A 53529-nucleotide genomic window follows, 5' to 3' on the forward strand; every position below is an offset into this window, starting at 1 on the left:
AACCGATTCAATGATTTCCCGGATATCATTCACGCCGGTTCTAGATGCGGCGTCCATCTCCATCACGTCGACATGCCGGCCTTCGGAGATCGCCACGCAATGCTCGCAGACCCCGCAGGGTTCGGTCGTCGGGCCGCCCTGGCCGTCGGGGCCGGTGCAGTTCAGCCCCTTGGCGATGATGCGCGCCGTGGTGGTCTTGCCGGTGCCGCGGATGCCGGTCATCACGAAGGCCTGGGCGATGCGGTCCGCCGCGAAGGCGTTCTTCAGCGTGCGCACCATCGCGTCCTGGCCGACCAGATCGGCAAAGGTCTCGGGGCGGTATTTCCGCGCCAGCACTTGATAGGTCTGTTCTTCGCTCATGCACCGGCCTTTCGTGACCGGCGCAGATTAGCGGCCCGGCTCCGGGGCGGCAACCGCTCTCAGGCCGGTTGCCAGTCGAAGGCCAACTCCTCGCGGAAGGCGAAGCGGGCGATGTGGCTGTCGACGATGTGGCGCATATGCGCGGTGGTCTCCTCGGGCGCCTCCAGCCGGATCTCCAGCGCCCCGGGCGTGGCCGCCAGCGTCACCGTGCGGTTCTCGGGCATGGCGATGCGGCCGCGGCTCGGGTCGAACTCGACCTCGAACTTGTGCGCCCAGTGCTTGCAGAGCTGTTGCAGGTAGCGGCTGGCATGCGCGGTCGCCACGCGGCAGGTCGAAAGGATGACGGTCTGGGACATGGGCTTTCCTGTCTTGCGGGTCCGGCTGGCGGCGGCTGGCGGACATGAAAGGGTCACGAATGGGTGAGCCTGCTCGGCCCGGACCCGGTGTCCCCCATATAACCCGGATGAGGCGACGTTCAATCCTGCTGGCCCTGCCGCTGCTGGCGATGCCGTGCCTGGCGCGGGGCGCGCTGCGCGAGATGCTCGAGGTGGTGGACCTGCCGCAGCTGCGCGCCATCGCCATCTGGCGCGACGGCGAGGAGGTGGCGGCGCGCGGCTTCGGCGGCTTCACCCCGGACCGGCCGACCAACATCAAGTCGGCCTCGAAATCCATCGTCTCGGCGCTGGCCGGCATCGCCATCGCGCGCGGGCTGTTTTCCGGCACCGACCAGAGGGTGGCCGAATTGCTGCGCGCCGACCTGCCCGCCGATCCCGACCCGCGCCTCGCCCGGCTGACGCTGGGTCATCTGCTGTCGATGCAGGCGGGGCTGGAACGGCAGTCGGGGCCGAATTACGGGGCCTGGGTCAGCAGCCGCAACTGGGTGCGCGCCGCGCTGGCCGCGCCCTTCGTCGCCGATCCCGGGCAGGGGATGCTCTACTCCACCGCCTCGACGCATCTGGTCTCGGCCATGCTGGCGCGGGCTTCCGGGCGCTCGACCCTGGCGCTGGCGCGCGACTGGCTCGACATTCCCGGCTTTTCCATTGCCGCCTGGGACCGCGACCCGCAGGGCATCCATCTGGGCGGCAACCAGATGGCGATGAGCACCCGCAGCCTGCTCTGCTTCGGCGCCGCCTATGCCGCGGGCGGGCAGGGGGTGATCCCGCCGGGCTGGATCGCGGAAAGCTGGCAGCCGCGCACCCGCTCGATCTTCAACGGCGAGGCCTATGGCTATGGCTGGTTCATCAGCCGTATCGCCGGCCGGCCGGTGCGCTACGGCTGGGGCTATGGCGGGCAGATGATCTATGTGTTTCCTGCCGGCTCCATGGGCCGGTCGCCGGTTGCCATCGCCATGACCTCGGACCCCGACCGGCCCTCGGCGCGCTCGGGCTATCGCCGCGACCTGCATGCGCTGGCCGGCCGGCTGGTCCAGGCGCTGTAACCCCCCGCCATTTTTCCGTTGCGAAAATACCCCGGAGGAGGCCCGCGGGGACCGGTGGTGACGGCTGACAAGGGGCTTGATACCAGGGCATTTCCTGGCCAAATAAAATCAATGCCTTGCATGGGAAAGTGTCAGAGGTTCGACACCATGGGGCCGAAATCTGGCCGGTTCGCGAAGATGGCGAAAGTCCGTTGACGTAAAATCAATATGTTATAGCTAAAGTTGTAGGCTGTTTTTGCCCACAACCCACGACCTATTCCGATGTTAGATGCTCCTTCATGGACGTGAAGCGCCGCACCAGCTCGCGGGCTTCCTCGGCGGCGTATTCGTCGGAGGTTTGCGAGAAGCCTGAGCCATCCGCCGAGAATCGGCCAGTGAGGCAAGCTGCGATCCGCCGTCTTCTGGTCTCCAGGGACGAGGGGATCGGACGATGCCGAAAGGCAGGAACCATGACGCGGGCTTCAAGGCTCGGGTGGCGCCGGAAGCCGTGAAGGGCGGGCGCATCGTGCCGGAGCTGGCCGCGGAATACCGCGTGCGCCCGACGATGATCCATCAATGGAAGAAGGCGCTGCTCGAAGGGGCATCGGACATCTTCGAACGCGGCGGGAAGAAGGCCGAGATCGATGAGGCCACGATGCGGTCGCTGCACGCCCGGATCGGGGAGCCGGCCGGCGCCAACGCTTCCTGTCCGGAAAGCCCAGGCCCTGGACCGGCCAGTGACGAGGGATCGAAGCCGCCACCGGTTCAAGGCCGATCCCGAACGCGATGATTGAACGCTCCCGTCCCGCGCTGTCGCTCGGGGCGCCATGCCGCCTGCTGTCGATCCCGCGGTCCTCGATCCCGCGGTCCGCGTCCTGTTGCGCAGCAAGGGACGAGACCGGGATGAACCTCGCCCCTATGCGGCTGATCGACCGGCAGTTTCCGGAAACGCCCTGCTACGGCGTGCAGCAGATGACGGCGTGCAGCAGATGACCCGGCCCCTGCACAACGAAGGCCATGCCGTGAACGTCACGCGCAGCCGGCGGCTGATGCGGCTCATGCGCTTGATGCCGATCCGCCGGAAACCCGCTGCCAGCAGGCCCGCGCCCGGGCGCAAGACCTATCCCTATCCGCTGGGGGGGCGGGTCGAGCAACCCGACCAGGTCGGGTGCGCCGGCATCGCCGACCTGCCGATGCGGCGGGGCTGCCTCTGCCCGGTCGCCGTCATGGACCGGTTCCCCCGCAAGCTGCTGGCCTGGCGCATCTCGAACACGCCGGCGGCGGATTTCTGCGTTGCGGCCCGAAACGAGGCGGTCCACCACTGTGGCCCACCCGAGATCATGAACGCCGATCGAGCTTCGCAGTTCACGTCCTGCGCTTGGGTTGATCGGCTGAAACGGGCCGGCACCCGCATCTCGATGGATGGCAGGGGCGCTGTCTCGACACCGTCTTCATCGAGCGCCTCCGGCGATCCCTGATGCATGAATGCGCCTACCCGCACGCCTGGGAGACCGGCGCGCAGGCCAGGGCCGGCGCCGGCAGATGGATCGCCTTCTGCAGCCACCAGAGCGGCCTCGCGCCGCCCATGGCGGACAGCCGCCCGCCGCGGTCTGCGTCAACCAGAGCGAAACCGACCGGCAGAGCCAGAGAGCAGCTTCAATCACCCCAGAGCCCGTCCAATGATCGCGGAGTGGCTCGGCTGTGCCTCGCGCTACGGTCCAGCCCGGTTTCAGGCTCGTCCGCCACAAAGACGCCATTGCGCCACGTCAGGGCGATTTCCGCACCCGTGGGGCCATAGTTCGCCTTCATGGTGCGCAGCACCCGGGCATCGGGGTTCGGTTCGTCGTCGCCCTGGATCACCCGTTCCAGATAGAGCCGCGACCGCACCGAATTGTGCCAGCCGGTGCTGCCCGACATGCCGGTGCCGTTCTGGATGCCCGACAGGGACGGATGCGCCAGCAGCACCACGGCGCAATCGTGCCGGATCGCCAGCCCGTGCAGCATGCCGATGAACTGCCGCGCCTGCGCCCGGTCGTTCTCGTTGCCGGGGAACAGGTCCGCCAGCGTGTCCAGCACCACCAGCGCGGGCGCCAGATCGGTCAGGAAGGCGTCGAGCTCGCCGAACAGGTCGGTGGCCTTCTGTTTCCCGGTGCGGGTGTCCAGTTCCGTCAGCAGCGCGTCTTCGCCCGCCAGGCTGCGCAGGGCAAGCTGGTCGAGGTCGGCGAAGCTCGCCTCCTCGGCATCCAGCACATCGGCCAGGCGGCGGTGCAGCTCGTCCTCATCGTCCTCGGCCGAGACGAATAGGGCACGGCCCCCGGCCACGGTCTTGCCGAGCCAGGGCTTGCCGAGGGCGCAGGCGGTGGCGAGTTGCAGGGCCAGCAGCGATTTGCCCGTGCCGCCATCGCCGGTCAGCAGCGTGACCGTGCCCGAGGGGATCAGGCTAGGCACCAGCCAGTTGCGCGCCGGCACCTCCTTGCCGTCCAGCATGGTCGCGGTGAAGAATTGGCTCTTGCGGGCTTTCGGATCGGCGCGCTTGGCCTTCTCGGCCGCGAAGTTCACCACGGTCGGCCCTTCCTTCGGCGGGCCGCCCGGTGCATTCGCCATTTCGTCGCAGGGGGGCGTCAGCCATGACGCGCCCCTGTGATGTAAGCCACGAAGGACCGCTGGTCGTCCTCGGGCATGCCCTCATGGCAGGCGAGGCAATATGCCTTGCGCTCGGCCCGGCTGGCATTCGTCACCCACCAGCGCGCCTCCCGCATGAGGTCGATCAACAAGGACTGCGGCCAGCCGGGGCGCAGCTGGTCCAGCAGGATTTCGAGGAAGGGAACGCGATCCTCCGGCGCGCAATTCAGCAGCGCCGACACAAGTTCGCTTGCCGCGATCTGCCGTTTCAGGTTATGGTCAAACCAGCTCCAAAAGCTTTTCAGATCGGTCCCGGTTGCGCCCGCCAGCGCGCCGGGATTTTCTTTTGCAGCACCGGAAATGCTATTGGAGCCCGCGCCTGTAAGCTCTTGATCTTCAATAGCGGGGCGGTTTGGATCATTCTGGCTTAGTGGATTGATATTAATGGCTTCCCGGCGTCCTGGCGGGGTCGTCATTCTTCCGAAGAGCATTTAATATCAATGGATAGCCAAGAATGTCTCGCCCACATTCGAGGTGCAGACCTGCAGTCCGTTGGCGATCGCCCGCCATGGGTGCAGGGCGGCTGGCCGATATCCGCCGCTCCGCCGGAGCCGAGGTTCTGCTTTCGTCCCCGCTTTGATATGCTCCCGAAAGCTGCATTTTATGAGATGAGTTCTCGCGAGGCGGATACCGACCATGTCCTTTGCATCTGCAAACGAACGCTACTTCGTCAGCCTGGTCAACCAGGCCCGTCAGGCCCAGGGGCTTCCTGCCTTGTCCATCGAAAAACGGCTCAACGATTCCTCGGAAGGCCATAGCCGCTGGATGCTTGAGGCGGATGTCTTCTCGCATACCGGCCGGGGCGGCTCGTCCTCGCGCGAGCGGATGGAGGCGGCGGGCTTCGATCTGGCGGGCAACTGGATGACGGCCGAAAACATCGCCTATGTCACCATCCAGGGCGAGGCCGACCTGCGCGACGAGATCCGCCAACTGCACCAGAACCTGATGAACAGCCCGGGCCATTACCAGAACATCATGAGCGATGCCGCCTTCATCGGCATCGGGCTGGAGGTCGGCTATCTCACCGTGAACGGCCGCGACTACAAGGTGCTGATGGCGACGCAGAACTTTGCCGATACCGACGGACAGGTGCGCGTCGATACCGGCAGCTTCACCCGCGTTGCCAATCCCGGTGCGGATCTGTCGATGCAGTCGCGCGCCGATTGGCTCTCGACCTTCAACGGCGAGGTTTTCGTCACCCCTGGCCCGGCGCAAAGCACGCCGCGCAACGACGATTATCGCCTGACGGCGCGCAACGATGTCGCCTCGGCCGGGAATGGCAACGACTGGATGGATGGCAAGGGCGGCAACGACACGCTGAACGGCGGTCCCGGCAATGACCGGATCATCGGCGGCGAAGGTTTCGATTCCCTGCATGGCGGCCTGGGCAACGACGTGCTGCAAGGCGGCCCCGGCAACGATACCCTGGCCGGCGCCGAGGGGAACGACCAGCTGCGCGGCGAGACCGGCAACGACCTGATCTGGGGCGGCATGGGGCAGGATCTCATCTTGGGCGGGGTCGGCCAGGACACGCTGGACGGCGGTGCAGGCAATGACCGGCTTTGGGGTGAGCCGGGCAACGATCGCCTGGTCGGTGGCGACGGGAATGACACGTTGATCGGGGGCGCGGGCAACGACGTGCTGATCGGCGGGGCAGGGGCCGATGCCTTCATCTTCCACGACGGCCATGGCGCCGACACGATCAACGGATACCAGCGCGGCATCGATCGGCTGCTGATCGACGATGCCAGGCTGGACGCGAACCCGGCTGCCTTCATTCGCGACCACATGCAAAAGACCGCGAATGGCGTGGTCATCGATTTCGGCGACGGCGACCGGATCGTCATCAACGGCCAGAACCTGACGGTGGCGGGGGTGGCGGACGACATATTCGCGATCTGACCGCCTTCCTTGGCGGGACCGGCCGAGGTTCGGGCCGGTCCGGAAAACCGGGGGTCAGGCGGCGACCGGCAGCCTGACGGAATCGGCCGCGCTACGCGCGCGCGTGCCGCAAGCCGCCAGCAGATAATGCTGCAAATAGCTGCCGGCATCGCCGGTCAGGGATCCGCCCAGCCTGGGATTGATCTCGAATATCTTCGGCTTGCCGTCCACTTCGCGAAAGTCGATGCAGCAGGCACCGTTCGCGAACCCCACGGTATCCAGGATTTCCGTGAACAGATCCCCGTGGCGCGTTCCGTCCCGCCATGCCAGATTCTGGTGGCCGGTATTGATGCCTTTCACATGCGGCATGTCCGGCATATCGAATATCGCCGTGCGGGAAAAAACGATCCTGCCATCGCGCATCAAAAGATAAGCGGATAGTTCGACGGTTCCCGGAACATATTCTTGCAGGAATTCCTGGTCCGGATCGTAAACCAATGGTGCATCCTGGCCGATGCAGCAAATACGCGACAGCTTGCCCCATTCGTCCTTTCGCCGCTTGACGATGATGGGCTTGCCAAGCGGAAGAGCGGCGGGATCGCCAAACATCGCCGGGATATAATCGCCCAGGCCGGCAGCGGCCATGAGCCGGTTGAACGCAAGCTTGTCATGGCAGTTTTCCTGCGCAGCGGAACTGGGGAACAGGGCGTTGAACATGTCGCCCCGGATCCGCCGTTCATCCAGGAAATCCCGATCCCACAGGGTCAAGGGAACGACGGCGTCATAGCCGGACAGATCGGCATGCCGAAGATCCGCCATCTGGCTTTGGATACCGACGGATTGCGCGCTGCGCTCCAAAGCGGCCGACCAATCGGCCTTCATTCCAAACAGAACACTCTTCACAACAAACCTCCCAGACAATCGATAACGGATTGCAATCCGTCAAAGGGACAATCGGAAAACGAACAGACCCAGTGTTGCCCGACAGCTTTCCGCATGAGAAGCTGCCTTTTTGGGCAGCTGTTCCACCGGGCAAGCTTCCAATTCGCGCACCGTGCCGGTTATTCTTGCCGGGAATGCGCTGCGCGGCATGGCATTCCAGATCGGGGCGATGACGGGTGACGGCGCTGCCAACCGCGCGGGCGCCGCGCCGTCCCCTGCATTGTCGCACCATCCGCCCGATTCCCGAAAAGGGTTAGCCGGGGTGCGACAACGATACGCAGGCAGGATATGCCGCGGCTCCCGGCTCCCGGCTGCCGAAATTCCGTGCCAGATGACGCCGATGCGATCCGGCGTGACGAAACCCTTGCCCCCCGGCCGGGTTGAGACCCGATGAGCATGAAGGAGGAAAGAGCCATGCTGAAACGCAGTTTGACGACCGCCCTGGTCGGCGGCAAGGCCCTGGCGCTTGGCGCCATCATGGGCTCCACGGCGCTTGCGCAAAGCGGCGAAGTGATCGAAGGCGACACGACCGTGATCGAGACGCCCTCGGGCAATACCGCCATCGTGCCGGGTGCAGCGACCGAGCCAAGCACCCCCCTGGGCGCGGTACTCGAGCCGGGCTACCCGTTGCTGGAACAGCTCGACAATGACGAGGAAATCGCGCGAACGCTGGTCTCGCAGGGGTTCACCGACGTGCATATCCTGCGCGAAGGCCCGATCCTGACGATCAATGCGCAGCGCGATGGCCGGCCGACGGAGCTGGTTTACAGCATTGCCAATGGCAGCCTGATCTCGGTGGACGGCGTCGAGCTCCGCCCGGCACCGGATGAATCGGGCAAAGGCGGCCCGGCTGCCTCTGAAACGGAAGCTGGCCCCGGCGCCGGTGACGAAACCGGTGCGGACGGGGATGGCACGGATGACGGGGCCGAAGGGGATGCGGAGGGCGAAACTCCGGGTTCGGACGGGGCCGACAGCGGCACAGACGGGTCGGGCGAAGGCTCGGACAGCTCTGATGGCGGGTCCGATGCGGGCTCGGACGGCGGTGAAGGCGACGGCGATGGCGAAGGCGGTGGCGAAGGCGGCGAGGGCAACGGCTGATCCTGCGCATGGGCAAGCCAAGCCCCACCCTGCGGGGCCGAGCCTGGGCCCGGCCCTTGGAACCACCCGCGGGGCTGCCCCCTGATCGCACGCTGCGGCGTGCAGGCTGCCCCGGGGCTCTGCGAAAAAAAAAAGCCCCGCCGAGGCGGGGCTTTTCGATGCGGGCGCGCTCAGTTGCGCTCCTTGTCCACCATCTTGCCTTTCGAGATCCAAGGCATCATGCCGCGCAGCCTTTCGCCGACCTTCTCGATCTGATGCTCGTCGTTGATGCGGCGGGTCGCCTTGAAGAAGGGCTGGCCCACGGCGTTCTCCTGCATGAAGTCGCGCACGAACTTGCCGGTCTGGATGTCGGTCAGCACCGCCTTCATCCGCGCCTTGGTCTCTTCATAGGGCAGCACGCGCGGGCCCGAGACGTATTCGCCATATTCGGCGGTGTTCGAGATCGAATAGTTCATGTTGGCGATGCCGCCCTCGTAGATCAGGTCCACGATCAGCTTCACCTCGTGCAGGCATTCGAAATAGGCCATTTCCGGCTCGTAGCCGGCCTCGACCAGGGTCTCGAAGCCCATGCGGATCAGCTCGACCAGGCCGCCGCACAGCACCGCCTGCTCGCCGAACAGGTCGGTTTCGCATTCCTGGCGGAAATTGGTCTCGATGATGCCCGAGCGGCCGCCGCCGATGGCCGAGCAATAGGACAGCGCCAGGTCCATGGCCTTGCCGGTGGCATCCTGGTGCACCGCGACCAGGCAGGGCACGCCGCCGCCCTTGGTGTATTCGCCGCGCACGGTGTGGCCCGGCCCCTTGGGCGCCATCATGATCACGTCCACGCCGGGCTTCGGCTCGATCAGGCCGAAATGCACGTTCAGCCCGTGGGCGAAGGCGATGGCGGCGCCTTCGCGCAGGTTGTCATGCACGTATTTGCGATAGGTCTCGGCCTGCAATTCGTCGGGCATGGTGAACATGATCAGGTCGGCCCAGGCGGCGGCCTCGGCGATGCCCATGACCTTCAGCCCCTCGGCTTCCGCCTTCTTGGCCGAGGCCGAGCCCTCGCGCAGCGCCACCACGACGTTCTTGGCGCCGGAATCGCGCAGGTTCAGCGCATGGGCATGGCCCTGGCTGCCATAACCCAGCATGGCGATCTTCTTGTCCTTGATCAGGTTCACATCGCAGTCGCGATCATAGTAAACGCGCATCGGAAACTCCCTCCATTTCGCTGAGGGGTTTGTAACAGGCGATTTCCCGGAGATGTGTGCATTTTTCACGTTCAATGCGACTATATCGTTATGATAATGTGCAGTTCACGATAAAAGTGAAAAAATCATGCTCGACGCCACCGATCGCCGCATCCTGCGCCAGCTTCTGGCCGATCCCGAGATCCCGAACGCCCAGCTGGCCGAGCGGGCAGGGGTCACGCCCGCAAGCCTCTGGCGCCGGCTGGAACGCATGCGCCAGGCCGGGGTGATCCGCGCCACCCTGACCCGCATCGACTGGCGCAGGCTCGGCTACGAGGTGCAGGTCAGCCTGCGCTTTACCCTCGACAAGACCCATCCCCGCGCCTTCGACGAATTCATCGCCGCAGCCCGACGCGTGCCCGAAGTGACCGAGATCCAGACCTTCCTGGGCTCGGTGGACCTGCGGCTGTCGGTGATCGCCCGCGACATGGCGCATTGGCAGCAGCTTTACCGGGAAAGCATCCTGACCCTGCCGCATGTGGCCGACAGCGATGCGCTGATGCTGGTCTCGACCATCAAGGATGTGCAGGAGCTGCCGCTGTGAGCTTTCAGCCAGACGCCACCGACCTTGCGATCCTGCGGTTGCTGGCCGAGGATGCGACGCGCGGCGCGGCCGAGATCGGCCGGGCCCTTGGCCTGACCCAGCCCGCGGCCTGGCGGCGTATCCGGCGGCTGACCGAGGCCGGGGTGATCGCCGGGCGCCGGGTGGTGGTGGACGAGGCCGCTCTGGGCTTCGGCGTCACCGTGTTCCTGGGCATTCGCCTGGCGGTCAAGGGCCGGGTCAGCCTGGAGGATTTCGAACGTGCGGTGACGGCGATCCCCGAGGTGCAGGTGGTGCAGCATGTGCTGGGCCAGTTCGACTACCGGCTGCGCATCCATGCCCGCGACATCGCCGATTTTGAGCGCATCCTGCGCCGCCGCATCATGACCCTGCCCGGCGTGGGCCAGGTCGAGGCCAATGTCATGCTTTCCGAAGAGCGCCGGCCGGGGCCGCTTTAGCCCGGCGGCCCCGGCCGGCGCATCCGGAAAGGCCGGCTGTGCCACAGCAATGCGTCCGGGGGGCTCGTGCCGCATTCGCTGGTGCGGGCCGCGCAATTGGCCCAGTTCGCCGGGCCGGGTCCGAAAGCCAAGGGCGCCTGGTCCTGCTGGACTAGAGCGCCCTTGTCAGCTTGACGGCCCCTCCCGGCCGGCAGGCCGGTGCCGGCGCCGCCGTCAGGGGCCGATGACCCGGCAGCTTTGCTGCCGCGCGGCGATCCGGCCGCAGGCGAGTTCGGCGGTTTCCCGGTTCATCCCGACGAAATTCGCCTCAAAGCCCCGCTTGGTCGTGGCCACGCGGCTCAGCGCGCTGCCCAGGGCGCCGCTTTCCTGAAGCGCGGTTTTCAGCAGCATTTGTTCGGCCTCGTATTGCGACCGGAACAGTCCCAGCGAGACGCCCCATCCCTTGCCGCCCGCATCCGATCCGCGGGCCACGATCTCGGTCGGCTCCGGCGCGGCATCCTCCTGAGGCTCAAGCGAGGCGAGGATGATCGTCTCGGACCGCTGGGTCGGCGCGGGCGAGGCCAGCAGCGCCATGCTTTCCGGCTGCGGTTGGGTCGCCTGCACGAACAGCGAGGGCGAGCCCGCCGCCGGCGCGGAAAGCCCGGCCGAACGGTCGTCGCGCGGCGCCGGGGCAGGGCGGACGGCATTCACCGGCACGGCCGCGGGTTCCGAGGCATCGCCTTCTTCCGGCCGGGCCTCGGGCCGGGCGGCGCGGGCCAGCAGTTCGGGATCGGCCGCGACATTGGCGAACTGGCCGGTGCCGGGCTTGCGCGCCGGCCGGGCGCTGGCGGCCAGGGTGCTGCCGCTGCGGGCGGGGGCTGGCGCAGCCGCCTGGGCGCGCGAGACCGCGGCCGAGATCGCCGCCGGCGTCACCACCGCCACGGTCGAGGCGCGGGCCACCGGGCGGTCCGAGCTGGACAGCCGCACGTTCGCCGCCTGTTGCGGCTCGGTGCGCGCGACCTGCACGGTGCGGCGCACCTTCTTCTCGGCCACCAGCTGCGGCGGGGCGGGCTTCACCTCTCGCACACGGGTGGGGGCCTTTCCGAAGCCGGCATCGAGCAGTTGGGCCATGACCTGGTTGCGATGCGCGGTCGAGGTGCCGCCCAGCACGGTTGCGACGATCCGCTTGGAGCCCCGCTTGGCCGAGGCGGTCAGGTTGAACCCCGCCGCCCGCGTATAGCCGGTCTTGATGCCGTCCGCGCCCTCGTAGCTGTCGAGGAAACGCTTGTTGGTGCTGGCGACGGTGGCGATCCCCGCATCGGCCGAGCGGCGCGAGAAGATCGAGTAATATTGCGGGAAATCGTAGAACAGCCGGCGCCCGAGGACCGTCATGTCGCGCGCCGTGGAATAATGCCCCTCGGCCGTTAGGCCGTTGGCGTTGCGGAAATGCGTGTTGCGCATGCCCAGGGCGCGCGCCATCTGGGTCATCTGCGCGGCGAATTTCGCCTCGGACCCCGCCAGCCCCTCGCCGATCACCGTGGCCGCGTCATTGGCGGATTTCACCGCCGCCGCGCGGATCAGGTAGCGCAGCTCGATCCGCTGGCCCGGCTTCAGCCCCAGCCGCGAGGGCGGCTGCGCGGCCGCATGGCTGGACACCAGGAACTTGCTGTCCAGCCGGACCTGTCCGCGCTCGACGGCGCTGAAGGCCATGTAAAGCGTCATCATCTTGGTCAGCGAGGCCGGATGAAGCCGCGTATCCGCGTTCTGCGCATAGATTTCCTGCCCGGTGCGCGCATCCATGACGAAGGCCGCGAAGGGGGCGGCGGCCACCGCCATGGGCAATGCCCAGGCGAATAGGATCATCAGTCCCAAACGGACTTTTCTGGTGATTCTGCTCACTGTCCCGGTCTCTTCTGCCTCTGAGGGTCCGTTCATTATGCGGGCCCTTCATTAATGAAATGACAATAACACGCATTCCCGTGTTCGGAAACCGCAAGTTTGTGCCCTTGCCGCGCAATCTGCCGCAGGTTGCCGGCGCTTTCGCCTCTGCCGCGGGGGCGGGGCTTATCAAGCGCGGGGAAAGGCTCTATATTCGGTCCCAGAACCGTCCATATCCTGATACGAGCGTCGTGACCAAACCGCAGATGACCAACCGACCTGGGGACCGCGAAGAGGTCGAACTGGGGGTCAAGACCAGGCCCCGCACGCAGCGGCCTCCGATGTACAAGGTATTGCTGCTGAACGACGATTTCACGCCGATGGAATTCGTCGTGCATGTGCTTGAGCGGCTGTTCAACATGAACCACGCCCAGGCGATCGAGATCATGCTGACGGTTCATCGCAAGGGGGTGGCCGTCGTCGGCGTCTTCTCGCACGAGATCGCCGAAACCAAGGTGGCGCAGGTCATGGAACTGGCCCGCCGCCAGCAGCATCCGCTGCAATGCACCATGGAAAAAGAGTAGAAATTGGCTGGATCACGGCTGGAACTTGTCTTTGGCGGCACGCCGCCCGAAGGGCGCATGCTGCTGATCGGCGCGGGCGCCGCGACCGATCTTGACCCCTTCGACCCCGCCCGCGTGCAGATCGTGCAGGGCTTTTACCCCGATCACCGGGCGCTGAAGGCGCGCGGCTACGACATGGCGACCGAGGCCTCGGGCGATTTCGACGGCGCCGTGGTCTTCCTGCCGCGGGCGCGGGCCGAGGCGCGGGCGCGCATCGCCGAGGCCGCGGCGCGGCTGGCGCCGGGCGCCTCGCTGTGGATCGACGGGCAAAAGACCGACGGCATCGACGCGGTGATGAAGGAGATGCGCGCCCTGGCCCCGGTGGACGAGGTCCAGTCGCGTGCCCATGGCAAGATCTTCCGCGTCACGCTGCCCCAGCCGGGCTGGCTGCCCGAGGGCTGGGCGGCGCAGGATCACCTGGCCGCGCCCGGCATGGTGACGCGGCCGGGCGTGTTCTCGGCCGACGGGCCGGACCCGGCGTCGCAGGCGCTGGCGGCGGCGCTGCCCGAAAAGCTGCCGACCCGCATCGTCGATCTGGGCGCGGGCTGGGGCTGGCTTTCGGCACAGATCCTGGCCCATCCCGGCGTCGAGCTGCTGCACCTGGTCGAGGCCGATGCCGCGGCGCTGGATTGCGCGCGGCGCAATGTCACCGATCCGCGGGCGCGGTTCCATTGGGCGGATGCGCTGGATTTCCGCCTGCCCGAGCCGGTGAACGGCGTGATCATGAACCCGCCCTTCCACGAGGGGCGTGCGGCCGACCCGAGGCTGGGCGCCGGCTTCATCCGCGCGGCGGCGGGGCTGCTGACCGGGGCGGGGCGGCTGTGGATGGTGGCCAACCGCCACCTGCCCTATGAGCAGGCGCTGCGGGAATGCTTTGCCGAAGTCGCCGAGCTGGGCGGCGATGCGCGCTTCAAGATCCTGACCGCCTCGGGAGCGCGGCGCGGCACTGCCGGGCGCCTTCAACCAAAAGGCCCGCAACCGAAAGGCCGGAAAAGATGAGCCTCTCCATCCAGGGCAAGACCGCCATCGTGACCGGCGCCGCCCGCGGCATCGGCCTGGCCATCGCCCGGCATTTCGAGGAGGCAGGCGCCAATGTCATGTTCGCCGACAGCGACGAGGCGGCGCTGATGACCGAACTGGGCGAACAGGCGGCAAGCGAAGGGCCGGTGCGCGCCTTTGCCGGCGACTTGGGGCAGAAGCTGACGCTCGCGAACCTGATCTCGGCCACCATCGACGCCTTCGAGCGGGTGGATATCCTGGTCAATGCGCATCGCATGGTGCAGGGCTGCGACCCGCTGACGGTGAACGACGAGCTGCTGGGCGACATGCTGCGCCAGAACATGAGTTCCGGCCTGCGCCTGTCGCAGATGGTCGCCAGGCGCATGATGGCCCAGGCCGATGAGGCGGGCGAGGCGAGCGAGAACGCCTTGCAGCACGGCGCCATCGTCAATGTCACCTCGCTGGCCGCCGATTGGCCGCAGCCGCAGATGCTGGCCTATTCCATCGCCAGCGCGGCGCAGGCGCAGGCCACGCGCTCATTGGCCTCGGCTCTGGCGCCCAGGCGGATTCGCGTGAACGGCGTGGCCTTTGCCAGCATCATGTCCAACAACCTGCAACTGAAGCTGCGCGAGGATCCGGGCCTGCGCGAGCGCATGGTCGCCGCCACGCCGCTGGGCCGGATTGCCGGCGCGGACGAATTGGCGGCGACGGTGCAGTTCCTGGCCAGCGAGGCCTCGAGCTTCGTGACCGGCCAGATCCTGCGCGTCGACGGCGGCCGCAGCCTGGGCGACCCGCTGGCGCCAGGGGTCTACTGAGCCCTATTTGCCCTCTTCGGGGTAGGCGGCCTTGCAGGCATCGACGGCCGCGCGGGCGGCGGGGGCCAAAGCCTGCTTGCGCGCCAGCAGGTTGTCGCGCTTGCGTGCCTCGGCCGCCGGGTCGATCGGCACCCGGTAACGCTCGGTATCGGCAACGTCGCGCAAGCAGGGACGATAGCCCAGCCGGCGGTTGCCGTCCTTGTCCAGCCAGACATAGCGGCAGTCGTCCCATTGGGTGCGCATCACCGTGCGCTCCTCCCAGGCATAGCCGCGCGCCAGGTTGGCCTCGACCTCGGCCAGAAGGTTCGAGACGGTGCGATATTCGCGGGTGTTGCGACTGATGCATTGCTCTTGCGGGGTTCCGCAGGATGCGACAACCAGAACAGGCATCAGGGCAAGCAGGATGTTGCGGGTCATGGCCGGGATCTCTAGTTGTTTCGCCCGAAGCATAAGCCCGCCCCGCAGGCGGGGCAATTCACGAATGCGGAGGCAAGCCCATGGAAATGCACGATGAGCGACAGAAGGCCGCGGCCTGGTTCCGCGAGCTGCGCGACCGCATCGTCTCTGCCTTCGAGGCGCTGGAGGATCGCGGCCCCGCCAATGCGCCGGCCGGCCGTTTCGAGATCCGCGAGACCAAGCGCGGTGAGGATGGCGGCGGTGGGTTGATGTCGGTGATGCGCGGCGGCCGGGTCTTCGAGAAGGTCGGCGTGAACTGGTCGGCGGTGCATGGCGAGCTGTCGGCCGCAGCCCGGCAGGCCATGGCGGCCCGCGGCGTGCCGGGGGTCGAGGGGGATCCGCGCTTCTGGGCTTCGGGGATCAGTCTGGTCGCGCATATGCAGAACCCGCATGCGCCGGCGGTGCACATGAACACGCGCATGTTCTGGACGCCCGGCGCCTGGTGGTTCGGCGGCGGCGCCGACCTGAACCCCTGCCTGGAATATGCCGAGGATACGGCGCATTTCCACGCCACGCTGAGCGCGGCCTGCGCCCCGCATGGCGCCGATTACTATGACCGCTTCAAGGCCTGGGCGGACGAGTATTTCTTTGTCCCGCATCGCGGCCGGGCACGGGGCGTCGGCGGCATCTTCTATGACGACCTGAACACGGGCGACTGGCATGCCGATTTCGCCTTTACCAGGGCGGTGGGCGAGGCTTTCCTGCCCGCCTTCCTGCCGCTCGCGGAAAAGCGCATGGCCCAGCCCTGGGGCGAGGCGGAAAAGGACGCGCAGCTGATCCATCGCGGACTTTATGCAGAATACAACCTGGTCTATGACCGCGGCACCAAATTCGGCCTGGCGACCGGCCACGACCCCGAGGCGGTGCTGATGAGCCTGCCGCCCATGGCGAAATGGGCCTGATGCCGGACTGGCCGGATCTCTACCTCATGCGGCACGGCCAGACAGTCTGGAACGCCGAGGGGCGGTTGCAGGGCCGGCTGGATTCGCCGCTGACGCCCCTGGGCGAGGCGCAGGCGCGGCGGCTGGCCTGGCTGGTGCGCGACCTGCGCGGCATGGCGCGGCTGGTCAGCACCGCGGGGCGGGCGCAGCAGACGGCGCGTATCGCCTTTGGCGGGCAGGGCTTTGACCTGGACGAACGCCTGCACGAAATCGACATCGGCGATTTCAGCGGCCGGCTTGCGTCGGAACTGCAGGCCGCGCATCCCGAAGCCTTCGCCCGCGGTCCGCTGGACTGGTATGACCTGGCACCGGGCGGCGAGCATTTCGCCGGGCTCGAAGCGCGGGTGCGCGCGTTCCTGGACGATCTGGACGGCCCGGCGCTGATCGTGACGCATGGCATCACCCTGCGCATGCTGCGGCTGGTGGCCATGGACTTGCCGCTGGAGCGGCTGGCCCAGATGCCGGTCAGCCAGGGCGGGCTGCACCTGGTCAGCCGCGGCCGGCACCGGATGTTTCTTTGACGCCTGTCAGGATTTCGGCGGCAAGGGGCGGGCAGGGTTGCCGACGACGGTCGCGCCGGGCGCCACGTCGCGGGTCACGACCGCGCCGGCGCCGACGATGGCGCCGTCGCCGATGCTGACGCCAGGCAGGACGATGGCGCCGCCGCCGACCCAGACGTCATCGCCGATGGTGATGGGCTTGCCCCATTCGACGCCCTTGGCGCGGCTGTCGCGCTCGCGCGGGCGATCCTCGGTCAGCAATTGCACGGCGGTACCGAACTGGCAGCGCGCGCCGATGCGAATCTCGCAGATGTCCATGAAGAAGCAGCCGTAATTCACGAAGCAATCCGGCCCGAAATGGATATGCTTGCCGTAATCGACGTGAAAGGGCGTGCGGATCACCGCACCGTTCCAGGTGCCCAGCAATTGCGTCAGGGTGCGGGCGCGGGTCTTGTCGCCGATGATGGTGGCATTGTAGTCGCGCATCAATCCCTGCGCGGCCTTGCGCATCGCCACCAACTCGCCATCGCCGGGCTTGTAGGGCCGGCCGGCCAGCATGTCCTCGCGCGCGGTCAAATGAAGCCAAGCTCCAGGCGGGCTTCCTCGGACATCATGTCCATGCCCCATTGCGGCTGGAAGGTCATCTCGACATCGACCTGCTTGACGCCGGGCAGCGGCTCGACGGCATCGGCGACCCAGCCGGGCATCTCGCCCGCGACCGGGCAGCCGGGCGCGGTGAGGGTCATGACGATGCGCACGGCATTCTCGTCATTGATGTCGATGGTGTAGATCAGCCCCAGGTCGAAGATATTGACCGGGATTTCCGGGTCGTAGACCGTCTTGCAGGCCTCGACCACGCTGTCGTAAAGGGGATGGTCCGTCGTCGAAGGCGCGATCAGCGGGTCGCCCTCCTTGAGATTCTCGGTGCTCATGCGGCGTGTCCTGTAAAATCTTGGCAATGATATAGGACTTGTGCCATCCGGGGTCCAGAGCCGCTTAGAAGCGGAAGTTCAGCCGCCGCGCCACGCCGATGCTGATCGAGGGCTGGCTGCGGGTCTGCACCAGCGGCGAATCGCCGGCATCGCCCAGCAGCCGGCCATAGGTCAGCCGCCCCATCAGCGCCGTATTGGGCATGAATTCGTAACGCGCCTCGACGCTGATGCGGGCGATATAGGCGCCGCCGTCGGGGTTGTGGACCGGCTTGCCGCCGGCAAGCGATTCGCCTTCGTCCACGCCAAAATAGGTGCCGGTGAAATCCTGGTCGCCCAGGCCCAGCTCGGCCCCGGTCCACAGCGTCAGCTGGTCGCTGACCTCATAGCGGTATTTCGCGCCCAGCTCGCCCACCACGCCGTGATGGCCGCCGAAACCCTTGCGGATGGCGCCATAGCTGGTCATGTCGCCCATGCGCCAGGACAGCTTCACCCCGAATTCGCCGGCGCGGCCGATATCCTCCATGCCGCGCAGATCCTCGTGATCGCTGGAATCGCGCTTGCCGATATAGTTCAGCGAGGGCAGGACCGAGATCCCGTCCTTCTTGCCGGCATCGGCATCGCTGTTGCGCAGGATGATCCAGGGCGAGGCGTCCAGGTTGTCCGAACCCATGAACTCGGGACTGTATTTCACGCCCAGCCCGGTATCGACCGAAAGCCCGCGCCCAAGCCCCAGCGACTGCGCCGCGGCGGGCGAGGTCAGGGCGGTGGCGGCAAGAAGCGCAAGCGCGGCAATCCGAGTCATGGCGAATCCTTATCAAATCGCCCGGCACCCTGCGTCGAAACCCGGCGCCAGGGCAAGCGGAGTCTGGTGAATTTTACACAATAATTCGCGGCTGTTGCGCTCAGGCCCGCTCGGCTTCCTCCAGCCGTTCCAGCGCCTCCATCCACAGCCCTTCGGCGCGCTGCATCGCCTCGCTGGCCTCGGCATGCTTGCGGCCCCAGGCTTCGGCCTTTTGCGCGTCGTCATAGGTTGCCGGATCGGCCAGGATGGCGTCCAGCTTTTCCAGCATGGCGGTCAGCTTGCCGACCCGCTCCTCGGCGCGCCTGGCCTCGGCGCGCAACTCCAGGATCTTTTCGCGCGCGGGGCGTTTCGGCGCCGGTTTCGCCTCGGCTTTCGGCTCGGGCTTTTCCTCGCCGGCCAGCAGCATGCGGCGATAATCGTCCAGGTCGCCCTGCCAAGGCGAGACGCCGCCCTGGTCCACCAGCCACAGCCGGTCGGCCACCAGATTCAGCAGGTGCATGTCGTGGCTGACCAGCACCACGGCGCCGGTATAGTCGTTCAGCGCCTCGGTCAGCGCCTCGCGGGATTCGATGTCCAGGTGGTTGGTCGGCTCGTCCAGGATCAGCAGATGCGGCGCGTCGATGGTGGCGAGCAGTAAGGACAGCCGCGCCTTCTGCCCCCCGGAAAGCTGGCTGACCCGGGTCTCGGCCTGCGCCTCCATCAGCCCGAATCCGGCCAGCCGGGCGCGCAGCTTTGCCGGCGGCTCGTCCGGGCGCAGCCGGCGGACATGGGCGATGGGCGTCTCGCCCAGCTCCAGCTCATCGACCTGGTGCTGGGCGAAATAGCCGATGCGCAGCTTGCCCGAGCGCGCGATCCGCCCCTCCATCGGCTCCAGCCGCCCGGCCAGCAGCTTCGAAAGCGTGGACTTGCCCTGGCCGTTGCGGCCCAAGAGCGCGATGCGGTCGTCCTGGTCGATGCGCAACGCCAGCCGGCGCAGCACCGCCCGCCCGTCATAGCCGACCGAAACCCCGTCCAGCGAGACGATGGGCGGCGACAGCTGGTCGGGCTGCGGAAAGCCGAAGCGGTGGAACTTCGCCTCTTCCGGGGCGGTGATCGGCTCCATCTTCTCCAGCATCTTGATGCGGGCCTGGGCCTGGCGGGCCTTGGTGGCCTTGGCGCGGAAACGATCCACGAAGCTTTGCAGATGCGCGCGGCGGGCATCCTGCTTTTTCGCCTCGGCGGCTTGCAGGGCGCGCTTCTCGGCCCGGGTCCGCGCGAAGGTGTCGTAGCCGCCGGAATAGAGCACCAGCTTGCGATCTTCGAGATGCAGGATATGGCCGACGGCGCGGTTCAAAAGGTCGCGGTCATGGCTGATGACGATGACGGTATGGGGATAGCGCTGCAGATAGCTTTCCAGCCACAGCGCGCCTTCCAGGTCCAGGTAGTTGGTGGGCTCGTCCAGCAGCAAGAGGTCGGGCTGCGAAAACAGCACGCCTGCCAGCGCCACGCGCATGCGCCAGCCGCCGGAATAATCGGCGGTCGGCCGCGCCTGGTCCTCGGTCGAAAAGCCCAGGCCGCGCAGGATGGTCGCGGCCCGCGCCTCGGCCGACCAGGCGTCGATATCGGCCAGCCGGGTCTGGATCTCGGCGATGCGATGGGCGTCGGTGGCGCTCGCGGATTCGGCCAGCAGCGCGGCGCGCTCGGTATCGGCCGCCAGCACCGTCTCCAGCACGCTGGTCGCGGTGCCGGGCGCCTCCTGCGCGACGCCGCCGATGCGGGCGCGGGGCGGCAGGCTGATGGCGCCGCCGTCAAGGCCCAGCTCGCCCCGGATCAGCCGGAACAGCGTGGTCTTGCCGGCGCCGTTCGGGCCGACCAGGCCGACCTTGTGCCCGTCCGGGATGGTGGCCGAGGCATGCTCGAACAGCGGCCGTCCGGCGATGGAATAGGATATGTCGTCGATGCGCAGCATGCGCCACCGCATGGCGCAAGCGGCGCGCCCCGTCAATGCCGTCATCGACGGCCCGCGCGAAGGAGGGGGCCGCGCCGGCTTTTCAAGCGCCGTCGCCCATGCTAACGGGGCGCGGATTTCCGGGCCACCTGCGGCCGGAACAAGGAACCGGAACAAGGAAAAGGACGACCGACATGGCCATCGAACGCACGCTCTCGATCATCAAACCCGACGCCACCAAGCGCAACCTGACCGGCAAGATCAACGCCAAGTTCGAGGATGCCGGCCTGCGCATCATCGCGCAGAAGCGCATCCACCTGTCGCCCGCCCAGGCCGGCCAGTTCTACATCGTCCACAAGGATCGCCCCTTCTACGGCGAACTGGTCGAGTTCATGGCCTCGGGCCCGGTCGTGGTGCAGGTGCTGGAAGGCGAGAACGCCATCGCCAAGAACCGCGAAGTGATGGGCGCCACCAACCCGGCCAATGCCGACGAGGGCACCATCCGCAAGGAGTTCGCTCTCTCGGTCGGCGAGAACTCGGTCCATGGCTCGGACGCGCCGGAAACCGCCAAGGAAGAAATCGCCTTCTTCTTCTCGGGCCTCGAACTGGTCGGCTGAGCCCCGGCCTCTTCGTTCCCCAAATACCCAAAGGAAAGGGCCGCCCATCGAGGCGGCCCTTTCTCCTATTGCCGCTTCGCGGTCAGCTCGAAACCGATCTCGACGCCGAATCCCACGGTGCTTTCATCGGCATAGCCCGCGCCGATGCCGAAATCGCGGCGATCGACGCGCATCTGCCCCTTGGCCTGCGCCACGTCACCCTGAAGCGTCAGCGCGAAGGGCAAATCGGCCTCGACCGTCTGGCCGGCGATGGTCAGCCGGCCCTGCGCGGCATGCGGCTGGCCCTCGGCCGGGGGCGGCAGGATCTCGGCCTCGAAACGCGCGGCGGGATGGGCGGCGGCGTTCAGGAAATCCGGGCCCTTGGCCGCGTCGCTGATGGCGCCCAGCGTCAGCGAGGCGATGTCGACATCCACCGTCACCCGCCCGGTCTGGGTCTCCGGGTCATAGGCGATATCGGCCTGCCATTGCCCGAACTGCCCCGTGACCGCATTGCCGGCCTGCATGACCTCGATCTCCAGCGCGCCCTGTTCGACCGCCCAGCCCGATCCGGCCGCGGCCGCAGGGGCGGATGCGGTGGCGGGCATCTCCTGCGCCTCCGGGGTGTCGGCCGGGATGAAGGCGACCCCCACCCAGACCACCAGCCCCGCCAGGGCGGCCAGGACATGCGGCAGGAGGCCGGGCTGCGCGGCCGGGGGCTCGGGCGCGTGCTCGGGATTGCCGGCCATGCGGCGCATGGTGCCGTCGCGGTCGATGATCGCGTGCTTCAGCGCCCCCGCGACATGCAGCAGGATCAGCCCGGCCAGCAGCCACCAGCCGAATTCGTGGAAGGCCGCGAAACGCCCGGACAGCGCCGCGTCCTCGGGAACGAAGGGCAGGCGCTGGCCGAAGGGCCAGAGGATGCGGGCAAAGCCGCCCGGCGCCGCGGAATGCAGAAGCCAGCCCGACAGCGGCATGACGACCATGCCGATCCACAGCGCCCAATGCACGACCTCGGCGCCGAAGCTTTCCAGCCGCCGCTCGGGATGCAGCGGGCGCGGCTTCGGCTGGGTCAGGGTCCACAGCAGGCGCAGCGCGGCGAGGGCCAACGCCGCCATGCCCACGGTCTTGTGCACGGAATAGGCGGTGAAGATCGCCTGCAGCTGCGTTTCCCCGCCATCGGGCAGGTTGTCCGCGTAAAGCCCGATGGCGATGGCGGCCAGGATCAGCACCGCGACCGTCCAGTGGAACATGCGGGCGACCCAGCCATAGGCGCGGGCGGTATTGCTGGCTTTCATCGGATTTCTCCCATCGCTTCGCGCCAATGGCGCCGGCAGAGCGAGACATAGGTTTCATTGCCGCCGATCTGCACCTGCGCGCCCTGGTGCAGCACGCGGCCGCCTTCGTCCTGGCGTATGACCATGGTGGCCTTGCGCCCGCAATGGCAGATGGTGCGCACCTCGCGCAGGTCGTCGGCCACGGCCAGCAGCGCCGCCGATCCGGGAAACAGCCGGCCGCGGAAATCGACCCGCAGCCCGTAGCACATCACCGGCTGGCCAAGGTCGTCGGCGACGCGGGCCAGCTGCCAGACCTGCTCCTCGGTCAGGAACTGCGCCTCGTCGACGAAGATGCAGGCGGCGCCGCGGCCCCGGGCCTGGATCAGGGCGAAAAGATCGGCTTCGGGGGTGAAACCCAGCGCGGATTCGGCGATGCCGATGCGGCTGGCGATCCGGCCGGGGCCGGCGCGGTCGTCCAGCGCCGCGGTCAGAAGCAGCGTCGCCATGCCGCGTTCGCGGTAATTGTAGGACGCCTGCAGCAAGAGCGTGCTCTTGCCGGCATTCATCGTGGAATAGTGAAAATAAAGCTTGGCCATGCCGGCACATAGCCGCGAGGGCCGGGGGGTCGCAAGCCGCCGCGACGGGGCGGCGGCTCACGTTTGCGCGTATCGCGGCGGGATCAGGCCCGCTGCGCCGTTTTCGGCGCGCGCGAGGGGCGCCGGGCCGGGCGCTTGCGCGCCGCGCCTTGCGCCGGGCGGCCCGCGGGGCCGCCGCGTTCGCGGATCTTGGCCGCCTCGAAGGGCTCCTCGCCGCCGACCACGGCGATCTTGGCCTTCATCGCCTTCTCGATGGCGCGCAGCTCGCCGATCTCGGCGGGCGCGCAGAAGGCGATGGCGCGGCCGTCGCGCCCGGCGCGGGCGGTGCGGCCGATGCGGTGGACGTAGTTTTCCGGCACGTTGGGCAGGTCGTAGTTATAGACATGCGCCACCTCGGGAATGTCGAGGCCGCGCGCCGCCACGTCGGTCGCGACCAGAACCTTGGTGTCGCCGGCGCGGAAGCTGGCCAGGGCACGCTCGCGCTGGCCCTGGCTCTTGTTGCCGTGGATCGCGGCGACCTTGTAGCCCCATTTCTCCAAAAGCTTCGACAGCTTTTCCGAGCCGTGCTTGGTGCGGCCGAAGACGATGGCCAGCTCGTCCACATGTTTGGACAGGTATTCCGCCAGCAGCGTCGCCTTGTCGCCCTGGTTGACGAAATGCACGCCCTGGTCGATCTTGGCTGCCGCCTGGCCGGGCGGGTTCACCGCCACGCGCAGCGGATCGTTCAGGTAGCTGTCGGCCAGCTCCTCCATCAGCTTCGGCATGGTGGCCGAGAACAGCAGCGTCTGGCGCTCGCGCGGCAGCATCTTGGCGATGCGGCGCAGCGCGTGGATGAAGCCGATGTCCAGCATCTGGTCGGCCTCGTCCAGCACCAGATACTTGGTCTGCGACAGGTCGATGGCGCCGCGCTCGATCAGGTCGATCAGCCGGCCCGGCGTCGCGATCAGCACGTCGACGCCGCGTTCCAGCCGCTGGACCTGCACGTTGATCGAGGCGCCGCCGACGACGCGGAACTGCCGGATCGGCGTGCCGATGGCATAATTGTCGATGTTCTCGGCGATCTGGGTCGCCAGTTCGCGGGTCGGCGCCAGGATCAGCGCCCGGCAGGTCCGGGGCTCGGGCTTGCGGCCGATGTTCAGCAGCCGGGTCAGCATCGGCAGGCCGAAGGCCGCCGTCTTGCCGGTGCCGGTCTGGGCCAGGCCCAGGAGGTCGCGGCCGGCGACGATGCCGGGGATGGATTTTTCCTGGATGGGCGAGGGGGTCTCGATGCCCAGGCCCGGCAGGTTGATCGCCACGCGCGCATCGATCCCCATGCGGGTGAAGGCGGTGTCGATATCCGGAATGGCGCGGCGGATGAATTTCTCTTCCGGCTCGGCGCGGTGACGGCGGTGGTTGGTGTTGGGCTTGTCGTTGCGGAAGCGCGGCTTGCCGCCTTGCTGGGCGCGGGGATTGCCCGAACGGTTCGGGCGGGTGGTCTCGTTGGTCATGTCGTCTTTCGGCCAGGTCGCCCGCGTATCGGCGCGCATGGCTGGGGCCGTGCGGATCGCACGGCAGGTTGCGAGGGGCGGGCGTGGATACGGTGATGCCCGCAGCCTCCCCGCGTGAATGGGAAACTGAAAATCGGTGCCGACCTTGGCGCAAGGGCGCCGGCTGCTCACGCGGCAGCGGGCGGCAACTTGTCGCAAATGAGGGTTCGGGCGGCGAAAGTCAAGCGCGGTCTGCGGAATCCATCCAGATCGTCACCGGGCCGTCATTGACCAGCGACACCTGCATGTCGGCGCCGAAGGAGCCGGTCTCGACCGGGAGGCCGAGCGCGCGCAGCGCCTCGGCAAAGCGCAGATACAGCGCCTCGCCGCGCTCGGGCGCCTCGGCGGTGGAGAATCCGGGCCGGTTGCCGGTGCTTGTGTCGGCGGCGAGCGTGAACTGGCTGACCACCAGCACCGCGCCGCCGATGTCCTGAACCGATCGGTTCATCTTACCGGCCTCGTCGCGGAAGATGCGCAGCTTGGCGATGCGCGCGGCCAGTTTCGCGGCCGCGTCCTCGGGGTCGCCGCGCATGGCGCAGACCAAGACCAGAAGGCCGGGCCCGATGCGGCCGATGCTGCGGCCCTCGACCGTGACCTCTGCCTCGGCGACGCGCTGGACCAGCGCCCGCATGTCAGCCGCCCAGCATGATGCCAAGGACAACCAGCATCAGCCCCAGGACCGAGGCCGCGAGCGCCGCCATGTTCACCGCGACGACCTTGCGCATGGCGGCGCGCATCTGCTCGTCATCGGCGATCCGTGCCTTGGCGCGCGCCGCGGTGACGATGCACCATGCCAGCGCGACCAGCCCGATCACCGTCAACCCGGTTCCGCCCCAGATCAGCCCGTCCCAGATCGTCATGTTCCGCCTCCGTCTGCCAGCGACGGCCTAGCGGCGATTGCGCCCGGCCGCAAGACCGCCTAGACCCGCGGCGGAAAACACGCGGGATGGGGTGCCGCCGGCCTTGCGCCGTGCGCATCACGGGCCCGCAGCAGCAAATGGAGCAGCAAATGGATTCGTATCAGGTGACTGCGGACGAACTGCGTCAGTTCGTGGAACGGATCGAGCATCTCGAGCAGGAAAAGAAGGATATCTCCGAGCAGATCAAGGAAGTCTATGCCGAGAGCAAGGGGCGCGGCTACGACACCAAGGCGCTCAGGGCCATCATTTCGCTAAGAAAGAAGGACAAGGATCAGGTCGCCGAGGAAGAGGCTGTGCTGGAGATCTACAAGCAAGCCTTGAACATGATCTGAAAACCTTGGCCGGGCGCGGTTTCCTTGACCCGATCCGCCCGGTCGTTCCATGCGCTTCGTCTTGGGATGCGCATTCTTCAGGCGGAGTTTTTGTTTACATAATCATAATTATCGAAGAAATTCGACCCTAGGGGTGGATTCTATTCTAAATCGCGACAAGCCATGGTTTTCAGGCAGTTGCAATTCACGGAGAACCCCTTTTGGCCTCGCATCTCAGCTTCGATGAGCGCCGCATCATCGCGGCCATGCTGCAACGCAAGCTCAGCGTTGCGCAGATTGCCGCGCAGCTCGGCCGGCACCGTTCGACCATTCATCGCGCGATCCGGCGCAATTTCTGGCACGATCCCGATGTGCCGATCGCCAATGGCTAGTGGCATATGAACGCGCAGCAACTCGCGGCGTCTCGGCGCTGTCAGCTGTCAGCAGCGCAAGCTGGTCCGGCATGATGCGCTGCGGCTGCCGGTGATCGACCGGCTGCGCGCGGGATGGCCGCCCGAGCAAATCGCCGGTCGGCTGCGCCATGAAGGCCACTGCGAGCGGATGTGCCGCGAGACAATCTACCGCTATGTCTGTTCATCTGAAGGCCAGTTCCAGGAACTGGGCCGCTTTCTGCCGGAGCGGCGCCGCAAGCGGAAGGCGCGCCATGCCCGCAAGGCCACAAGCCTCGTCTTTCCAGAATGTTGCATGATCCGCTACCGCCCTGAGGCCGTGAGGAGCAGCCCCGGACCGGAAGCAGAGGCCCGCGGCCTGCGGCGCCGGAATGCGTCACCCGGCCGGCGAAGGCTGCCTCGGCGGCACGGTTGGCGGGACGCCCCATATCCGCGGCGCGTCCCGCATCAGCATCCGCGCCTCGATCAGGTCGAGGCGCTGGCGCGCGGCTTCGATATTGCCCGCGGTTTCGTCCAGAAGCTTGTGCCACAGGCGCAAGGCGGAAACCGGGCTCCAAGGCAGCGCCGCCTGCGCAAGCCAGCGGCGCAATTCCGGGGGCAGCCGGTCGTATTGCGCGATCGGGCAGCGCCTGCGGCGGCGGCGCAGCGAGGTGGCGAGGTTGCCGCGCATCAATGGAGCCTCCGGGCCTCGGCCGGCTCCACCATGGGGTCAAGCGCCAGGAACAGCCGCACCTTGCCGGTTCCGGCGATGGGCGGGGAACGGTGCAACAGCCCCGTGACCTCCATGCCCGGCCACGAGGCGCCGCGCAGGACCGCGACTTCGCCGCTGCGCATCGCGCCGGCCCGCACGATCCGGCCGTTTTCATCCTCCAGCCCGAATTGCGTTTCCGGCCCCCGATAGGTGCAAAGCAGCCGCGCGGGCAACTGATCGACATGGAACCGGCGGCAGGCATCCGTCGTCACCGCCTCGAAGCGGATATGCATCAGCGGGTTGCGCATGATCCGGGCAAGCATCAGCGCCAGCGCCCCGATGTCGCTGGCCAGCAGGTCGCGCATCGTCCCGGCGGGCAGGCCGGACAGGTCGCAGGCGGCGTGGACGCCGCGCTCGATCGTCCGGAAATCGGCCACGGCACGCAACGCGGGCAACTGTCCGGGGGGAATGCTCTCGATCCATTCGGCAAAGCCGGGCGAGCGATTTCGCCGCCAGATCGCCGCCCCGACCCCCGGCCGGGTTATCTGTTCCAGTACGAGCCCGCTGGAGGATTCGAGGATCCCCCGCGCCTTGGCGGCGCCGGGGTGCGGCATTTGCGGGATTGCGGTATCGGTCTTTGCCATGCGTCCGGGTTTTCCCTCCTGGCTGTGTCGCCCCGTTTGCGGCGGGGGGCATTCTGCGCCCCTACCCCTGCCCTTGCGGTCGGCGCCCTGCTCAGGCGACGCGGCGCTGGCCCCATTGCGGGAAAGGATCGGGCAGCCCGGCCCAGGCTTCGGGCGTGAAGTCCCGAGCCTCGACCAGGGCGTCGTCCAGAGCCTTGGTGATTGCCGCAGGGTCCATGCCCGAGCCGATGAAGACCAGTTCCTGCCGGCGGTCGCCCCAGGGTTCCTGCCAGACCTTCCCGATGTCTTGGAGGGAATCCGGGTGGGTGGGCCAGCGATCCCGCGGCACCGAAGCCCACCAGCCCCCCAGCGGCGTCACGCTGGACATCGCCCCGGCAAGGCTGAACTCGACCGCCCAGCCGGGGCGCGAGGCGATCCAGAAATGCCCCTTGGCGCGGATCACGCCGGGCAGGTCGCCATTCAGCAAGTCATGGACCTTCTTCGGATGGAAGGGCTGCCGGGCGCGATAGACGAAGGACGAGACGCCGTATTCCTCGGTCTCGGGCACATGCGCGTCGAAGCCGTAAAGCTCCTTGGCCCACATCGGATGCATATGCGCCCTGTCGAAGTCGAAAAGCCCGGTATCGAAGATCGCCCCCGGCGCGACGCGGCCGAAATCGGTCTCGACCAGCCGGGCGTCGGGGTTCAGGGCGCGGACGATCTTGCGGGCCTGGTCCAGCCGGACCGGCCCCGCCGCGCTGACCTTGTTCAGCACCACCACATCGGCGAATTCCATCTGGTCGGTCAGCAGATCGACCAGCGTGCGGTCATCCTGGTCGCCCAGGCTCTCGCCGCGGTCGGCGATGAAGTCGTGGCTGGAGAAATCCCTGGTCAGGTTGACCGCATCCACCACCGTGACCATGGTGTCGAGCCGGGCGACGTCCGACAGGCTGGCGCCGTTCGGATCGCGGAAATCGAAGGTCGCCGCCACCGGCAAGGGCTCGGCGATGCCGGTCGATTCGATCAGGAGATAGTCGAAGCGCCCCTCCTCGGCCAGCCGGCGGACCTCGACCAGCAGGTCGTCGCGCAAGGTGCAGCAGATGCAGCCATTGGTCATTTCGACCAGCTTTTCCTCGGATCGCGACAGTTCTGCCCCGTCGCGCACCAGATCGGCGTCGATGTTCACCTCGGACATGTCGTTGACGATCACCGCGACGCGCCGGCCCTCGCGGTTGTTCAGGACATGGTTCAGCAGCGTCGTCTTGCCCGCGCCCAGAAAACCGGACAGGACGGTGACGGGCAGGCGGCGATCTTTGGCGCGGGTGCTGGCTGGCATGGTATTCCTATATGTAATGTTATTACATTACTTATATAGCCGGGATCGCCGGGTTCTGCAATGCCCCTGTTCTTGCCCCCTCCACCGCCCGCCGAACAGCCGCGCTGCCTTTTGCCAGGGCAAGGCGGGCGCAAGCCTGCCTGGCACGGTGGGTTCATGCGGTGCGGTATTCGGTGCGGTTCAGAACGGCGCCTGGACCAGGCGGAACGCCGTTGCGATGGCGAAGATCGCCACGAGGCCACCGAAGGCGATCTCGACCAGGCTGGCGATGACCGAGGCGCGGCCAAGGGCCGGAAGCGAGACATGCACCCCGCGGCGCAGGGCGACCGCGGCGACCGCGGCAAGCCCCGTCACCATCATGGTGCCGATCCCCATGACATAGGCGCCGGCGATCCCGATTACGTCCAGGTCGAAGCGCCAGGTCAGGATCAGCAGGAACAGCGCCCCGGTGCAGGGACGCAGGGCCACCCCGGCGACCAGTGCGGCCGCTTCGCGCCAGGAACGGGCTGCCAGGACGTCCTGGGCATCCGGGACATGGGCATGGCCGCAGCCGCATGTTTCGGAATGCGCATGGCCGTGCCGGTGCCGGCCGGCGGCCAGCCTGCGAAACCCCCGCCAGCACAGGATGATACCCAGCGCCGCGATGGCCGCTGCCGAGAACGGCTCGAGGCTGGCCGAGGCGCCCTCGACGCGATCGCGCGCGCCGCCGAAGATCCAGACGCCCGCATAGACCACGGCCACCGCCACCGTCGCCTGCGCAAGGCTGGTGATCGCGGCCAGGCTGACCATGCGCCTCATCGGCACGTCGGTGGCAAGGCCATAGGCGCCGATCAGCGCCTTGCCGTGCCCCGGCCCCAGCGCGTGCAGGAAACCATAGGCAAAGCAAATGCCCAGGAATGCCGTGACCGCGCCGGTTTCACCGCCCCGCAAGGCCCGCAAGGCCCGCGCCAGCGCATTCTGATAGTCGCGCTGCCAGCCCACCGCCATGCGGGCGACGCGATCATCCAGCCCGGTCCAGAGAACCAGGCCGGCGGCCACGGCCAGCGCAAGCAGGGCGATCAGGACGGCCTTGCGCATTCCAGCCTCATGTCGTCGGCGAAATCGCCGCCCACATCGGGGTATTTGCCCTGGTCCATGATCTCGTCATTGGTCAGCTTGGCCAGTTCGTCGCCATATTTGCGCTGCGCGGCGGCGATATCGGCCTTTTCGATCTCGACGCGGCAGTCGTCCCGGCCGCTGATTTCAAGCGCCCCGACCAGATCGTAGAAGGTGTAATAGGTCGGGTCATAGACCTGCAGTTCGATCCGCCCATCCTCGGGCCGGATCCGGTCCAGGAGCGCGCGGATATGGGTCACGACGATCCTGCCCTGCTGATAGCGCACCGCGACCTCCTGCGGTCCCGACAGCGCGACAGGATTGCCGTCGCGGGTCAGGTAGAGATCGCCGGCGAAATCCTCGGGCCAGTCGCTGAACATGGCGGTCAGGCGGGCGATCTCGTCATCCGTCAGCACGCCGTCGCCGTCCTGGTCCATTTCCATATCCTCGACCATCAGCATCGAGGAGAAGTCGTCGAAGGCCCAGACCACGCTGACGGCGCCCAGCCTGCCCTCGCCGTCGAAGCGGAAGGTCAGCCCAGTGTCGATGAAGACATGCGGATGCGCCTCGGCCCTTGCAAGGGCAAGGATCGACAGCAGGGACAGCAGGACAGGCCGGAGGCAGCGCATGAGGCATGCCTTATGCCGCGGGGATCGGCCGAGGCAAATCACAAAACCGGCGTTCGGACGCCCCTTGCCGATGCGTCGCGGCTTTCACCCCTGCTTGGCCCTCGCCCCTTGTCGGATTTCCGGCGCGGCAAGGGAAACCGTGAACGACATGCCTTGCCTCCCCGGTTTGGTAATGTAATAACATCACGAAAATTCGAATCCGTCATCCCGCGATACCAGGAATTGCCAGGAAATGAGCCCCTGCACGGCCGGCCAGCCGCTGCGAGCCGCCGATTCATCCCGAACCCCATGAAGGAGAAACCATGTTCAGACATCTCGCGGGCGCCAGCGCGCTGCTGCTGATCCTGGCCGGCGCGGCCGCCGCGCAGGACCACGATCACGACCACGAGGATGTGACGCTTTACCGTGTCTTCGTCGGCGACCATGAAAAGGGCCAGGTCACGGCGTTCGACCTGTCCGCACCCGACCATCGCTGGACCTTCCCGACCACCGGCCAGGCCAAGCTGTATTCCGTGGCGGGCGGCGCGGTGGTCGCCGCGGTGCAGTCCGATGCCGATACGGTGCAGTTCATCCAGAGCGGCATCTCGCTCCATGACCACGGCGACCACCGCGACATCGAGGTTGTCGATCCCGCGGCCATCGACGCCAGCCTGACCGGCCCGCGGCCCTTCCACCTGGTCGATCACGACGGCAAGGTGGTGCTGAACTACGACAATGGCGGCTATGCCGAGATCCTCGACGGGGCCGCGCTGGCCGAGGGCAAGGTCGAGCCGGTCAAGTTCCCGCAGGCCCGCGCCCATCACGGCTTCGTCGCGCCCTTGGGGGGCAACTGGCTCTCCACCGTCGCCTCGGACGAGAAGGTCGAGGGCGACGCCTCGGTGCCGCGCCTCGGCCTGCAAGCCTTCGATGCCGAGGGCAGGTCGGCGGGCGAGCTGGCCACCTGCACCGCGATCCATGGCGAGGCCTTCTCGGGCGCCTATCTGGCCGCCGGCTGCAAGGAGGGCGTGCTGACCGTCAGGGCCGGGGCGAGCGGGCCGGAATACAGGCTGCTGCCCTATCCCGCCGAGCTGCCGCAGGGCGTGACCACCGGCACGCTGCTGGGCTCGACCGGCATCCAGGTGTTCCTGGGCAATTACGGCCCCGACGGGCTGGTGGTCATCGACCCGGTGGACGAGCCGCATTACCGCTACATCAAGCTGCCCTTCCGCAGGGTGGATTTCGCGCTGGACCCCGCCAAGCCCTCGACCGGCTACGTGCTGACCGAGGATGGCAGCCTGCGCCGCATCGACCTGCTGAAGGCCGAGATCGCCGCCGGCGCCAAGGTGACCGAGCCCTATTCGATGGACGGGCATTGGAACGACCCGCGCCCACGCATCGCCATGGCCGGGGGGGAAATCCTTGTGACCGATCCGAATGCCGGCCTTGTCCGCCGCCTCTCGGCCGAGGATCTGACGGAACGCGGCACCGTGCCGGTCGGAGGCGCGCCCTACACCATCGCCGTGACCGGCGGCAGCGGCCTGACGCATTGACCGCGACGCGGATTGCGGAAAAAGGGGGCGGTTTCCCGCCCCCTGCCCCAAGCCTGCCCGCGGCCCTTCAGCCGATCCGGCCGCCGCCCTGTTTCGTGATCGCCACCACCGCCGGGCGCACCGGCATGTCGTCGCGGAAATCCGGCCAGCGGGTCGACAGGTCCTCGTAATAGGACGGCCGGCCGTGGCCCTCCCAATCCTCGCCGCCGTCGCCCGGATGCTGCACCGCCACGAAGAAGGTGGTCAGGTCCGGCGTCGGACAGGGGCCGCACATCTCGGCCCCCACGGGCACGCGATAGAACAGCCGCGAGGTGCCGCGCGCCGCGCCCTCGACATCCACCGCCCAAAGACCATCCGTGCGCCCGGTATCCGAAGGCGAATTGCCGTCGGTCGAGACCCAGAGCCGCCCGTCGCTGTCGATGGCGCAATTGTCGGGCATGCCGAACCAGCCATTCGCCGTGGTTGCGGTCGAGAAGGTCGCGCCCACCTCGGCGATGGAGGGATCGCCGCATTGCAGCAGGATCTCCCAGCTGCCCTTGGTCGCCGCCAGATCGCCCCCGTCCTCGAGAATCTCGATGATATGGCCGAAGGCATTGTCCACGCGCGGGTTGGCGGCATTCGCCTCTTCGCGCTTGGTGTTGTTGGTCAGCATGACATAGGCCCGGCCGGTCTCGGCATTGGGCTCGATATCCTCGGGCCGGTCCATCGGCGTCGCACCCAGCAGGTCGGCGGCGCGGCGGGTCTCGATCAGCACGTCGGCCTGGCTCTCGAAGCCGTTCTCGGCAGTCAGCGGCCCCTGCCCGTGCACCAGCGGCAGCCAGACGAAGCTGCCATCCTCGTCGAAGCGCGCGACGTAAAGCGTGCCTTCGTCCAGCAGGTCCAGGTTCGCGGCCCGGTCCTCGGGATCATAGCGGCCGGCGGTCACGAACTTGTAGACATAATCGAAACGCTCGTCGTCGCCCAGATAGAAGACGACGCGCCCGTCCTTGGCCAGCGCGCTCGCCGCCCCCTCATGCTTGAAGCGGCCAAGCGCAGTGCGCTTCTTCGGGGTCGAGTTCGGGTCCATGACATCGACCTCGACGATCCAGCCGAAGCGGTTGGGCTCGTTCGGTTCCTTGCCGATGTCGAAGCGGTCGTGGAACTTGCCCCAGGCATAGCTGTCCTCGGGGATGCCCATGCGCTTGTAGTTCTCGGCCTCGGGGTGGCCTTTGGGCAGCGCGCCGGTGAAATAGCCGTGGATGTTCTCCTCGGCCATGATGTAGGTGCCCCAGGGCGTGACGCCGCCAGCGCAGTTGTTGATCGTGCCCAGCACATTCGTGCCGGTCGGATCCGCCGCAGTCTGCATGCGCGCATGCCCGGCGGCCGGGCCGCGGATCTCCATCGGCGTCTTGGCGGTGATGCGGCGGTTCAGCGCCCCGTCCAGCACCGGCTGCCATTTGCCGTCCACCTTGCGGATCTCGATCACCGTGCCGCCATGGGCGGCCATCTCGATGTCCACGCGCGCCTCGGTCGCCTCGGCGACGGCGATCTTGCCGTTCTCGACGGTGACGATGCCGGGGAACATCAGGTGTTCGTTGGTATATTCGTGATTGACCACCAGCAGGCCGCGGTCATCGGCGCCGTTCAGCGGGATGAAGCCCACGAAATCGTTGTTATAGCCGAACTGGCGTTCCTGCGCGGCTTCGGACTGGTTCAGCGGGTCGAAGTCCGGCGCATCGGCAAAGACCTTGTCGCCCCAGCGCAGCAGGATGTCGGCGTCATAGCCCTGGGCGACGTGATGGTCGGCATCGACGCCGGCCGTTACCTCGGGGAAATCGAAGGCCGAACCTTCCGGCGCGCCTTGCGCCCTGGCCTCGTCGGCGGCCAGCAGGGCGAAGGGGCTGACGGTGGCCGAGATGGCGGTCGCGGCCATGGATCCCTTGAGGAAGCCGCGGCGCGAGAAGCGGGCGGCGATGATCTCGCCCATGGTGCGGTTGTCGGTCGGGTTGTGGCCCGGTCCGTCGGCCTCCTCCAGCTGGCTGGTGCGGAAGACATGGCGGGAAGGGTGTTGCTCGGTCATGGGACGCTCCTGGCTGATGGCGCGGCCCCGCAAGAAGCCGGGGCTGCCCGGCGTTCCATAACCGGCCAGTCTGACCGAAAGGTGACAGCCCGGCCCGCCCCAGCCGGGCCCTTGACCTTTCTGGGGCAAGAAGCCCTATTCTTTCGACCCGTATCCAACTGAGGAGGGTTTTCCCGTGAAGCTCCACATCCCCGACATTCCCCGCGGCGCCTGCGCGTGCCCGGCCGGCTTGGCCGTTCTCCGGACGAGCCCCGCGCGCCCCTCGATCCCGAGGAGGTTCGGATGAACAGGCTGACACCGATCCTTTTTGCCGGCGCGGTCGCGATCTCGGCCGGGTTTGCCCTTGCGCAAAGCGGCGATGGCGACGGGCACGGCCATCACATGGACGCGGGCCATGCCGACAGCCCCTCGACCCAGGCCTATGTCGCGGCGATGGACAGGATGCATGCCGATATGATGATCGAGCATACCGGCGATGCCGATGTCGATTTCATGCGCGGCATGATCCCGCATCACCAGGGTGCCATCGACATGGCCAGGGTGGTGCTTGAGCACGGCTCGGACCCCGAGGTGCGCAAGCTGGCCGAGGAGGTCATCAAGGCCCAGGAGGCCGAAATCGCCATGATGCGGAAATGGCTGGAGGATCGCGGAAAATAACCCGGTCCAGGCCCTGGGGTCGCGGCGCTCCTGGATGCCGGCGGGGCCGAGCAGCATGGCATTGGCATGGCTTTCGGCACATTCGCGCTGGCGGCGGCATCGCCGGTCCGCCTGCGCCAGCACATGAGCGGCGCCAGCCGCTGCACCGCCTGCAAAAGATCGGCAAGTCCTGGTGTTCCATGGGACGGCCAGGGCTGTGTCGAGCCAAGCCTCGACCACCGGCAGGCCGGCCGGTGCCGCCCCTTGGTCCCCAACCGAGAGGATTGCCTCGGAAATGCCCTGAAGCGAGGCCGGCGAATTGCCGTCACGGGCGCGTGCCCGCATGGCGGGCAAGGCGACATCGAGAAAGCCTTGCCAAGCCTGGTGTCTCGGCATTTCGGTTCACCTCCCGGATGCAGCATGGCGTCGGCGTGCCTCCCCGCTCCCCTGGTGCCTCACAGATCCTTGAGCAGCCGCAGCGCGTCGTAGATCGCGGCATGGGTGTTGCGGGCGGCGACGGCATCGCCGATGCGGTAGAGGCGGAAGCGGCCCCCGGGGTTCTTGCGCACCTCCTGCAACCCGCCGGTGGTCAGCGCCTCGTAATCGACCTCGCCCAGGTTCGAGGAGAGCGGCTTCAACTCGAAATAGAGCTCGTCCAGCGGCCGGGTGCCGTGGTTGACCACCACCTGGTCGACGATGCGCTCGCGGGTGAAGGCGCCGTAATCGCTGCCCAGGCGCGCGCGCAGCCGGTTGCCCTCGCGCGTCACCGAGCGGAGCCGCCAGGTGACGGTGAAGGTGGTGTCGCGCTTTTGCAGGTTGCGCATATAGGGCACCAGGTTCATCGCCATCACCTCGGGCGAGAAGCTGCGGTCCGGGGTCACGATCTCGACCGCGGCGCCGCTGGCCGAGATCAGGTCGGCGGCCTGCAGCGCCGCATGGTCGCCGGCATCGTCGAAGATCAGCACGTTCTGGCCCGGCTTCACGTCGCCCGACAGGATGTCCCAGGCGGATGAGACCAGCTCGTTGCCCTGCTCCAGCACCTCGACATGCGGCAGCCCGCCGGTGGCGACGATCACCTCGTCGGGCTCGGTGGCCAGCACCTCGGCCGCATCGGCGAAGGTGTTGAAGCGGAACTTCACGCCATGCTTCTCGCATTGCGCCATGCGCCAGGCGATGATCGAGATCATCTCGCGGCGGCGCTCGTCCAGCGCGGTCAGGCGGATCTGGCCGCCGGGCTGGTCGGCGGCCTCGAAGACGGTGACGGCATGGCCGCGCTCGGCCGCGACGCGGGCGGCCTCCATGCCGGCGGGACCGGCGCCGACCACGGTGATGCGCTTCTTCGCCGGGGCGGGCGGGATGGTGTGCGGCATGGTCTGCTCGCGCCCGGTGGCGGCATTGTGCAGGCAGAAGGCCATGCCGCCCTGGTAGATGCGGTCGAGACAGTAATTGGCGCCGACGCAGGGGCGGATGTCGTCCTCGCGGCCTAGGGTCACCTTGCGGACCAGATGCGGGTCGGCCATATGCGCCCGCGTCATGCCGACCATGTCGAGAAGCCCCGCGGCGATGGCGTGGCGGGCGGTCGGCACGTCGGGGATCTTGGCGGCGTGGAAGGTCGGGAAGCCGGTGGCCTTGCGGATCTGCCCGGCGAAGTCCAGATGCGGGGCGTTGCGCATGCCCTGCACCGGGATCACGTCGGTCAGCCCGGCATCGGTGTCGATATGGCCCTTGACCACGTTCAGGAAGTCGACCAGCCCGCTGTCCTTGAGCTTTTGCGAGATCGCCAGCCCGTCCTCGGCGGTCAGCCCGCCCGGCAGGTCCTCGTCGCCGGTATAGCGCACGCCCAGGATGAAATCCTCGCCGCAGCGTGCGCGGATGCCGCGCAGCACGTCGAAGGTGAAGCGCAGCCGGTTGTCGAGGCTGCCGCCATAGGGGCCATCGAGGTCGTTGGTCAGCGGCGACCAGAACTGGTCCATCAGATGGCCGTAGGCCTGTATCTCAAGCCCGTCGAGCCCCGCGGCCTTCATGCGCTCGGCCGCATCGACATAGTCGCCGATGATGCGCTCGATGTCCCAGTCCTCCATCTTCTTCGGGAACGAGCGATGCGCCGCCTCGCGCTCAAAGCTGGGCGAGACGACGGGCAGCCAGTCGGCCTTGTCCCAGCGGGTGCGCCGGCCCAGATGGGTGAGCTGGATCATCACCGCGCAGCCGTGGTCGTGGCATTCGTCGGTCAGCTTCTTCATCCAGCCGACCACCTCGTCCTTCCAGGCCAGGATATTGTTGAACACCGGCGGGCTGTCGCGCGAGACCGAGGCCGAGCCGGCGGTCATGGTCAGCGCCACCCCGGCCTTGGCGCGCTCGACATGATAGGCGCGGTAGCGGTCCTTGGGCATGCCGTCCTCGGGATAGGCCGGCTCGTGGCTGGTGATCATGATGCGGTTGCGCAGCACCAGGTGCTTCAGCTGATAGGGCTGCAGAAGGGGATCGTTCGACATCGGCTCTGCCTGTGCGGGGTGGGGAGTCGCCGTTCAGGATCGGGGTAATGTTCATATGTGTCAATTAAAAAATCAATCATGCACACAACGGGATCATGACAGGACATTTTTTCTTGCGGCGAATCGAATACCGGGCTACTGCAAGGGCATGAGAAATCGTGCAGCAACCGCTGAAACCGGATGGCGTGGGTCGCGTGAGGGCTGGCTGGAGGCCGGCTACCAGGCGCTGATCGACGGCGGCATCGACGCGGTGAAGATCCAGCCCCTGGCCCGGCATCTGAACCTGTCGCGCACCAGCTTCTACTGGTTCTTCGAGGATCGCGAGGCGCTGCTGACCGCGCTGATCGACGGCTGGGAGGAGCGGACGACCGATCCCCTGGTCAAGGCGGCGCAAGAATATGCCGAGAGCCGGGCGGAGGCGATGCTGAACGTGCTGGCCTGCTTTCTGTCGGGGGTCTTCGACAGCAAGCTGGAATTCGCGGTGCGCAGCTGGGCCTTGCAGGACGACACGGTGGCCGTGCGCGTCGCGGCTGCGGACGAGACGCGGCTTTCGGCGCTGCGCGAGATGCTGGTGCGCTGGGGGCATGGCGAGCAGGAGGCCGACGTGCGGGCGCGCACCATCTATCTGACGCAGATCGGCTATATCTCGATGCGGGTGCAGGAGGAGCTGGAAACCCGGCTCGCGCGCATCCCGACCTATGTCGAGATCTATACCGGGCAGAGCGCCGAGCCGCGCGAGATCGCCCGCTTCAACGCCCGGGTGAAAACCGCCGCCAAGCCGCCACCGTAACAGCGCCCCGGCAGCGATATGGAGAGGCTGCCGGTTCGAGCGGGTTTCGGTCAAGGTGCCGCGCCAGGGCGGCGACGCTTCATCGACTGCAGCATCGCCGGGCTTCCGTTTGCTCTGCAAACTCGGCCTGCTGCCGCGTCGCACGGCGTGCGCATGGCGTGCCGACCCTGATCGCGGACGCGGCCTGCGCGGTGCCGGCCCCCCGATTCCCTGTAAGCGTTGCACCTGACCCCGCTCGCAGGCTCTGAACGCCAGCCTGTGCCGGTGTAATGCTGTCTCGAACCCGAAGGACAGCATGACCAAAGACACCCCCCCCTTCCAGCCATCCGGCTTTACGATCCCCATCAGCTCGACGGGACGGCGCATCTGGCCGTCCAGTTTCAAGAAGTTCGTCATCAACAAACTGAATGCGGGCGAGCTGACTGTTCAGCAGGTCGAGCAGGAAGGTCGGGTTGCGCGACCCCTCATCTATAAATGGCGGGCAAAACGTGGTGCTGACGATGAAGCAGAGCGACCGATCGACCCCTTCGCGCAGGTCTGTATTGGCGATGCTCCGCTACGGCCAGGACTGGCAACCAATAGATGACGGTCGCGGCGAGGGCGCAGGCTGAGAGAAACAGGATGGCACAGGGCATGACCCGCCCTGCCCGCGCCGCCGCCCACGGCTTCCTTGCCGCGATCCCGGGGCCATCCCGCGAGGGTTCAACCGGGCAGATGCAGGACCATGCGTCCGGCAACCCGCCCCGGGCGCGCCATCGGCCGCAAGACGGCTTAACCAGATAGAATCGCTTAATTTTTAACAGAACAGTTCAGTTTTTTCGCTTGTCAAGATGCTTATATCTTTTAGACAAAACCGGTCGGCGCCCTGTTGGCCCGATACTGCGCGTCGCGGCTCCTGACGGATTCGTCCGGCCTTGGTGCTGGAACCGCCATTTTCGGTGAATGGCTCTGTCTGCCTGAATCGGTCACGCAGGGCAAACGATTACGCGGTCCCCCGCAAGGGCTCGTATCTGATGGTGAGTGTTAAAATGTCTTTCAATTATGCCGGTCTCGAAAATCACTGCGGTCCAGCCGGACCCGACTGCGAAAAGATGATCTTCCTGGGAAAACTGCCCGATATGGATCCCTGGGAACTCGTTCCCGGCGCAGGCAAGGCCAGCGCCATATTGGGCGGCGCCAGCTTCGGCTCGCAGGCGGCTCCGCTGTCGCGCCAGCTGGTCGAGGTCAGTGCCCTGGACATCGACCGGGACGGTATCATCCATACCGACAGCCCCTCCGGCTTTCTTGCCGAGCCCATCCGCCACGACGCCGATGGCGACGGCACCATCGCCAGCCACAAGGTCGATTCGACCTTCGTCGTCAGGAACACCGCCGTCACCTTCGCCAATCCCGACGGCAGCCACGAGACGCTGATCCTGCCAGTCCGCATCATGCAGGACACCGCCGGCAATACCTTCCTGATGCCGCCGCCCAGGGGCGCGTCGCTGCAGGAGGTCGAGGCATTGACCACCCGCCCCATCACCTCGGTCTCGTTTCCCGACGGGTCGAGCAATTATGACCTGGATTACAACGGCATCTTCACCGATCGGCATTGCTTTCCCTGTTTTGCCCGCGGGACGCTGATCGAAACCGGACAAGGGCCGCTGCCGGTCGAGGAACTGGCGCCCGGCATGCTGGTCGTGACCCGCGACAACGGCTTGCAGCCGGTGCGCTGGATCGGCTCGCGCGTGCTGTGCAGCAAGACGCTGGACACCAGCCCGAACCTGCGCCCGATCCGCATTGCCGCCGGCGCGCTTGGCAAGGGGCTGCCCCTGCGCGACCTGATCGTCTCGCCCCAGCACCGGATCCTGGTGCGCTCGAAGATCGCGCTGAAGATGTTCGGCACGCCCGAGGTCCTGGTCGCCGCCAAGCAGCTTTTGCAGATCAACGGCATCGACATCGCCGACGACATGCCGGCGGTCGAATATTTCCACTTCCTGTTCGACCAGCACGAGATCGTGCTGTCCGAGGGGGCCGAGACCGAATCGCTCTATACCGGGCCCGAGGCGCTGAAATCCGTCGGCCGCCAGGCCCAGGCCGAGATCTTTGCGCTTTTCCCCGAACTGCGCGACCGGCCCGAGGATGATGTGCCGCCAGGGGCGCGTATCCTGGCCTCGGGCCGAATGGGGCGCAAGCTGGCCGTGCGTCACGCCCAGCATCGCAAGTTCCTGGTGCAATAGGCGCCGGGCAACCGCAAGGCACCTGGGCCGGGCCGGCCGGCCCGTTCTTCATCTCGCGCCGCCGCACGGGGGCTGCGGGCGGCGGCGCCCGCCCGCGGCCGAGACGGATCCGCGACCCGCAAGACGGCGGGTGGTTCTGCCCCGCCTTGCGGGGGCGAAGCGATTGCGCGGGCCGGGCGATCTTGCGGGTCGCGCGGGCTTCCCCTACATCTTGCAGAACAAAGAAAGGATCCGCCATGGCGATGGAAGCCCAGGATATAGAAGCCCTGATCCGCGCTGCATTTCCGCATGCCAAGATCACGATCACCGACCTTGCCGGGGATGGAAACCACTATGCCGCCGAGGTGATCGACGAAAGCTTCCGCGGCCAGAACCGCGTTCAGCAGCAACGTGCCGTCTATGCGGCGCTGCAGGGCCATATGGACGGCCCCAACGGCGCGCTGCATGCCCTTGCGCTGACCACCAAGGCACCCGATTAAGAGCAACCGCAAGTAGTCGCAGCCAGGCGGCGCTTCAGCAAGGACCGGACGAAATGACCGATGCACGCCAGCAAATCCAGGAGACGATCGACGCAGACGATGTCGTCCTGTTCATGAAAGGCACCAAGGAGATGCCCCAATGCGGCTTTTCAAGCCGCGTGGCCGGGGTTCTGAACTATATGAACGTCCAGTATCGCGACGTGAACGTACTGGCCGACGAGGCGATCCGCCAGGGCATCAAGGATTTCTCGGACTGGCCCACCATCCCGCAGCTTTACGTCAAGGGCGAGTTCGTGGGCGGCTGCGACATCGTCACCGAGATGACGTTGTCGGGCGAACTGGACCAGTTGTTCGACAAGGCCGGCGTCACCTATGACAAGGATGCCGCCAACAAGATCCGCGAGGCGAACGCCTGACCGCGGGCGTGCCAGCCGCGACAGGAAAGACAGACCCCGCCGCCGGCGGGGTCTTTTTCTGTCAAGGGGTTGCGGGACGATCCTCAATAAGGATCTTCGGTCCGGTCCTCGGCGTCTTCCCAGTCCGGCTCGTCGCGGTGGCGCCCTTGCCGCAAGCGCGAGGCGAGCGTCATCCCCACGGCAAAGGCGCCGATCAGCGGCGCGATGGCCGCCGCGCGGGACTGCGAGGCGCCCTGCACCGTCCCGGCGGCGCGGCGCAGCGTATCGGGCGGCAAGCCCAGGGTGCCGACGGCGCTTTCACCGGCCCGGCGCGCGACGCCATAGACGCTGGCCTCGGCGCGGTCGGCCAGCCGATCCGCCTTGTAGGCCAGGCTGTCGGTCAGCGCATGCACCCGCTGCTCGGCCCGGTCGATCAGTTGGCCGGCCTTTTGCGAGGCGCGCTCCAGCGCCGCATCCGCCGCGCCGGTGGCCTTTTCGACGGCCATATCGGCGGCCAGCATCAGCCGCTCCTCGACCTCGGCCTTCAGCTCGTCGGTGCCGGGGACGGGATGGCGTTCCTTGCGCGCCATCAGCATCACCACCAGCCCGATCAGCAGAAAGCCCAGACCGATCGCCAGCGAGGCGCCAAGCGCCCCCCAACCCAGGTGATCGGCCAGCCAGGTCCACAGCGCCGCAAGCAGGAAACCCGCCCCGATCAGCAGGGCCACGCCTGCCCCGGCGGACAGGCCGGTGCGGCGCAGCCTGTCGGTCAGGGCGAGCTGGAGTTTCCTGGTATAGTCGAACATCCGCCGAGACTCAGCGCCGCGCGATGATCAGACCCAGAAGGAAGCCGACCCCGGCCGCGATCCCCAGCGCCTGCGCCGGGTTGCGCCGCACCATGTTCGAGACCTCGTCGTAATATTCCTCGGCATGGGCCGCGACCTCATGCGCCTGGCGCTCGCCCTGCCGGTAAAGCCGGCGGGCCTCGTCACGGGCGCGCTCGGCATAATCATGGCCCCGCTCGCGGACCGTCTCGGCATATTCGGCGCCGCGGCGCTTGGCGTCCTCGACGAATTCGGCGCCTTTTTCGCGCGCGGTCTCGTAAAGTTCGGCGCCCTTCTCGCGGGCAGTCTCATAGGCGGCGCTGGCCTCGTCGGCGGCGCGGCTGGCATGACGGCCTACATCGTCAGCGGCCGCGCGCGCCTTGGCCTTCAGTTCGTCGGCGGTGGCTTCGTGGTTCGCCATGATCTTGTCCTTTCGCAAGGCTGCAACGGTTTCGGAGAGCCAACCCGGAAACCCGCAGATCGTTCCCGGACCGGCCCCGATTTCCTGCCCGCAGCGTCAAAGCGCCGCATCGAAGGCGGAAACCAGCCGCGCCATCGTGCCGTCGACATCCTTGAGCTTGTCGAGCCCGAAAAGCCCAATGCGGAAGCTGCGGAATCCCTCGCCCTCGCCGAGCTGCAGGGGCACGCCCGCAGCGATCTGGTAGCCGGCGGCCAGGAACTTGCGCCCGCTTTGCACCTCGGGGTCGTCGGTATGGCAGACCACCACCCCCGGCGCGGCAAAGCCCTCGGCCGCGACCGAGCGCAGCCCGCGCCGCGCCAGTTCCGAGCGCACCGCGTCGCCCAGCCGCCATTGCGCCTCGCGCGCCGCCTCGAAGCCGAAGGCGCGCGTCTCCTCCATCGCGTCGTGCAGGCCCAGCAGCGCATCGGTCGGCAGGGTGGCGTGATAGGCATGGCCGCCGTCCTCATAGGCCTTCATGATCGCGCGCCATTTCTTCAGGTCCAGCGCGAAGCTGTCGCTGACCGTCGTCTCCAGCCGCTCGATGCCGCGCGGCGACAGCATCACCATCCCGGCCGAGGGCGAGGCCGACCAGCCCTTTTGCGGCGCCGAGATCAGCACGTCCACGCCGGTCTCGCGCATGTCGACCCAGATCGCGCCCGAGGCGATGCAGTCCAGCACCATGATGGCGCCCACCTCATGCGCGGCATCGGCCAGCGCCTTGATGTAATCGTCGGGCAGGATCATGCCTGCCGCGGTCTCGACATGCGGGGCGAAGACGGCATCGGGGCGGGTGTCGCGGATCTTTTCCACCACCTCCTCGATCGCGGCGGGAGCGAAGGGGGCGCGGGGCTCGTTGCCCTGCGGCCGCGCCATCATCACCGTGGTCTGGCGGGCAAAGCCGCCCGCTTCGAAGATCTGGCTCCAGCGATAGCTGAAAAAGCCGTTCCTGACGATCAGCGCATGGGCATCGCGGCCGAACTGGCGCGCCACCGCCTCCATGGCGCAGGTGCCGCCGCCGGGGACCAGGGCCACGGCATCCGCGCCATAGACCTCGCGCAGCGTGGCCGAGATGTCGCGCATCGCGCCCTGGAATTTCTGCGACATGTGGTTGAGCGAGCGGTCGGTGAAGACGACCGAGAACTCCTGCAATCCCTCGGGGTCCACATCGGGGCGCAATCCGGGCATGGCCAATCCTTTCTGCTGGTTTTGCCGGCAGCCTAGCGCGGCGTTGCGGCCGCGGCCAGCCCCGACCGGAACCGCAGCCCCTTGCCGGCCGCGCCGCGCCCGACTAGCTTCAGGGGGAACAACCGACAGGCCAGTCACCATGCGTATCGGCATTCTCAAATGCGGCCAGTCGCCCGAGGAACTTCGCGGCGATCTCGGCGACTATGACACGATGTTCGAGCGGCTTCTTGCCGGGCGGGGTTTCGAATTCACCAGCTATCACGTTGAGAACATGGAGTTCCCGCAGGGCGTCCACGACGCCCAGGGCTGGCTTCTGACCGGCTCGCGCCATGGCGTCTACGAAGACCATGCCTTCATCCCGCCGCTTCAGGATTTCATCCGCAGGGCCTATGCCGAACATGTGCCGCTGGTCGGCATCTGCTTTGGCCACCAGATCATCGCCCAGGCACTTGGCGGCACGGTGGCAAAGCATCCCGGCGGCTGGGCGGTCGGCGCGCATGACTACGATTTCGGCGGAGAAAAGGTCACGCTGAACGTCTGGCACCAGGACCAGGTCGTCGCCGTGCCCGAGGATGCCGAGGTCGTCGCCCGGAACGAGTTCTGCGAAAACGCGGCGCTGGTCTATGAGGACCGCGCCTTTACCGTCCAGGCTCATCCCGAGTTCGACGATGCCTTCATCCAGGGGCTGATCGAACATCGCGGCCGCGGCGCGGTGCCCAAGCCGCTCCTGGACCAGGCCAGCGCCCGCATGGGCACCCCGCGGCAATCGCCCGGCATCGCCGACCGGATCGAGGCTTTCTTCAAGGCGCCCCGCGCCTTCAGCGCAGAAGACCGGCAGGGGGCCGCATGAAGCCGCATTGGATCGAGGAAACCCCGCAGGCTGCGCAGGACTATGTCGCCGGGCGCCGCCTGGACGAGGTGGAGTGCATCGTCGCCGACATCGCCGGGGTGGCGCGCGGCAAGGCCATGCCGGCCTCGAAATTCGCGCATCAGGAACGGTTCTACCTGCCGAATTCGATCTTCCTGCAGACCATCACCGGCGACTGGGCCGACAATCCCTCGGGCGCCTTCACCGAGCCGGACATGATCCTGACGCCGGATTTCTCGACCGCGACGGCGGCGCCCTGGACGGCGGACGTGACCCTGCAGGTGATCCACGACGTCTCGGACCAGTCGGGCAATCCGGTGCCGATCGCGCCGCGCAACGTGCTGAAACGGGTGGTCGATCTTTACCGGCAGAAGGGCTGGCGCCCCATCGTCGCGCCCGAGATGGAGTTCTTCCTGGTCGCGCGCAACATCGACCCGAACCAGCCGATCATGCCGCCCATGGGCCGTACCGGCCGCCGCGCCGCCGCCAAGCAGGCCTATTCCATGTCGGCGGTGGACGAATACGGCAAGGTGATCGACGACATCTACGACTTCGCCGAGGCACAGGGCTTCGAGATCGACGGCATCCTGCAGGAAGGCGGCGCCGGCCAGGTCGAGATCAACCTGAACCACGGCGACCCGGTCGCCCTGGCCGACCAGATCTTCTATTTCAAGCGGCTGATCCGCGAGGCGGCGCTGCGCCACGACTGTTTCGCCACCTTCATGGCCAAGCCCATCGAGGGCGAGCCTGGCAGCGCCATGCATATCCACCACTCGGTCGTCGGGATCGGAGACGGGCGCAACATCTTTTCCGACGCGCAGGGCCGCGAGACGCCGGCCTTCATGCATTTCATCGCCGGCATGCAGAAGCACCTGCCGGCGGCGGTCGCCTTGCTGGCGCCCTATGTCAACAGCTATCGCCGCTATGTCCCAGATTTCGCGGCGCCGATCAACCTGGAATGGGGGCGCGACAACCGCACCACCGGGCTGCGCGTGCCGATCTCGAAGCCCGAGGCGCGGCGGGTCGAGAACCGGCTGGCGGGCATGGATTGCAACCCCTATCTGGGCCTCGCCGCCAGCCTGGCCTGCGGCTATCTGGGCCTGGTCGAGGGCGAGAATCCGCGCGCCGAATGCCTGGGCGACGCCTATATGTCCGAGGACGAGTTGCCCTATAACCTGGGCGACGCGCTGGACCTGATGGACGAGAACACGGCGATGCGCGAGGTGCTGGGCCCGGAGTTCATCGACGTCTACCAGGCGGTCAAGCGCAACGAATACAAGGAGTTCCTGCAGGTCATCAGCCCTTGGGAACGCGAGCATCTGCTGCTGAACGTGTAGAGCCGGGCACGGCCTGGCCTTGGGGCGCCGTCGGGATGGGTATTTGAGAAACGGTGAAAGCCGAAGCATGAACCTGCTGTTTTCCAACGACCGGCGGGGGGAATATCCGCCCAGCCTCTATGCCGCGACCCGCGACCCGCTGCCGCCTTTCCCCGAGCAGCGCGGCGAGGAGCGCGCCGATGTCGTGGTGGTCGGCGCCGGCTATACCGGGCTTGCCGCGGCGCTGCATCTGGCCGAGGCGGGGCGCGACGTCGTGGTGCTGGAGGCGCATCGCGTGGGCTTCGGCGCCTCGGGGCGCAATGGCGGCCAGCTCGGCTCGGGGCAGCGGCTGGAGGTCGATGAACTGGAGCGGATGGCGGGTCGCGAGGCCGCCCATCGCCTGTGGGACATGGCCGAGGAGGCCAAGCGCCTGACCCGCGAACTGGCCGCGCGCTGCGGCGTTCAGGTGGCCGACGGCATCGCCCATGCCTTTCGCAAGTCCGCCGAGCTGGACCATGCCCGCGCCATGATCGACAGGCTGGCGCGCGACTACGGCTATGATCGGATCGAGGCGCTGGAGCGCGACGCCTTTCGCGCGCTGGTGCCCTCGCAGGCCTATGTCGCCGGCGAGCTGGACCATGGCGCGGGGCATCTGCATCCGCTGAACCTGGCGATCGGCATGGCGCGGCTGGCGGATGCCGCAGGCGCGAGGATCCGCGAGCTGAGCCATGTCCACCATATCCGCCACGCCCGCCGCGCCGGCGAAAAGAGCGTGGTCCAGACCGGCAAGGGCCGGGTGATCTGCGACCATGTCATCCTGGCGGCCAATGGCTATCTGGGCAATCTCGACACCCATGTCGCCGCCCGTGTCATGCCGATCAACAATTTCATCGTCGCGACCGAGCCCCTGGGCGCGCGGGCGGCCGAGGTGCTGACCCGCGATATCGGCGTGCATGACACCAAATTCGTGGTGAATTACTGGCGGCTCGATCCCGACGGGCGGCTGATCTTCGGCGGCGGCGAGAATGTCAGCTATCGCTTTCCCGCCGACATCGCCGCCAAGGTGCGCAAGCCGCTGCTGGAGATCTATCCCGGCCTTGTCGATGTGAAGCTGACCCATGCCTGGGGCGGCACGCTGGCGATCACCATGAACCGGATGCCCTGCTTTGCCCGGCCGGCGCCCAACTGCCTGTCGGCCAGCGGCTATTCCGGCCATGGGCTGGCGCTGGCCAATCTTGCCGGCAAGCTGATGGCGCAGGCCGTGCAGGGGCAGAGCGAAGGCTTCGACACCATGGCCGCCCTGCCCTCGCCCGCCTTTCCCGGCGGCGCTGCGCTGCGCTGGCCGCTGCTGGTCGCCGGCATGGGCTGGTATTCGCTGCGCGACCGGCTGGGCTTCTAGCCCTTTTCCACCAGTTCGCGTTCGCGCCGGGCCTTGGCGCGGGCGATGCGCTCGGCCATCTGCTTTTCGCGGTGGCGGTGATAGGCCTTGATCAGCGGCACGGTCAGGTAATGTGCCGCGACCGAGACCGCGATTCCGGGCAGCACGCCCCCCACCGCATAGGGCAGGAAGATCTGCTCGTTGAATTGCAGCAACTGGTCCCAATGCGCCGTGCGCTCGGCGCTGAGCGGCGCGAGCAGGTTGTTCCACAGCTCGCTGCCGGCGCGGGTGAACTCGTCGAAAATCAGATGCGGGGTGAACTTGCCCTCGACCCCCAGCATCCAGCGCCCCAGCCCGACCGAGGTCAGCGCGATGAAGGGCGTGGTCAGCGGATTGCCGACGAAAGTGCCCAGCAGAGCCGCCAGGATATTGCCGCGGATCAGCCAGGCCAGCGCCGCCGCACCCATGAAATGGAAACCGAAGAACGGCGTGAAGGAAATGAAGATGCCGCAGGCCCAGCCCCGCGCCACCCGATGCGGCTGGTCCGGCAGGCGGCGCAGCCGGTGCAGCACGTATTTCGACGCCCGCTTCCAGCCCGAGCGCGGATAGAACATCTCGGTCCACATCTGAGCGTAGCTCAGCGGCTTGCGTCTCTTGAACATGTCGGCCGGGCCTCAGTTCATATGGGCGGAGGGATCGCGGATGCGCGAGACCTGGGCCACGTCGCTTTCGGTTTCCAGCGCGGTCAGCAGCGTGTGCAGATGCTCGCGGTCGCGCAGCTCGATCTCGACGCGCAGGCGATAGAAGTCCGGCTTGCGGTCGATGAACTCCAGGTCCGAGATATTCGCCCCCTGCGCGCCGATCAGCGTGCAGATCCGGCCCAGGACGCCGGCATCGTGGCGGATGGTCAGCGACAGCATGGTCGAATAGGCCGCCGGGTGCTGGCCCTCGCGCCAGTGCAGGTCGACCCAGCGGTCGGGGCTTTCCTCGAACTCGGCCAGGACCGGGCAGTCGATGGCATGGATGACCACGCCCTTGCCGCGATAGGTGATGCCGACGATGCGCTCGCCCGGCAGCGGATTGCAGCAGGGCGCGCGGGTGAATTCCTGGTCGGCCGCCAGCCCCGCCACCGCGCGCCGGGCGTCGATCTCGCTGCGCTTTTCGGCCAGTTCCGGGTAAAGCGTGGTCAGCACGTCATGGGCCGAGATCTCGGCGCTGCCGATGCGGGCCAGCAATTCGTCGGTATCGGGCAGCGCCATGGTCTTGGCCGCGGTGCGCAGCGCCTTGTCGCTGACCTTGCGCCCGACATGCTCGAAGGCCACCCGCACCAGTTCGGAGCCCAGGCGGATGAAGCGCGTCCGGTCCTCCTGGCGCAGCGAACGGCGGATCGCCGCCTTGGCACGGCCGGTGACGACGATATCGAGCCAGGTCGCCTGCGGGCGCTGGCCCGAGGCGGCGATGATCTCGACCGACTGCCCGTTCTTGAGCCGCGTCCACAGCGGCACCCGGATCCCGTCCACCTTGGCGCCGACGCAGGACGAGCCCAGCCGGGTATGGATCGCATAGGCGAAATCCAAGGGCGTCGCCCCCTTGGGCAGCGGGATCACGTCGCCCTTGGGGGTAAAGCAGAACACCTGGTCGGAATACATTTCCAGCTTGACGTGTTCCAGGAACTCGTCGTGATCCTCTTCGCCGAAGCGTTCAGTCAGGCTGGCGATCCATTCGCCCGGATCGACGGCAAAGGGGTTCGCGGTGCGCACCCCGTCGCGATAGGCCCAATGCGCGGCCACCCCCGCCTCGGCCACCTCGTGCATCTGGCGGGTGCGGATCTGCACCTCGACCCGCTTGCCGTCGCGCCCCGAGACGGTGGTGTGGATCGAGCGATAGCCGTTCGCCTTGGGCTGGCTGATGTAATCCTTGAACCGGCCCGGCACCGCGCGCCAGCGGTGATGGATCACGCCCAGGGTGCGATAGCAGTCGGGTTCCGTGCGGGTGATGATACGAAAGCCGTAGATATCCGACAGGCGCGAGAAGGACAGCTGCTTTTCCTGCATTTTGCGCCAGATGCTGAAGGGGCGCTTGGCGCGGCCATAGACATCGGCCTCGATCCCCTCGCGTTCCAGCTCGGCGCGGATGTCGGCGGTGATCTTGGGGATCACGTCGCCGGATTCGCGTTGCAGGCTGACGAAGCGGCGGATGATCGAATTGCGCGCCTCGGGGTTGATGACCTTGAAGGCCAGGTCTTCCAACTCCTCGCGCATCCATTGCATGCCCATGCGGCCGGCCAGCGGCGCATAGATGTCCATGGTCTCGCGCGCCTTTTGCTGCTGCTTTTCGGGACGCATGGACTTGATCGTCCGCATATTGTGCAGACGGTCGGCCAGCTTGACCAGGATCACGCGAAGATCGCGCGACATCGCCATGAAAAGCTTGCGGAAATTCTCGGCTTGCTTGGAATGCGCCCCGGACAGCTGCAGGTTGGTCAGCTTGGTGACGCCATCGACCAGGTCGGCGATCTCGCGTCCGAAGATCTGCGCCACCTCGGCCCAGGTCGAGCGCGTGTCCTCGATCGTGTCGTGCAAGAGCGCGGTGACGATGGTGGCATCGTCCAGCCGCATCTCGGTCAGGATGGCGGCGACGGCGACGGGATGGGTGAAATAGGGTTCGCCCGAATGGCGGAACTGGCCTTCATGCATGCGGCGCCCGTATTCATAGGCGTCGCGGATCAGTTCTGCATTGGTGCGCGGGTTGTAATTGCGGATCAGCGCGATGAGGTCTTCGACGTCGATCATGATGGGCCGAAGACCTTTGGATTCAGTTCCTGCCTTGCGCTTCCAGCATCATGCGCAGCATGCGCTCTTCCGATTCCTCGTCGGCGGGCTTGGGACGATCCATCTCGGCGCCCAGCAGAAGCGCCATCGCGTCCTCCTCGGGCTCGTCGACCTCGATCTGGGTCTGGTGCGCCTCGATCATGCGCTCGCGCAGATCGTCCACGGGCTGGGTTTCGTCGGCGATCTCGCGCAGGGCGACGACGGGATTCTTGTCGTTGTCGCGATCGACGGTCAGCGGGCTGCCGGCCGCGATTTCGCGCGCGCGATGGGACGCCAGCATCACCAGGTCAAAACGGTTCGGAACCTTATCGACGCAATCTTCGACTGTAACGCGGGCCATCGGTCAACCTTATCAGCTGGAATCGGGGTGCAGGGGGCGAGGCCGGTTATTTGGGCGCCCGCGACGGAAATGTCAAGCACTTGCCGGCCGCATCCCCGCCAAAGCCTGGGGCGGAAGCGCCGCCAGCATCTGCGCCACGCTGAGCCCAAGGCGGGGATGCACCCAGTTCGGCGCGATCTCGGCCAGGGGGGCCAGGACGAAGCCGCGGTCCTGCATCCGGGGATGGGGCAGGATCAGGTGCGGCGGGGCACGCAGCGCCTGATCCTGCGGCGGCAGGCGGCGCCAATGGTCCTGCACGGCCGCATCGGGCAGCACCAGATCGCCATGGGCCAGCAGGTCCAGGTCCAGCCCCCGCGACTGCCAGCGCCCGCCGTCGCGGCGGCGGCCCAGCTCGGCCTCGATTTCGTGCAACTCGCGCAGCAGTTGTTCGGGCGGAAGGGTGCAGCGGAAAGACGCCGCCGCATTCACATATTCGGGACCGGAACCTGCAGGAAACGCGGGCGTAAACCAGAAGCGGCTGAAGGCAACCGGCACAACCTGCGGTAATTGCGACAACTTTTTCAGCGCAAAACGCAGGCTTTCCGGCGGCGAACCTGCCGAACTAGGCAGGTTTGCACCCAGGGCAACCAAGGCTAAGTTCGCTTTCTGACTTGGGTTTCGAGACATCTCGGGGGAAACGTGTTTTACAAGGACGACCGGCTGGCGTTGTTCATTGACGGGTCGAATCTTTATGCTGCGGCAAAGTCGCTGGGCTTCGATATCGACTACAAGCTGCTGCGGCAGGAATTCGAACGGCGCGGCAAGCTGGTCCGCGCCTATTATTATACGGCATTGCTGGAGAACGAGGACTACTCACCGATCCGTCCGCTGGTCGATTGGCTGCATTACAACGGCTATTCCATGGTGACGAAACCCGCGCGCGAATATACCGACGCGCTGGGGCGCCGCAAGGTCAAGGGCAACATGGATGTCGAATTGGTTATCAACGCCATGGAACTGGCGCCGCGGCTGGATCATGCGGTGCTGTTTTCCGGCGACGGCGACTTCCGGCCGCTGGTCGAGGCGCTGCAGCGCCAAGGCGTGCGGGTCTCGGTGGTCTCGACCATGCGCAGCCAGCCGCCGATGATCGCCGACGAATTGCGCCGCCAGGCCGACAATTTCATCGAGCTGGACGCGCTGCGCGACATCATCGGCCGCCCGCCGCGCGAAGCCGCCCCGCAGGAAAGCTGACCCGCCACGGGGCCTGCACCATCGACGCCTGACAGCGGCCTGCCACGCGCCTAGCGTTCGGTCAGCTTCAGTTCGATGCGGCGGTTGCGGGCGCGGGCCTCGGGCGTGTCACCCTGCGCCACCGGGCGGGTGTCGGCGAAACCGGCCGGCGCCAGGCGGGTCACCGGAAAGCCCAGTTCCTCCACCATGTAGCGCACCACCGCCAGCGCGCGGGCCTGGCTGAGTTCCCAGTTGTCGCGATAGCGCCCCAGCCCCGAAAGCGGTACGTCGTCGGTATGGCCGTCCACGCGGATCATCCAGTCGATCTCGGGCGGGATCTCGGCCGAGATCTGCCCCAGCATCTCCGCCACCCGCGCGATCTGCGCCTGGCCTTCGGGCGACAGCGTCGCCTCGCCCGGCGCGAACAGCACTTCCGAGGAAAAGACGAAGCGGTCGCCCACGACCTGCACGCCCTCGCGTCCGGCAAGGATCTGCGACAGCCGCCCGAAGAACTCCGAGCGATAGCGGGCCAGATCCCTGGCCTCGGCCTCGGCCCTGCTGCGCGCCTCCTCTTCCAGCGCGCGGCGCTTGCGTTCCTCCTCGGCGGCGCGCAGCAGGGCGACGTTCAGCTGCCGGCCCAGATCCTCGGCGCGCAGATCGGCCTCGCGGCGCTCATCGCCCGCCGCATCCAGCACCGCGCGCAGGCTGCCCAGCTGGTCGTTGAGCCGCGCGACCTGCTGGTTCAGCGCGGCCAGCCGGCGCTGGTCCTCGGCCGACAGCGCCTCTTGTTCGGACAGTTCCTGCCGGGCCAGGGCCAGCAGGGCGGCCTGCTTCTCGGCCTCGCTGGCCTGGGCCTCGGCCTGCTCGCCCAGCTGCCTCTTGGCAGCCTCGGCGGCGGCCAGCAGGGTCAGGGTTTCCTCGGCCTCCTTGCGCGCCGCCTCCAGTTCCAGGGTGGCGGCATCGAGTTCCGCATCCGACCTGGCCAGCCGCTCGCGCAGCGCCTCGGCGGCGGCCGCATCGGCCAGCCGCGCGGTCTCGGTCTCGTCCAGCTGCTGCTGCGTTTCGGCATTCCGCCGCCGCAGATCGCCGATCAGCGCCTCCAGCGCCTCGCGCCGGGCGGCGGCCAGCCGCGCCGCCTCGGCCTGGGCGTCGATCTCGGCCCGCGCCGCGGCCACGGCCTGTTCCGAGCGCCGCAGCCGGTCGCGCTCGGCCGCCAGGTCGCGGTCCAGCGAGGCCGCCCGCGCCTGCGAGGTAGACAGCGCATCCGAAAGCTCGGCCACCTGCCGGCCAAGCTGGTCCAGCTCGCTGTCCTGGGTGGTGATCTGGTCGCGCAGCACCGATTGCACCAGCAAAAAGATGGTCAGCACGAACATCATGACCATCAGGAGCGCCGTCATCGCATCGACGAATCCCGGCCAGATCGTCGCAGAGAAACGGTTGCCGCCGCCCCGGCTAAGCCCCATCGCCGCGCTCCAGGTTGCGGATCGCGCGGGTCAGCGCCGCAAGGTCGCTGCGCAATTCGGCGATCAGGCCGTCGCGGCCGCTGGCGCTTTCCTCGACCAGCCGGCCCAGTTGCACGTCGATGGACCGCAGCCGCATCCGCGCCTCGGGATCGTCGCCCGAGGCGGCGGCCGGCTTTTGTGCGCCGAGTTCCAACAGCCGCTCCTGTCCCTCGGCCAGCCGCTCCAGCGCGCGCGCGAGCCGGGCATCCTCGGGCGACGATCCCGAGGCAAGCGCCGCCAGCCGCTCCTGCCCCTCGGCCAACCGCTCCAGCATCGCGGGCAGCGCCGGATCATGGCGCGGCTCGGCGGCAAGCCGGTCCTGCCCTTCGGCCAGCCGCTCCAGCAAGGCGACCAGATCCGGATCGCGGCGCGGCTCGGCCAGCCCGCCGATGGCCCGCTCGACCCCGGACAGGGCCTGGGCCGTCGCCTCGCGCTCGGCGGCCAGCGTCTCGCCCAGCCGATCCCGGTCCGTGCCCAGCAGCGCGGCCAGCCGCTCCACCCCCTCGGCCAGGGCCAGCGAGCGCTGGTCGGCGGCGGCGGCTTCCTG

At 67.4% G+C, this 53529-nt stretch carries 59 protein-coding genes (2 of these 59 running past the window's edge); 26 read left to right on the forward strand and 33 right to left on the reverse strand.

The window, feature by feature from the left end:
- Together ESD82_RS14680 and ESD82_RS14685 are read right to left on the reverse strand one after the other, a co-directional pair.
- Positions 1–360, reverse strand: partial view of a DNA polymerase III subunit gamma/tau gene (locus ESD82_RS14680; protein WP_147428018.1) — the 5' end (the start) only. 1425 nt of this gene lie to the left of the window's left edge; 360 of the gene's 1785 nt are visible here — the first part of the coding sequence; it begins with the start codon at positions 358–360; the stop codon falls past the left edge of the window.
- Between the two features lie 59 nt (positions 361–419).
- Positions 420–716 carry a DUF2218 domain-containing protein gene (locus ESD82_RS14685; protein ID WP_147428017.1) on the reverse strand — a complete coding sequence of 99 codons (297 nt, stop codon included), beginning with the start codon at positions 714–716 and terminating at the stop codon, positions 420–422.
- A gap of 107 nt (positions 717–823) precedes the next feature.
- Here ESD82_RS14685 and ESD82_RS14690 point away from each other — a divergent pair, with 107 nt between their 5' ends.
- From ESD82_RS14690 to ESD82_RS14700, 3 genes are all read left to right on the forward strand, one after another.
- Positions 824–1798 carry a serine hydrolase domain-containing protein gene (locus ESD82_RS14690; RefSeq protein ID WP_147428016.1) on the forward strand — a complete coding sequence of 325 codons (975 nt, stop codon included), beginning with the start codon at positions 824–826 and terminating at the stop codon, positions 1796–1798.
- 430 nt (positions 1799–2228) lie between these two features.
- Positions 2229–2567: a transposase gene (locus ESD82_RS14695; RefSeq protein ID WP_147427978.1), complete on the forward strand. Its 339-nt coding sequence runs from the start codon at positions 2229–2231 to the stop codon at positions 2565–2567.
- Between the two features lie 37 nt (positions 2568–2604).
- A complete protein-coding gene (locus ESD82_RS14700) occupies positions 2605–3255 on the forward strand; it encodes a DDE-type integrase/transposase/recombinase (RefSeq protein ID WP_147427733.1) in 651 nt (216 codons plus the stop codon).
- Between the two features lie 178 nt (positions 3256–3433).
- On the opposite strand, the gene ESD82_RS14705 is transcribed toward ESD82_RS14700, so the two are convergent.
- Together ESD82_RS14705 and ESD82_RS14710 are read right to left on the reverse strand one after the other, a co-directional pair.
- On the reverse strand, positions 3434–4339 hold the full coding sequence (locus tag ESD82_RS14705; protein WP_244314584.1) for an AAA family ATPase: 906 nt from the start codon (positions 4337–4339) through the stop codon (positions 3434–3436).
- A 59-nt stretch (positions 4340–4398) separates the two neighbouring features.
- Positions 4399–4875, reverse strand: coding sequence for a hypothetical protein (locus ESD82_RS14710; RefSeq protein ID WP_244314585.1), 477 nt, complete (start codon positions 4873–4875; stop codon positions 4399–4401).
- Positions 4876–5095: 220 nt separating this feature from the next.
- Between ESD82_RS14710 and ESD82_RS14715 the strand changes: the two genes are divergently transcribed.
- Positions 5096–6361 carry a CAP domain-containing protein gene (locus ESD82_RS14715; protein WP_024845423.1) on the forward strand — a complete coding sequence of 422 codons (1266 nt, stop codon included), beginning with the start codon at positions 5096–5098 and terminating at the stop codon, positions 6359–6361.
- 54 nt (positions 6362–6415) lie between these two features.
- Here the strand turns inward: ESD82_RS14715 and ESD82_RS14720 are convergent, their stop codons facing one another.
- Complete coding sequence (locus tag ESD82_RS14720; protein WP_024845422.1) at positions 6416–7222, reverse strand: ATP-grasp domain-containing protein; 807 nt, start codon at positions 7220–7222, stop codon at positions 6416–6418.
- A 474-nt stretch (positions 7223–7696) separates the two neighbouring features.
- Between ESD82_RS14720 and ESD82_RS14725 the strand changes: the two genes are divergently transcribed.
- Positions 7697–8380: a hypothetical protein gene (locus ESD82_RS14725; RefSeq protein ID WP_051419755.1), complete on the forward strand. Its 684-nt coding sequence runs from the start codon at positions 7697–7699 to the stop codon at positions 8378–8380.
- Between the two features lie 170 nt (positions 8381–8550).
- Here the strand turns inward: ESD82_RS14725 and ilvC are convergent, their stop codons facing one another.
- Positions 8551–9573, reverse strand: coding sequence for a ketol-acid reductoisomerase (gene ilvC, locus ESD82_RS14730; protein ID WP_024845420.1), 1023 nt, complete (start codon positions 9571–9573; stop codon positions 8551–8553).
- A 127-nt stretch (positions 9574–9700) separates the two neighbouring features.
- Here ilvC and ESD82_RS14735 point away from each other — a divergent pair, with 127 nt between their 5' ends.
- Together ESD82_RS14735 and ESD82_RS14740 are read left to right on the forward strand one after the other, a co-directional pair.
- A complete protein-coding gene (locus ESD82_RS14735; protein ID WP_024845419.1) occupies positions 9701–10156 on the forward strand; it encodes an Lrp/AsnC family transcriptional regulator in 456 nt (151 codons plus the stop codon).
- On the forward strand, positions 10153–10611 hold the full coding sequence (locus ESD82_RS14740; RefSeq protein WP_024845418.1) for an Lrp/AsnC family transcriptional regulator: 459 nt from the start codon (positions 10153–10155) through the stop codon (positions 10609–10611). The genes ESD82_RS14735 and ESD82_RS14740 overlap by 4 nt, the downstream gene beginning before the upstream one ends.
- 213 nt (positions 10612–10824) lie before the next feature.
- Here ESD82_RS14740 and ESD82_RS14745 read toward each other — a convergent pair whose 3' ends face one another.
- The gene (locus ESD82_RS14745; RefSeq protein ID WP_244314586.1) at positions 10825–12453 is read right to left on the reverse strand and encodes a D-alanyl-D-alanine carboxypeptidase family protein; all 1629 of its coding nucleotides are present in this window, start codon (positions 12451–12453) and stop codon (positions 10825–10827) included.
- A 281-nt stretch (positions 12454–12734) separates the two neighbouring features.
- Here ESD82_RS14745 and clpS point away from each other — a divergent pair, with 281 nt between their 5' ends.
- From clpS to ESD82_RS14760, 3 genes are read left to right on the forward strand one after another with little or no spacing between them, the layout of a single operon-like run.
- Positions 12735–13052: an ATP-dependent Clp protease adapter ClpS gene (gene clpS / locus ESD82_RS14750; protein ID WP_024845416.1), complete on the forward strand. Its 318-nt coding sequence runs from the start codon at positions 12735–12737 to the stop codon at positions 13050–13052.
- 3 nt (positions 13053–13055) lie between these two features.
- Positions 13056–14090: a class I SAM-dependent methyltransferase gene (locus ESD82_RS14755; RefSeq protein ID WP_024845415.1), complete on the forward strand. Its 1035-nt coding sequence runs from the start codon at positions 13056–13058 to the stop codon at positions 14088–14090.
- A complete protein-coding gene (locus ESD82_RS14760) occupies positions 14087–14905 on the forward strand; it encodes an SDR family NAD(P)-dependent oxidoreductase (RefSeq protein ID WP_147428015.1) in 819 nt (272 codons plus the stop codon). Before ESD82_RS14755 ends, ESD82_RS14760 begins: the two co-directional genes overlap by 4 nt.
- A gap of 3 nt (positions 14906–14908) precedes the next feature.
- Here the strand turns inward: ESD82_RS14760 and ESD82_RS14765 are convergent, their stop codons facing one another.
- Positions 14909–15322, reverse strand: coding sequence for a hypothetical protein (locus tag ESD82_RS14765; protein WP_024845413.1), 414 nt, complete (start codon positions 15320–15322; stop codon positions 14909–14911).
- Positions 15323–15402: 80 nt separating this feature from the next.
- Here ESD82_RS14765 and hemF point away from each other — a divergent pair, with 80 nt between their 5' ends.
- Positions 15403–16263, forward strand: a complete 861-nt coding sequence (gene hemF, locus ESD82_RS14770; protein ID WP_147428014.1) for an oxygen-dependent coproporphyrinogen oxidase — start codon at positions 15403–15405, stop codon at positions 16261–16263.
- On the forward strand, positions 16263–16823 hold the full coding sequence (locus tag ESD82_RS14775) for a histidine phosphatase family protein (RefSeq protein ID WP_028710659.1): 561 nt from the start codon (positions 16263–16265) through the stop codon (positions 16821–16823). The genes hemF and ESD82_RS14775 overlap by 1 nt, the downstream gene beginning before the upstream one ends.
- 6 nt (positions 16824–16829) lie before the next feature.
- On the opposite strand, the gene ESD82_RS14780 is transcribed toward ESD82_RS14775, so the two are convergent.
- From ESD82_RS14780 to ESD82_RS14795, 4 genes are all read right to left on the reverse strand, one after another.
- Complete coding sequence (locus ESD82_RS14780; RefSeq protein WP_024845410.1) at positions 16830–17378, reverse strand: sugar O-acetyltransferase; 549 nt, start codon at positions 17376–17378, stop codon at positions 16830–16832.
- On the reverse strand, positions 17375–17734 hold the full coding sequence (locus tag ESD82_RS14785; protein WP_024845409.1) for an SUF system Fe-S cluster assembly protein: 360 nt from the start codon (positions 17732–17734) through the stop codon (positions 17375–17377). Before ESD82_RS14785 ends, ESD82_RS14780 begins: the two co-directional genes overlap by 4 nt.
- Before the next feature lie 64 nt (positions 17735–17798).
- A complete protein-coding gene (locus ESD82_RS14790; RefSeq protein WP_024845408.1) occupies positions 17799–18536 on the reverse strand; it encodes a MipA/OmpV family protein in 738 nt (245 codons plus the stop codon).
- A gap of 100 nt (positions 18537–18636) precedes the next feature.
- Complete coding sequence (locus ESD82_RS14795) at positions 18637–20484, reverse strand: ABC-F family ATP-binding cassette domain-containing protein (protein ID WP_024845407.1); 1848 nt, start codon at positions 20482–20484, stop codon at positions 18637–18639.
- Positions 20485–20657: 173 nt separating this feature from the next.
- On the opposite strand from ESD82_RS14795, the gene ndk reads away from it, so the two are divergent.
- Complete coding sequence (gene ndk / locus ESD82_RS14800) at positions 20658–21080, forward strand: nucleoside-diphosphate kinase (RefSeq protein ID WP_024845406.1); 423 nt, start codon at positions 20658–20660, stop codon at positions 21078–21080.
- Between the two features lie 65 nt (positions 21081–21145).
- Here ndk and ESD82_RS14805 read toward each other — a convergent pair whose 3' ends face one another.
- From ESD82_RS14805 to ESD82_RS14825, 5 genes are all read right to left on the reverse strand, one after another.
- Positions 21146–22354 (reverse strand): cytochrome b/b6 domain-containing protein, encoded by a 1209-nt coding sequence (locus tag ESD82_RS14805; RefSeq protein ID WP_147428013.1) that lies wholly within the window; start codon positions 22352–22354, stop codon positions 21146–21148.
- Positions 22351–22929 (reverse strand): thymidine kinase, encoded by a 579-nt coding sequence (locus tag ESD82_RS14810; protein WP_024845404.1) that lies wholly within the window; start codon positions 22927–22929, stop codon positions 22351–22353. Before ESD82_RS14810 ends, ESD82_RS14805 begins: the two co-directional genes overlap by 4 nt.
- Positions 22930–23012: 83 nt before the next feature.
- Positions 23013–24455, reverse strand: coding sequence for a DEAD/DEAH box helicase (locus ESD82_RS14815; RefSeq protein ID WP_028710657.1), 1443 nt, complete (start codon positions 24453–24455; stop codon positions 23013–23015).
- Between the two features lie 181 nt (positions 24456–24636).
- On the reverse strand, positions 24637–25086 hold the full coding sequence (gene dtd, locus ESD82_RS14820) for a D-aminoacyl-tRNA deacylase (protein WP_024845402.1): 450 nt from the start codon (positions 25084–25086) through the stop codon (positions 24637–24639).
- A 1-nt stretch (position 25087) separates the two neighbouring features.
- Positions 25088–25315 carry a hypothetical protein gene (locus ESD82_RS14825; RefSeq protein WP_024845401.1) on the reverse strand — a complete coding sequence of 76 codons (228 nt, stop codon included), beginning with the start codon at positions 25313–25315 and terminating at the stop codon, positions 25088–25090.
- A gap of 149 nt (positions 25316–25464) precedes the next feature.
- On the opposite strand from ESD82_RS14825, the gene ESD82_RS14830 reads away from it, so the two are divergent.
- Positions 25465–25707: a DUF2312 domain-containing protein gene (locus ESD82_RS14830; protein ID WP_028710656.1), complete on the forward strand. Its 243-nt coding sequence runs from the start codon at positions 25465–25467 to the stop codon at positions 25705–25707.
- Between the two features lie 200 nt (positions 25708–25907).
- A complete protein-coding gene (locus ESD82_RS14835; protein ID WP_081750566.1) occupies positions 25908–26078 on the forward strand; it encodes a helix-turn-helix domain-containing protein in 171 nt (56 codons plus the stop codon).
- Positions 26079–26472: 394 nt separating this feature from the next.
- Here ESD82_RS14835 and ESD82_RS14840 read toward each other — a convergent pair whose 3' ends face one another.
- From ESD82_RS14840 to ESD82_RS14860, 5 genes are all read right to left on the reverse strand, one after another.
- A complete protein-coding gene (locus ESD82_RS14840) occupies positions 26473–26766 on the reverse strand; it encodes a DUF6525 family protein (RefSeq protein WP_024845399.1) in 294 nt (97 codons plus the stop codon).
- A complete protein-coding gene (locus ESD82_RS14845) occupies positions 26766–27431 on the reverse strand; it encodes a DUF1826 domain-containing protein (RefSeq protein WP_147428012.1) in 666 nt (221 codons plus the stop codon). Before ESD82_RS14845 ends, ESD82_RS14840 begins: the two co-directional genes overlap by 1 nt.
- A gap of 91 nt (positions 27432–27522) precedes the next feature.
- A complete protein-coding gene (locus ESD82_RS14850; RefSeq protein WP_147428011.1) occupies positions 27523–28746 on the reverse strand; it encodes a GTP-binding protein in 1224 nt (407 codons plus the stop codon).
- Positions 28747–28926: 180 nt separating this feature from the next.
- On the reverse strand, positions 28927–29823 hold the full coding sequence (locus tag ESD82_RS14855) for a nickel/cobalt transporter (protein ID WP_147428010.1): 897 nt from the start codon (positions 29821–29823) through the stop codon (positions 28927–28929).
- Positions 29805–30470 (reverse strand): DUF1007 family protein, encoded by a 666-nt coding sequence (locus tag ESD82_RS14860; protein ID WP_147428009.1) that lies wholly within the window; start codon positions 30468–30470, stop codon positions 29805–29807. Before ESD82_RS14860 ends, ESD82_RS14855 begins: the two co-directional genes overlap by 19 nt.
- A 302-nt stretch (positions 30471–30772) precedes the next feature.
- Here ESD82_RS14860 and ESD82_RS14865 point away from each other — a divergent pair, with 302 nt between their 5' ends.
- A complete protein-coding gene (locus ESD82_RS14865; RefSeq protein WP_147428008.1) occupies positions 30773–31999 on the forward strand; it encodes a metallochaperone AztD in 1227 nt (408 codons plus the stop codon).
- Between the two features lie 67 nt (positions 32000–32066).
- Here the strand turns inward: ESD82_RS14865 and ESD82_RS14870 are convergent, their stop codons facing one another.
- Positions 32067–34058, reverse strand: coding sequence for a PhoX family protein (locus tag ESD82_RS14870; protein WP_147428007.1), 1992 nt, complete (start codon positions 34056–34058; stop codon positions 32067–32069).
- 282 nt (positions 34059–34340) lie between these two features.
- On the opposite strand from ESD82_RS14870, the gene copM reads away from it, so the two are divergent.
- Positions 34341–34715, forward strand: coding sequence for a CopM family metallochaperone (gene copM, locus ESD82_RS14875; protein ID WP_024845392.1), 375 nt, complete (start codon positions 34341–34343; stop codon positions 34713–34715).
- Positions 34716–35149: 434 nt separating this feature from the next.
- Here copM and hpbA read toward each other — a convergent pair whose 3' ends face one another.
- Positions 35150–37186, reverse strand: a complete 2037-nt coding sequence (gene hpbA / locus ESD82_RS14880) for an N-methyl-L-proline N-demethylase HpbA (RefSeq protein WP_024844569.1) — start codon at positions 37184–37186, stop codon at positions 35150–35152.
- A 148-nt stretch (positions 37187–37334) separates the two neighbouring features.
- On the opposite strand from hpbA, the gene ESD82_RS14885 reads away from it, so the two are divergent.
- The 5 genes from ESD82_RS14885 to grxD all read left to right on the forward strand — a co-directional run bounded on the left by ESD82_RS14885 (position 37335) and on the right by grxD (position 41090).
- Positions 37335–37976 (forward strand): TetR/AcrR family transcriptional regulator, encoded by a 642-nt coding sequence (locus ESD82_RS14885; RefSeq protein ID WP_024844568.1) that lies wholly within the window; start codon positions 37335–37337, stop codon positions 37974–37976.
- A gap of 295 nt (positions 37977–38271) precedes the next feature.
- Positions 38272–38562 (forward strand): hypothetical protein, encoded by a 291-nt coding sequence (locus tag ESD82_RS14890; protein ID WP_147277971.1) that lies wholly within the window; start codon positions 38272–38274, stop codon positions 38560–38562.
- Between the two features lie 505 nt (positions 38563–39067).
- A complete protein-coding gene (locus tag ESD82_RS14895) occupies positions 39068–40195 on the forward strand; it encodes a Hint domain-containing protein (RefSeq protein WP_244314587.1) in 1128 nt (375 codons plus the stop codon).
- Positions 40196–40431: 236 nt separating this feature from the next.
- Entirely contained in the window at positions 40432–40674 is a 243-nt protein-coding gene (locus ESD82_RS14900; protein WP_024844566.1) for a BolA/IbaG family iron-sulfur metabolism protein, read from the forward strand.
- A gap of 53 nt (positions 40675–40727) precedes the next feature.
- The gene (gene grxD, locus ESD82_RS14905; RefSeq protein ID WP_024844565.1) at positions 40728–41090 is read left to right on the forward strand and encodes a Grx4 family monothiol glutaredoxin; all 363 of its coding nucleotides are present in this window, start codon (positions 40728–40730) and stop codon (positions 41088–41090) included.
- 83 nt (positions 41091–41173) lie between these two features.
- Here grxD and ESD82_RS14910 read toward each other — a convergent pair whose 3' ends face one another.
- From ESD82_RS14910 to ESD82_RS14920, 3 genes are all read right to left on the reverse strand, one after another.
- Complete coding sequence (locus ESD82_RS14910) at positions 41174–41875, reverse strand: phage holin family protein (RefSeq protein ID WP_024844564.1); 702 nt, start codon at positions 41873–41875, stop codon at positions 41174–41176.
- A gap of 10 nt (positions 41876–41885) precedes the next feature.
- Positions 41886–42314, reverse strand: coding sequence for a DUF883 family protein (locus tag ESD82_RS14915; RefSeq protein ID WP_024844563.1), 429 nt, complete (start codon positions 42312–42314; stop codon positions 41886–41888).
- Between the two features lie 96 nt (positions 42315–42410).
- Positions 42411–43538 (reverse strand): aminotransferase class V-fold PLP-dependent enzyme, encoded by a 1128-nt coding sequence (locus ESD82_RS14920; protein ID WP_147428006.1) that lies wholly within the window; start codon positions 43536–43538, stop codon positions 42411–42413.
- A gap of 139 nt (positions 43539–43677) precedes the next feature.
- Between ESD82_RS14920 and ESD82_RS14925 the strand changes: the two genes are divergently transcribed.
- From ESD82_RS14925 to ESD82_RS14935, 3 genes are all read left to right on the forward strand, one after another.
- Positions 43678–44388: a type 1 glutamine amidotransferase gene (locus ESD82_RS14925; protein WP_147428005.1), complete on the forward strand. Its 711-nt coding sequence runs from the start codon at positions 43678–43680 to the stop codon at positions 44386–44388.
- Positions 44385–45743, forward strand: coding sequence for a glutamine synthetase family protein (locus tag ESD82_RS14930; protein ID WP_024844560.1), 1359 nt, complete (start codon positions 44385–44387; stop codon positions 45741–45743). The genes ESD82_RS14925 and ESD82_RS14930 overlap by 4 nt, the downstream gene beginning before the upstream one ends.
- A gap of 67 nt (positions 45744–45810) precedes the next feature.
- Positions 45811–47121 carry an NAD(P)/FAD-dependent oxidoreductase gene (locus tag ESD82_RS14935; RefSeq protein WP_147428004.1) on the forward strand — a complete coding sequence of 437 codons (1311 nt, stop codon included), beginning with the start codon at positions 45811–45813 and terminating at the stop codon, positions 47119–47121.
- Here the strand turns inward: ESD82_RS14935 and ESD82_RS14940 are convergent.
- The 4 genes from ESD82_RS14940 to folK form a co-directional block, all read right to left on the reverse strand.
- Positions 47118–47762: a DUF2062 domain-containing protein gene (locus ESD82_RS14940; protein WP_147428003.1), complete on the reverse strand. Its 645-nt coding sequence runs from the start codon at positions 47760–47762 to the stop codon at positions 47118–47120. The two genes, ESD82_RS14935 and ESD82_RS14940, sit on opposite strands and share 4 nt — an antisense overlap.
- 12 nt (positions 47763–47774) lie before the next feature.
- A complete protein-coding gene (locus tag ESD82_RS14945; RefSeq protein WP_024844557.1) occupies positions 47775–49892 on the reverse strand; it encodes a RelA/SpoT family protein in 2118 nt (705 codons plus the stop codon).
- Between the two features lie 22 nt (positions 49893–49914).
- Positions 49915–50271: a DNA-directed RNA polymerase subunit omega gene (gene rpoZ, locus ESD82_RS14950; protein WP_024844556.1), complete on the reverse strand. Its 357-nt coding sequence runs from the start codon at positions 50269–50271 to the stop codon at positions 49915–49917.
- A gap of 72 nt (positions 50272–50343) precedes the next feature.
- On the reverse strand, positions 50344–50937 hold the full coding sequence (folK, locus tag ESD82_RS14955; protein ID WP_036747547.1) for a 2-amino-4-hydroxy-6-hydroxymethyldihydropteridine diphosphokinase: 594 nt from the start codon (positions 50935–50937) through the stop codon (positions 50344–50346).
- Between the two features lie 12 nt (positions 50938–50949).
- Between folK and ESD82_RS14960 the strand changes: the two genes are divergently transcribed.
- The gene (locus ESD82_RS14960) at positions 50950–51501 is read left to right on the forward strand and encodes a LabA-like NYN domain-containing protein (protein WP_024844554.1); all 552 of its coding nucleotides are present in this window, start codon (positions 50950–50952) and stop codon (positions 51499–51501) included.
- Between the two features lie 50 nt (positions 51502–51551).
- On the opposite strand, the gene ESD82_RS14965 is transcribed toward ESD82_RS14960, so the two are convergent.
- A complete protein-coding gene (locus ESD82_RS14965) occupies positions 51552–52943 on the reverse strand; it encodes a peptidoglycan -binding protein (RefSeq protein WP_147428002.1) in 1392 nt (463 codons plus the stop codon).
- On the reverse strand, positions 52933–53529 hold the final stretch of the coding sequence (locus tag ESD82_RS14970) for a coiled-coil domain-containing protein (RefSeq protein ID WP_024844552.1). 978 nt of this gene lie beyond the right edge of the window; the window shows 597 of its 1575 coding nt (coding positions 979–1575); its start codon lies off the right edge, out of view; its stop codon occupies positions 52933–52935. The genes ESD82_RS14965 and ESD82_RS14970 overlap by 11 nt, the downstream gene beginning before the upstream one ends.

Origin of the sequence: Paracoccus pantotrophus (assembly GCF_008824185.1) — a bacterium.
GTDB lineage: Bacteria > Pseudomonadota > Alphaproteobacteria > Rhodobacterales > Rhodobacteraceae > Paracoccus > Paracoccus pantotrophus.

Bases quoted from the DNA above. Each gene is read 5' to 3' on its own strand.
- ESD82_RS14845 (WP_147428012.1), bottom strand. From the start codon at position 27,431: ATGGCAAAGACCGATACCGCAATCCCGCAAATGCCGCACCCCGGCGCC.
- ESD82_RS14795 (WP_024845407.1), bottom strand. From the start codon at position 20,484: ATGCTGCGCATCGACGACATATCCTATTCCATCGCCGGACGGCCGCTG.
- ESD82_RS14910 (WP_024844564.1), bottom strand. From the start codon at position 41,875: ATGTTCGACTATACCAGGAAACTCCAGCTCGCCCTGACCGACAGGCTG.
- ESD82_RS14885 (WP_024844568.1), top strand. From the start codon at position 37,335: ATGAGAAATCGTGCAGCAACCGCTGAAACCGGATGGCGTGGGTCGCGT.
- ESD82_RS14925 (WP_147428005.1), top strand. From the start codon at position 43,678: ATGCGTATCGGCATTCTCAAATGCGGCCAGTCGCCCGAGGAACTTCGC.
- clpS (WP_024845416.1), top strand. From the start codon at position 12,735: ATGACCAACCGACCTGGGGACCGCGAAGAGGTCGAACTGGGGGTCAAG.
- ESD82_RS14785 (WP_024845409.1), bottom strand. From the start codon at position 17,734: ATGAGCACCGAGAATCTCAAGGAGGGCGACCCGCTGATCGCGCCTTCG.
- ESD82_RS14685 (WP_147428017.1), bottom strand. From the start codon at position 716: ATGTCCCAGACCGTCATCCTTTCGACCTGCCGCGTGGCGACCGCGCAT.
- hemF (WP_147428014.1), top strand. From the start codon at position 15,403: ATGGAAATGCACGATGAGCGACAGAAGGCCGCGGCCTGGTTCCGCGAG.
- ESD82_RS14915 (WP_024844563.1), bottom strand. From the start codon at position 42,314: ATGGCGAACCACGAAGCCACCGCCGACGAACTGAAGGCCAAGGCGCGC.
- ESD82_RS14900 (WP_024844566.1), top strand. From the start codon at position 40,432: ATGGCGATGGAAGCCCAGGATATAGAAGCCCTGATCCGCGCTGCATTT.
- ESD82_RS14815 (WP_028710657.1), bottom strand. From the start codon at position 24,455: ATGCGCGCCGATACGCGGGCGACCTGGCCGAAAGACGACATGACCAAC.
- ESD82_RS14920 (WP_147428006.1), bottom strand. From the start codon at position 43,538: ATGCCCGGATTGCGCCCCGATGTGGACCCCGAGGGATTGCAGGAGTTC.
- ESD82_RS14830 (WP_028710656.1), top strand. From the start codon at position 25,465: ATGGATTCGTATCAGGTGACTGCGGACGAACTGCGTCAGTTCGTGGAA.
- grxD (WP_024844565.1), top strand. From the start codon at position 40,728: ATGACCGATGCACGCCAGCAAATCCAGGAGACGATCGACGCAGACGAT.
- ESD82_RS14890 (WP_147277971.1), top strand. From the start codon at position 38,272: ATGACCAAAGACACCCCCCCCTTCCAGCCATCCGGCTTTACGATCCCC.
- ilvC (WP_024845420.1), bottom strand. From the start codon at position 9,573: ATGCGCGTTTACTATGATCGCGACTGCGATGTGAACCTGATCAAGGAC.
- hpbA (WP_024844569.1), bottom strand. From the start codon at position 37,186: ATGTCGAACGATCCCCTTCTGCAGCCCTATCAGCTGAAGCACCTGGTG.
- rpoZ (WP_024844556.1), bottom strand. From the start codon at position 50,271: ATGGCCCGCGTTACAGTCGAAGATTGCGTCGATAAGGTTCCGAACCGT.
- copM (WP_024845392.1), top strand. From the start codon at position 34,341: ATGAACAGGCTGACACCGATCCTTTTTGCCGGCGCGGTCGCGATCTCG.
- ESD82_RS14760 (WP_147428015.1), top strand. From the start codon at position 14,087: ATGAGCCTCTCCATCCAGGGCAAGACCGCCATCGTGACCGGCGCCGCC.
- ESD82_RS14850 (WP_147428011.1), bottom strand. From the start codon at position 28,746: ATGCCAGCCAGCACCCGCGCCAAAGATCGCCGCCTGCCCGTCACCGTC.
- ESD82_RS14735 (WP_024845419.1), top strand. From the start codon at position 9,701: ATGCTCGACGCCACCGATCGCCGCATCCTGCGCCAGCTTCTGGCCGAT.
- ESD82_RS14930 (WP_024844560.1), top strand. From the start codon at position 44,385: ATGAAGCCGCATTGGATCGAGGAAACCCCGCAGGCTGCGCAGGACTAT.
- ESD82_RS14810 (WP_024845404.1), bottom strand. From the start codon at position 22,929: ATGGCCAAGCTTTATTTTCACTATTCCACGATGAATGCCGGCAAGAGC.
- ESD82_RS14855 (WP_147428010.1), bottom strand. From the start codon at position 29,823: ATGCGCAAGGCCGTCCTGATCGCCCTGCTTGCGCTGGCCGTGGCCGCC.
- ESD82_RS14945 (WP_024844557.1), bottom strand. From the start codon at position 49,892: ATGATCGACGTCGAAGACCTCATCGCGCTGATCCGCAATTACAACCCG.
- ESD82_RS14745 (WP_244314586.1), bottom strand. From the start codon at position 12,453: ATGATCCTATTCGCCTGGGCATTGCCCATGGCGGTGGCCGCCGCCCCC.
- ESD82_RS14895 (WP_244314587.1), top strand. From the start codon at position 39,068: ATGATCTTCCTGGGAAAACTGCCCGATATGGATCCCTGGGAACTCGTT.
- ESD82_RS14825 (WP_024845401.1), bottom strand. From the start codon at position 25,315: ATGACGATCTGGGACGGGCTGATCTGGGGCGGAACCGGGTTGACGGTG.
- ESD82_RS14865 (WP_147428008.1), top strand. From the start codon at position 30,773: ATGTTCAGACATCTCGCGGGCGCCAGCGCGCTGCTGCTGATCCTGGCC.
- ESD82_RS14790 (WP_024845408.1), bottom strand. From the start codon at position 18,536: ATGACTCGGATTGCCGCGCTTGCGCTTCTTGCCGCCACCGCCCTGACC.
- ESD82_RS14765 (WP_024845413.1), bottom strand. From the start codon at position 15,322: ATGACCCGCAACATCCTGCTTGCCCTGATGCCTGTTCTGGTTGTCGCA.
- ESD82_RS14700 (WP_147427733.1), top strand. From the start codon at position 2,605: ATGCCGCCTGCTGTCGATCCCGCGGTCCTCGATCCCGCGGTCCGCGTC.
- ndk (WP_024845406.1), top strand. From the start codon at position 20,658: ATGGCCATCGAACGCACGCTCTCGATCATCAAACCCGACGCCACCAAG.
- ESD82_RS14715 (WP_024845423.1), top strand. From the start codon at position 5,096: ATGTCCTTTGCATCTGCAAACGAACGCTACTTCGTCAGCCTGGTCAAC.
- ESD82_RS14720 (WP_024845422.1), bottom strand. From the start codon at position 7,222: ATGAAGGCCGATTGGTCGGCCGCTTTGGAGCGCAGCGCGCAATCCGTC.
- folK (WP_036747547.1), bottom strand. From the start codon at position 50,937: ATGTCTCGAAACCCAAGTCAGAAAGCGAACTTAGCCTTGGTTGCCCTG.
- ESD82_RS14690 (WP_147428016.1), top strand. From the start codon at position 824: ATGAGGCGACGTTCAATCCTGCTGGCCCTGCCGCTGCTGGCGATGCCG.
- ESD82_RS14935 (WP_147428004.1), top strand. From the start codon at position 45,811: ATGAACCTGCTGTTTTCCAACGACCGGCGGGGGGAATATCCGCCCAGC.
- ESD82_RS14710 (WP_244314585.1), bottom strand. From the start codon at position 4,875: ATGACGACCCCGCCAGGACGCCGGGAAGCCATTAATATCAATCCACTA.
- dtd (WP_024845402.1), bottom strand. From the start codon at position 25,086: ATGCGGGCGCTGGTCCAGCGCGTCGCCGAGGCAGAGGTCACGGTCGAG.
- ESD82_RS14870 (WP_147428007.1), bottom strand. From the start codon at position 34,058: ATGACCGAGCAACACCCTTCCCGCCATGTCTTCCGCACCAGCCAGCTG.
- ESD82_RS14695 (WP_147427978.1), top strand. From the start codon at position 2,229: ATGCCGAAAGGCAGGAACCATGACGCGGGCTTCAAGGCTCGGGTGGCG.
- ESD82_RS14775 (WP_028710659.1), top strand. From the start codon at position 16,263: ATGCCGGACTGGCCGGATCTCTACCTCATGCGGCACGGCCAGACAGTC.
- ESD82_RS14860 (WP_147428009.1), bottom strand. From the start codon at position 30,470: ATGCGCTGCCTCCGGCCTGTCCTGCTGTCCCTGCTGTCGATCCTTGCC.
- ESD82_RS14965 (WP_147428002.1), bottom strand. From the start codon at position 52,943: ATGGGGCTTAGCCGGGGCGGCGGCAACCGTTTCTCTGCGACGATCTGG.
- ESD82_RS14840 (WP_024845399.1), bottom strand. From the start codon at position 26,766: ATGCGCGGCAACCTCGCCACCTCGCTGCGCCGCCGCCGCAGGCGCTGC.
- ESD82_RS14940 (WP_147428003.1), bottom strand. From the start codon at position 47,762: ATGTTCAAGAGACGCAAGCCGCTGAGCTACGCTCAGATGTGGACCGAG.
- ESD82_RS14725 (WP_051419755.1), top strand. From the start codon at position 7,697: ATGCTGAAACGCAGTTTGACGACCGCCCTGGTCGGCGGCAAGGCCCTG.
- ESD82_RS14805 (WP_147428013.1), bottom strand. From the start codon at position 22,354: ATGAAAGCCAGCAATACCGCCCGCGCCTATGGCTGGGTCGCCCGCATG.